General features: G+C 69.2%; 54 protein-coding genes (2 of these 54 only partly in view). 15 read left to right on the top strand and 39 right to left on the bottom strand.

What is annotated here, in order from left to right:
* The 3 genes from trxB to OCT48_RS02160 form a co-directional block, all read right to left on the bottom strand.
* Positions 1-620: the 5' portion of a thioredoxin-disulfide reductase gene (trxB, locus tag OCT48_RS02170; RefSeq protein ID WP_263591116.1), read on the bottom strand. The gene continues 331 nt to the left of window position 1, outside the view; 620 of the gene's 951 nt are visible here — the first part of the coding sequence; it begins with the start codon at positions 618-620; its stop codon lies off the left edge, out of view.
* A 144-nt stretch (positions 621-764) separates the two neighbouring features.
* A complete protein-coding gene (locus tag OCT48_RS02165; protein ID WP_263591115.1) occupies positions 765-1,367 on the bottom strand; it encodes a peroxiredoxin in 603 nt (200 codons plus the stop codon).
* Positions 1,368-1,517: 150 nt separating this feature from the next.
* A complete protein-coding gene (locus tag OCT48_RS02160) occupies positions 1,518-1,727 on the bottom strand; it encodes a CPXCG motif-containing cysteine-rich protein (protein WP_263591114.1) in 210 nt (69 codons plus the stop codon).
* A 174-nt stretch (positions 1,728-1,901) separates the two neighbouring features.
* On the opposite strand from OCT48_RS02160, the gene acnA reads away from it, so the two are divergent.
* Positions 1,902-4,649 (top strand): aconitate hydratase AcnA, encoded by a 2,748-nt coding sequence (gene acnA, locus OCT48_RS02155; protein WP_263591113.1) that lies wholly within the window; start codon positions 1,902-1,904, stop codon positions 4,647-4,649.
* A 133-nt stretch (positions 4,650-4,782) separates the two neighbouring features.
* On the opposite strand, the gene OCT48_RS02150 is transcribed toward acnA, so the two are convergent.
* The 10 genes from OCT48_RS02150 to radC form a co-directional block, all read right to left on the bottom strand.
* Positions 4,783-6,462 (bottom strand): NAD-dependent malic enzyme, encoded by a 1,680-nt coding sequence (locus OCT48_RS02150; RefSeq protein WP_263591112.1) that lies wholly within the window; start codon positions 6,460-6,462, stop codon positions 4,783-4,785.
* Between the two features lie 121 nt (positions 6,463-6,583).
* Positions 6,584-7,609, bottom strand: a complete 1,026-nt coding sequence (gene trpS / locus OCT48_RS02145; RefSeq protein WP_263591111.1) for a tryptophan--tRNA ligase — start codon at positions 7,607-7,609, stop codon at positions 6,584-6,586.
* 327 nt (positions 7,610-7,936) lie between these two features.
* Positions 7,937-9,052 carry an alanine dehydrogenase gene (gene ald / locus OCT48_RS02140; protein WP_263591110.1) on the bottom strand — a complete coding sequence of 372 codons (1,116 nt, stop codon included), beginning with the start codon at positions 9,050-9,052 and terminating at the stop codon, positions 7,937-7,939.
* 166 nt (positions 9,053-9,218) lie between these two features.
* Positions 9,219-9,665, bottom strand: coding sequence for an acyl-CoA thioesterase (locus OCT48_RS02135; RefSeq protein WP_263591109.1), 447 nt, complete (start codon positions 9,663-9,665; stop codon positions 9,219-9,221).
* Positions 9,666-9,713: 48 nt separating this feature from the next.
* Positions 9,714-10,034 carry a DUF2007 domain-containing protein gene (locus OCT48_RS02130; RefSeq protein WP_263591108.1) on the bottom strand — a complete coding sequence of 107 codons (321 nt, stop codon included), beginning with the start codon at positions 10,032-10,034 and terminating at the stop codon, positions 9,714-9,716.
* Positions 10,035-10,102: 68 nt separating this feature from the next.
* A complete protein-coding gene (locus tag OCT48_RS02125) occupies positions 10,103-11,299 on the bottom strand; it encodes a class I SAM-dependent rRNA methyltransferase (RefSeq protein WP_263591107.1) in 1,197 nt (398 codons plus the stop codon).
* 52 nt (positions 11,300-11,351) lie between these two features.
* Positions 11,352-12,182, bottom strand: coding sequence for a bifunctional DNA-formamidopyrimidine glycosylase/DNA-(apurinic or apyrimidinic site) lyase (gene mutM, locus OCT48_RS02120; protein WP_263591106.1), 831 nt, complete (start codon positions 12,180-12,182; stop codon positions 11,352-11,354).
* A gap of 114 nt (positions 12,183-12,296) precedes the next feature.
* The gene (gene rpmG / locus OCT48_RS02115; RefSeq protein ID WP_021819788.1) at positions 12,297-12,452 is read right to left on the bottom strand and encodes a 50S ribosomal protein L33; all 156 of its coding nucleotides are present in this window, start codon (positions 12,450-12,452) and stop codon (positions 12,297-12,299) included.
* Positions 12,453-12,475: 23 nt separating this feature from the next.
* Positions 12,476-12,712 carry a 50S ribosomal protein L28 gene (rpmB, locus tag OCT48_RS02110; RefSeq protein WP_263591105.1) on the bottom strand — a complete coding sequence of 79 codons (237 nt, stop codon included), beginning with the start codon at positions 12,710-12,712 and terminating at the stop codon, positions 12,476-12,478.
* Between the two features lie 152 nt (positions 12,713-12,864).
* Positions 12,865-13,539, bottom strand: coding sequence for a RadC family protein (gene radC / locus OCT48_RS02105; protein WP_263591104.1), 675 nt, complete (start codon positions 13,537-13,539; stop codon positions 12,865-12,867).
* A gap of 125 nt (positions 13,540-13,664) precedes the next feature.
* On the opposite strand from radC, the gene coaBC reads away from it, so the two are divergent.
* Genes coaBC through slmA form a run of 5 tightly spaced genes read left to right on the top strand, consistent with a single transcriptional unit; the run spans position 13,665 to position 18,450 of the window.
* Positions 13,665-14,915: a bifunctional phosphopantothenoylcysteine decarboxylase/phosphopantothenate--cysteine ligase CoaBC gene (gene coaBC, locus OCT48_RS02100; RefSeq protein ID WP_263591103.1), complete on the top strand. Its 1,251-nt coding sequence runs from the start codon at positions 13,665-13,667 to the stop codon at positions 14,913-14,915.
* Between the two features lie 30 nt (positions 14,916-14,945).
* The gene (gene dut / locus OCT48_RS02095) at positions 14,946-15,413 is read left to right on the top strand and encodes a dUTP diphosphatase (protein ID WP_263591102.1); all 468 of its coding nucleotides are present in this window, start codon (positions 14,946-14,948) and stop codon (positions 15,411-15,413) included.
* Between the two features lie 34 nt (positions 15,414-15,447).
* Positions 15,448-16,845 carry a phosphomannomutase/phosphoglucomutase gene (locus OCT48_RS02090; RefSeq protein ID WP_263591101.1) on the top strand — a complete coding sequence of 466 codons (1,398 nt, stop codon included), beginning with the start codon at positions 15,448-15,450 and terminating at the stop codon, positions 16,843-16,845.
* A gap of 36 nt (positions 16,846-16,881) precedes the next feature.
* Positions 16,882-17,802 (top strand): acetylglutamate kinase, encoded by a 921-nt coding sequence (argB, locus tag OCT48_RS02085; protein ID WP_263591100.1) that lies wholly within the window; start codon positions 16,882-16,884, stop codon positions 17,800-17,802.
* Positions 17,803-17,838: 36 nt separating this feature from the next.
* Positions 17,839-18,450, top strand: a complete 612-nt coding sequence (gene slmA / locus OCT48_RS02080) for a nucleoid occlusion factor SlmA (protein WP_263591099.1) — start codon at positions 17,839-17,841, stop codon at positions 18,448-18,450.
* Positions 18,451-18,604: 154 nt separating this feature from the next.
* Here the strand turns inward: slmA and rpoH are convergent, their stop codons facing one another.
* The 4 genes from rpoH to ftsY all read right to left on the bottom strand — a co-directional run bounded on the left by rpoH (position 18,605) and on the right by ftsY (position 22,517).
* Positions 18,605-19,471 carry an RNA polymerase sigma factor RpoH gene (rpoH, locus tag OCT48_RS02075; RefSeq protein WP_183385460.1) on the bottom strand — a complete coding sequence of 289 codons (867 nt, stop codon included), beginning with the start codon at positions 19,469-19,471 and terminating at the stop codon, positions 18,605-18,607.
* A 108-nt stretch (positions 19,472-19,579) separates the two neighbouring features.
* Positions 19,580-20,551, bottom strand: a complete 972-nt coding sequence (gene ftsX / locus OCT48_RS02070; protein WP_263591098.1) for a permease-like cell division protein FtsX — start codon at positions 20,549-20,551, stop codon at positions 19,580-19,582.
* Positions 20,548-21,216 carry a cell division ATP-binding protein FtsE gene (gene ftsE, locus OCT48_RS02065; protein WP_263591097.1) on the bottom strand — a complete coding sequence of 223 codons (669 nt, stop codon included), beginning with the start codon at positions 21,214-21,216 and terminating at the stop codon, positions 20,548-20,550. The genes ftsX and ftsE overlap by 4 nt, the downstream gene beginning before the upstream one ends.
* Entirely contained in the window at positions 21,213-22,517 is a 1,305-nt protein-coding gene (gene ftsY / locus OCT48_RS02060; protein ID WP_263591096.1) for a signal recognition particle-docking protein FtsY, read from the bottom strand. The genes ftsE and ftsY overlap by 4 nt, the downstream gene beginning before the upstream one ends.
* A gap of 91 nt (positions 22,518-22,608) precedes the next feature.
* On the opposite strand from ftsY, the gene rsmD reads away from it, so the two are divergent.
* Together rsmD and OCT48_RS02050 are read left to right on the top strand one after the other, a co-directional pair.
* Positions 22,609-23,250 carry a 16S rRNA (guanine(966)-N(2))-methyltransferase RsmD gene (gene rsmD, locus OCT48_RS02055; protein WP_263591095.1) on the top strand — a complete coding sequence of 214 codons (642 nt, stop codon included), beginning with the start codon at positions 22,609-22,611 and terminating at the stop codon, positions 23,248-23,250.
* A gap of 85 nt (positions 23,251-23,335) precedes the next feature.
* Entirely contained in the window at positions 23,336-23,533 is a 198-nt protein-coding gene (locus OCT48_RS02050) for a cell division protein ZapB (RefSeq protein WP_126483849.1), read from the top strand.
* A 7-nt stretch (positions 23,534-23,540) separates the two neighbouring features.
* Here the strand turns inward: OCT48_RS02050 and OCT48_RS02045 are convergent, their stop codons facing one another.
* The 8 genes from OCT48_RS02045 to OCT48_RS02010 form a co-directional block, all read right to left on the bottom strand.
* Entirely contained in the window at positions 23,541-24,005 is a 465-nt protein-coding gene (locus OCT48_RS02045; RefSeq protein ID WP_263591094.1) for a GNAT family N-acetyltransferase, read from the bottom strand.
* Entirely contained in the window at positions 23,998-24,822 is an 825-nt protein-coding gene (locus OCT48_RS02040) for a hypothetical protein (RefSeq protein WP_263591093.1), read from the bottom strand. The genes OCT48_RS02045 and OCT48_RS02040 overlap by 8 nt, the downstream gene beginning before the upstream one ends.
* Positions 24,819-25,130, bottom strand: a complete 312-nt coding sequence (locus OCT48_RS02035) for a BolA family protein (protein ID WP_263591092.1) — start codon at positions 25,128-25,130, stop codon at positions 24,819-24,821. The genes OCT48_RS02040 and OCT48_RS02035 overlap by 4 nt, the downstream gene beginning before the upstream one ends.
* A gap of 28 nt (positions 25,131-25,158) precedes the next feature.
* Positions 25,159-26,571, bottom strand: coding sequence for an MFS transporter (locus OCT48_RS02030; RefSeq protein ID WP_263591091.1), 1,413 nt, complete (start codon positions 26,569-26,571; stop codon positions 25,159-25,161).
* 70 nt (positions 26,572-26,641) lie between these two features.
* Positions 26,642-27,028, bottom strand: coding sequence for a hypothetical protein (locus tag OCT48_RS02025; protein WP_263591090.1), 387 nt, complete (start codon positions 27,026-27,028; stop codon positions 26,642-26,644).
* A 379-nt stretch (positions 27,029-27,407) separates the two neighbouring features.
* Positions 27,408-28,943 (bottom strand): lysine--tRNA ligase, encoded by a 1,536-nt coding sequence (lysS, locus tag OCT48_RS02020; protein WP_263591089.1) that lies wholly within the window; start codon positions 28,941-28,943, stop codon positions 27,408-27,410.
* Between the two features lie 96 nt (positions 28,944-29,039).
* A protein-coding gene (gene prfB, locus OCT48_RS02015) for a peptide chain release factor 2 (protein WP_412031024.1) occupies positions 29,040-30,138 on the bottom strand; the annotation gives its coding sequence in 2 pieces (ribosomal slippage) (positions 29,040-30,062 and positions 30,064-30,138; 1,098 coding nt in all).
* Between the two features lie 469 nt (positions 30,139-30,607).
* Complete coding sequence (locus OCT48_RS02010) at positions 30,608-31,945, bottom strand: OmpP1/FadL family transporter (protein WP_263591088.1); 1,338 nt, start codon at positions 31,943-31,945, stop codon at positions 30,608-30,610.
* A gap of 284 nt (positions 31,946-32,229) precedes the next feature.
* Here OCT48_RS02010 and OCT48_RS02005 point away from each other — a divergent pair, with 284 nt between their 5' ends.
* Positions 32,230-32,688 (top strand): MerR family transcriptional regulator, encoded by a 459-nt coding sequence (locus OCT48_RS02005; protein ID WP_263591087.1) that lies wholly within the window; start codon positions 32,230-32,232, stop codon positions 32,686-32,688.
* Positions 32,689-32,912: 224 nt separating this feature from the next.
* Complete coding sequence (locus tag OCT48_RS02000; RefSeq protein WP_263592560.1) at positions 32,913-35,447, top strand: heavy metal translocating P-type ATPase; 2,535 nt, start codon at positions 32,913-32,915, stop codon at positions 35,445-35,447.
* A 106-nt stretch (positions 35,448-35,553) separates the two neighbouring features.
* Here OCT48_RS02000 and OCT48_RS01995 read toward each other — a convergent pair whose 3' ends face one another.
* The gene (locus OCT48_RS01995) at positions 35,554-36,213 is read right to left on the bottom strand and encodes a peroxiredoxin (protein WP_263591086.1); all 660 of its coding nucleotides are present in this window, start codon (positions 36,211-36,213) and stop codon (positions 35,554-35,556) included.
* 227 nt (positions 36,214-36,440) lie between these two features.
* Here OCT48_RS01995 and OCT48_RS01990 point away from each other — a divergent pair, with 227 nt between their 5' ends.
* On the top strand, positions 36,441-36,860 hold the full coding sequence (locus OCT48_RS01990) for a VOC family protein (RefSeq protein ID WP_263591085.1): 420 nt from the start codon (positions 36,441-36,443) through the stop codon (positions 36,858-36,860).
* Positions 36,861-36,975: 115 nt separating this feature from the next.
* Here the strand turns inward: OCT48_RS01990 and OCT48_RS01985 are convergent, their stop codons facing one another.
* From OCT48_RS01985 to ffh, 10 genes are all read right to left on the bottom strand, one after another.
* Positions 36,976-38,775 (bottom strand): single-stranded-DNA-specific exonuclease RecJ, encoded by a 1,800-nt coding sequence (locus tag OCT48_RS01985; protein WP_263592559.1) that lies wholly within the window; start codon positions 38,773-38,775, stop codon positions 36,976-36,978.
* Positions 38,776-38,967: 192 nt separating this feature from the next.
* Positions 38,968-40,356: a threonine synthase gene (thrC, locus tag OCT48_RS01980; protein ID WP_263591084.1), complete on the bottom strand. Its 1,389-nt coding sequence runs from the start codon at positions 40,354-40,356 to the stop codon at positions 38,968-38,970.
* A gap of 241 nt (positions 40,357-40,597) precedes the next feature.
* Positions 40,598-41,914 (bottom strand): homoserine dehydrogenase, encoded by a 1,317-nt coding sequence (locus OCT48_RS01975; protein WP_263592558.1) that lies wholly within the window; start codon positions 41,912-41,914, stop codon positions 40,598-40,600.
* A gap of 83 nt (positions 41,915-41,997) precedes the next feature.
* Positions 41,998-42,723 carry a DsbC family protein gene (locus OCT48_RS01970; protein WP_263591083.1) on the bottom strand — a complete coding sequence of 242 codons (726 nt, stop codon included), beginning with the start codon at positions 42,721-42,723 and terminating at the stop codon, positions 41,998-42,000.
* 3 nt (positions 42,724-42,726) lie between these two features.
* On the bottom strand, positions 42,727-43,629 hold the full coding sequence (gene xerD, locus OCT48_RS01965; protein ID WP_263591082.1) for a site-specific tyrosine recombinase XerD: 903 nt from the start codon (positions 43,627-43,629) through the stop codon (positions 42,727-42,729).
* A 119-nt stretch (positions 43,630-43,748) separates the two neighbouring features.
* On the bottom strand, positions 43,749-44,105 hold the full coding sequence (gene rplS, locus OCT48_RS01960) for a 50S ribosomal protein L19 (RefSeq protein WP_023005502.1): 357 nt from the start codon (positions 44,103-44,105) through the stop codon (positions 43,749-43,751).
* Between the two features lie 157 nt (positions 44,106-44,262).
* Complete coding sequence (gene trmD, locus OCT48_RS01955) at positions 44,263-45,024, bottom strand: tRNA (guanosine(37)-N1)-methyltransferase TrmD (RefSeq protein WP_263592557.1); 762 nt, start codon at positions 45,022-45,024, stop codon at positions 44,263-44,265.
* Positions 45,025-45,041: 17 nt separating this feature from the next.
* Positions 45,042-45,593: a ribosome maturation factor RimM gene (gene rimM, locus OCT48_RS01950; RefSeq protein WP_263591081.1), complete on the bottom strand. Its 552-nt coding sequence runs from the start codon at positions 45,591-45,593 to the stop codon at positions 45,042-45,044.
* 38 nt (positions 45,594-45,631) lie between these two features.
* Positions 45,632-45,880, bottom strand: a complete 249-nt coding sequence (gene rpsP, locus OCT48_RS01945) for a 30S ribosomal protein S16 (protein ID WP_126483793.1) — start codon at positions 45,878-45,880, stop codon at positions 45,632-45,634.
* 216 nt (positions 45,881-46,096) lie between these two features.
* On the bottom strand, positions 46,097-47,506 hold the full coding sequence (ffh, locus tag OCT48_RS01940) for a signal recognition particle protein (RefSeq protein ID WP_263591080.1): 1,410 nt from the start codon (positions 47,504-47,506) through the stop codon (positions 46,097-46,099).
* Between the two features lie 219 nt (positions 47,507-47,725).
* On the opposite strand from ffh, the gene OCT48_RS01935 reads away from it, so the two are divergent.
* Positions 47,726-48,526: an inner membrane protein YpjD gene (locus tag OCT48_RS01935; RefSeq protein ID WP_263591079.1), complete on the top strand. Its 801-nt coding sequence runs from the start codon at positions 47,726-47,728 to the stop codon at positions 48,524-48,526.
* A gap of 74 nt (positions 48,527-48,600) precedes the next feature.
* On the top strand, positions 48,601-49,890 hold the full coding sequence (locus OCT48_RS01930) for an HlyC/CorC family transporter (RefSeq protein ID WP_263591078.1): 1,290 nt from the start codon (positions 48,601-48,603) through the stop codon (positions 49,888-49,890).
* Positions 49,891-49,892: 2 nt separating this feature from the next.
* Here OCT48_RS01930 and OCT48_RS01925 read toward each other — a convergent pair whose 3' ends face one another.
* Together OCT48_RS01925 and OCT48_RS01920 are read right to left on the bottom strand one after the other, a co-directional pair.
* Positions 49,893-50,582 (bottom strand): 1-acyl-sn-glycerol-3-phosphate acyltransferase, encoded by a 690-nt coding sequence (locus OCT48_RS01925; protein WP_412031035.1) that lies wholly within the window; start codon positions 50,580-50,582, stop codon positions 49,893-49,895.
* Positions 50,583-50,587: 5 nt separating this feature from the next.
* Positions 50,588-51,205 (bottom strand): TetR/AcrR family transcriptional regulator, encoded by a 618-nt coding sequence (locus OCT48_RS01920; protein WP_263591077.1) that lies wholly within the window; start codon positions 51,203-51,205, stop codon positions 50,588-50,590.
* Between the two features lie 185 nt (positions 51,206-51,390).
* On the opposite strand from OCT48_RS01920, the gene OCT48_RS01915 reads away from it, so the two are divergent.
* Complete coding sequence (locus OCT48_RS01915) at positions 51,391-52,080, top strand: SOS response-associated peptidase (RefSeq protein WP_263591076.1); 690 nt, start codon at positions 51,391-51,393, stop codon at positions 52,078-52,080.
* Positions 52,077-54,914 (top strand): insulinase family protein, encoded by a 2,838-nt coding sequence (locus tag OCT48_RS01910; protein WP_263591075.1) that lies wholly within the window; start codon positions 52,077-52,079, stop codon positions 54,912-54,914. Before OCT48_RS01915 ends, OCT48_RS01910 begins: the two co-directional genes overlap by 4 nt.
* A 70-nt stretch (positions 54,915-54,984) precedes the next feature.
* Here OCT48_RS01910 and sbcB read toward each other — a convergent pair whose 3' ends face one another.
* Positions 54,985-56,121, bottom strand: partial view of an exodeoxyribonuclease I gene (gene sbcB, locus OCT48_RS01905; RefSeq protein WP_263591074.1) — the 3' portion only. Its footprint extends 354 nt past the window's final position; the window shows 1,137 of its 1,491 coding nt (coding positions 355-1,491); its start codon lies off the right edge, out of view; its stop codon occupies positions 54,985-54,987.

The raw sequence follows: 56,121 nt of genomic DNA, 5'->3' as shown, positions 1-56,121 counted from the left end.
GTGTGGTTCCAGATCAGTTCGACGTTGCCGTTCTCCGCCTTCTCGAACAGCTTGTCCTGCAGGATCTTCTCGGCACGCAGGCTGTCACGGCGATGCACCAGGGTCACCTTGGAGGCGATGTTGGAGAGGTACAGCGCCTCTTCCACCGCGGTGTTACCGCCCCCCACCACCACGACCTCCTGGTTGCGGTAGAAGAAGCCGTCACAGGTGGCACAGGCCGAGACCCCCTGCCCCATGAACTTCTGCTCGGATTCCAGCCCCAGGTAGCGGGCGCTGGCACCGGTAGCGATGATCAGCGCATCACAGGTGTAGGTGCCATTGTCGCCTTTCAGGGTGAAGGGCTTGTCGCGCAGCTCGACCTCGTGGATGTGGTCGAACAGCACCTCGGTATCGAAGCGCTCGGCATGGCGCTTCATGCGCTCCATCAGCTCCGGGCCCTGCACGCCGATATCGTCACCGGGCCAGTTGTCCACGTCGGTGGTGGTGGTCAGCTGGCCACCGGCCTGCATGCCGGTGATCAGCAGCGGCTTGAGGTTGGCCCGGGCCGCATAGACGGCGGCCGTGTAGCCGGCCGGTCCGGAACCGAGGATGATCAGGCGTTCGTGGCGCGCTTCGCTCATGGGGACCTCACAACTCTGGAAGGGGAAAACGGGGCAACGGGCTCGGCGATGGCGACGGACGGGTCGGCATCGCCCAGGCCGCTGGGCGGTGAAGCGACGAAGAGGGCGGCCCGCAGGCCGCCCCCTTTAGCGCCAGCCGAACGCTTAGAGCGCCTCGGCGTGGCTGCCCAGGTACTTGGCGACACCCTCGGCGGTGTCCTTCATGCCTTCCTGGCCTTCGTCCCAGCCGGCCGGGCAGACTTCGCCGTGCTGCTGGTGGAACCGCAGGGCCTTGACCATGCGCAGCATCTCGTCGACGTTGCGGCCCAGCGGCAGGTTGTTGACCACCTGGTGCTGGACGACGCCGTTCTCGTCGATCAGGAAGGAGCCGCGCATGGCGACGCCGGCCTCCGGGTGCTCGATGCCGTAGGCCTGGGTGATCTCGTGCTTGACGTCGGCCACGATCGGGAAGCCGACCTCGCCGATGCCGCCCTTCTCCGGCGCGGTCTGGCGCCAGGCGTGGTGGGTGAACTGGGAATCGATGGACACACCGATCACCTCGACGCCGAGCTCCTTGAACTGCGCCAGACGGTTGTCGTGGGCGATGATCTCGGACGGGCAGACGAAGGTGAAGTCCAGCGGCCAGAAGAACAGCACGCGGAGCTTGCCGTTGCTGTCGGCGAGCTTGAAGTTGTCGACGATCTCGCCGTTGCCGAGGACGGCGGCGGCTTCGAATTCAGGGGCTTGACGTCCAACCAGTACGCTCATGCAGATCTCCTATGAGGGTTGATGATACCCGATGGTGAAGGGAAAAGAGCCACCTACGCTAGGACAGGTCGACTCGCCGCGCCACTAGGCCTGCTCAATGGCACGGATAGTGAAAATCTATCGTGATACATGATGCCCGGTGTGGGGCACTCACAGCACGTCGTCGTCGCGGCCCAGGGTCACCGACTCGAGCTCGCCGCTGACCGGCGAGACCTCGATACGCAGTTGGATCGGCGCACAGCAGCGCGGACAATCCTCCCAGGTCGCGTGACTGCCCTGGGAGGCATCGACCTGCAGGTCGAAGGCCGTATCGCAGTAGGGGCAGCGGACCGAATGGTTGTCGAGCTCTTCCTCGTGCACGGGACCTCCCGGGCCTGGTGTCACAGCCTGGGAATATGGGGCGTGACGGTCGGCATTTCAAGGGGACGGCAGCGCGCCCCGGTCACGCAGCCGTTGAAATCGGCTTCTATCATGACCATGTAATCTCATCAGGACCAGGATGGTTCGCTCACTCCCTCGCGAAAGGAGGACACCATGAGTACCGAGTCCACACCGGATACCCTGCAGACCCTCGAGGCCGCCGGCACGACCTACCACTACCACAGCCTGGCGAAGGCCGCCGAGACGCTCGGGGACATCGACCGCCTGCCGATGACGCTGAAGATCCTGCTGGAGAACCAGCTGCGCTTCGCCGACCAGGAGGGCGTCTCCCGCGACGACATGCAGGCCCTGGTCGACTGGCAGCAGGACGCCGCCTCCACCCGGGAGATCGGCTATCGGCCGGCCCGGGTACTGATGCAGGACTTCACCGGCGTGCCTGGCGTGGTGGATCTCGCCTCCATGCGGGCCGCCGTCCAGGCCCTCGGCGAGGAGCCCTCGCGGATCAACCCCCTCTCGCCGGTGGACCTGATCATCGACCACTCGGTGATGGTCGACGAGTTCGGTAACGCCAGCGCCTTCAAGGACAACGTCGCCATCGAGATGCAGCGCAACCGGGAGCGCTACGAGTTCCTGCGCTGGGGCCAGCAGGCCTTCGACAACTTCCGCGTGGTACCGCCGGGCACCGGCATCTGCCACCAGGTCAACCTGGAGTACCTGGGCAAGACGGTATGGACCAAGGAGGAGGACGGCAAGACCCTGGCCTACCCGGACACCCTGGTCGGCACCGATTCCCACACCACCATGATCAACGGCCTGGGCGTGCTGGGCTGGGGCGTGGGCGGCATCGAGGCCGAGGCGGCCATGCTCGGCCAGCCGGTGTCGATGCTGATTCCCGAGGTGGTGGGCTTCAAGCTCACCGGCAAGCTGCGCGAGGGCATCACCGCCACCGACCTGGTGCTGACGGTGACCCAGATGCTGCGCAGCCGAGGCGTGGTGGGCAAGTTCGTCGAGTTCTACGGCGACGGCCTCGCGGACCTGCCCCTGGCCGACCGTGCCACCATCGCCAACATGTCACCGGAGTTCGGCGCCACCTGCGCCTTCTTCCCGGTGGACGACGAGACGCTGCGCTACATGCGCCTGACCGGTCGCGACGACGATCAGGTCGCGCTGGTCGAGGCCTATAGCAAGGCCCAGGGCCTGTGGCGCGAGCCGGGCCACGAACCCATCTACAGCGATACCCTGGCGCTGGACATGAATGAGGTCGAGGCCAGCCTGGCCGGCCCCAAGCGGCCCCAGGACCGGGTCGCCCTGCGCGACATGCCCGCGGCCTTCGCCAAGGTGATGACCGACGACGGCAAGACCCTGCCCTCCTCCGAGGACAAGGGCCGGCTGTTCTCCGAGGGCGGCCAGACCGCCGTGGGGGTCACGGAGAGCTACGAGCACCACGACAGCCAGGAGGTCAGCCTGGACGGCGAGGCCTTCCGCCTCGACCCCGGCGCCGTGGTGATCGCCGCCATCACCTCCTGCACCAACACCTCCAACCCCAGCGTGATGATGGCCGCGGGCCTGCTGGCGCGCAAGGCCCTGGCGCAGGGGCTCACCACCAAGCCCTGGGTGAAGACCTCGCTGGCCCCGGGCTCCAAGGTGGTCACCGACTACCTGGCGGCCGGCGGCTTCCAGGAGGACCTGGACGCCCTGGGCTTCCACCTGGTGGGCTACGGTTGCACCACCTGCATCGGCAATTCCGGCCCGCTGGCCGAGCCCATCGAGCAGGCCATCAACGACGGCGACATGACGGTGGCCTCGGTGCTCTCCGGCAACCGCAACTTCGAGGGCCGCATCCACCCGCTGGTCAAGACCAACTGGCTGGCCTCGCCGCCCCTGGTGGTGGCCTATGCCCTGGCCGGCAACATCCAGAAGGATCTCGCCCGGGATCCGCTGGGGGTCGACCGCCACGGCAAGCCCGTCTACCTCAAGGACGTCTGGCCCTCCCAGGCCGAGATCGCCGAGGCGGTCGAGAAGGTCAAGACCGAGATGTTCCACAAGGAGTACGCCGAGGTCTTCGAGGGTGACGAGACCTGGAAGGCGCTCGAGGTGCCCCAGAGCCAGGTCTACCAGTGGTCCGCGGACTCCACCTATATCCAGCACCCGCCCTTCTTCGAGGGCATGGGCCGGACGCCCGAGGCGGTGGAGGACGTACGGGACGCCCATATCCTGGCCCTGCTCGGCGACTCGGTGACCACCGACCATATCTCGCCGGCCGGCGCCATCAAGCCCGACAGCCCCGCCGGGCGCTACCTGCAGGAGCGCGGCGTCCAGCCGGTGGACTTCAACTCCTACGGCTCGCGGCGCGGCAACCACGAGGTGATGATGCGCGGCACCTTCGCCAACGTGCGCATCAGAAACGAGATGCTCGACGGCGTGGTCGGCGGCGAGACCCGCCACGTGCCCTCCGGCGAACAGATGGCCATCTACGATGCCGCCATGCAGTACCAGGCGGAAGGCACGCCCCTGGTGGTGATCGCCGGCAAGGAGTACGGCACCGGCTCCTCCCGCGACTGGGCCGCCAAGGGCACCCGGCTGCTCGGCGTGCACGCCGTGCTCGCCGAGTCCTTCGAGCGCATCCATCGCTCCAACCTGATCGGCATGGGCGTGGTGCCACTGCAGTTCCCCGAGGGCGAGACCCGCAAGACCCTGGGCCTGACCGGCGACGAGCGGGTCTCGGTGGCGGGGCTCGGCGAGCTGACCCCGGGCGGCCAGGTCGAGGTGACCATCCAGAGCGCGAAAGGCGAGAAGACGTTCGAGGCGCTGTGCCGCATCGATACCGCCAACGAGCTGGAGTACTACCGCCACGGCGGCATCCTGCACTATGTGCTGCGCAAGATGATCGGCTCGGCCTGACCCACAGCCAGAGCCCCCGCAAGCACACGGCCCCGCCGGCTAGACCGGCGGGGCCGTTTTCGTTCCAAGGGTGAGGGGTGAACCGTATTCCCCCTCCCCTCGTTACACCTCTCCCGTGGCCCGTGGCCACATCCTAGAAGGCGCGGCGACGATAGCGCCGATACGCCGGCGCCCAGCTGTTGCGCTCGATTGCCCGGCGCAGGGAGGGGCCGTCGGACTTCAGCGCCACGCCTTCCTGCTGGGCCTGGGCCGCCACCTCGAAGGCGATGGCCTTGGACAGCTCGCGGATCTCCGACAGGGACGGCAGCACCGCGCCCTGGCCGGTCTTGGCCACCGGCGCCTCCCGGGCCAATGCCCGGGACGCCGACATCAGCATGGCGTCGGTGACCCGCTTGGCGCCGGCCGCCACCACGCCGAGGCCGATCCCGGGGAAGATATAGGCGTTGTTGCACTGGGCGATGGGATAGCGCTTGCCCTGGTATTCCACCGGCGCGAAGGGGCTACCGGAGGCCACCATGGCCTGGCCATCGGTCCAGCGGATCACATCCTCCGGCAGCGCCTCGGCCCGGGAGGTGGGGTTGGAGAGCGGCATCACCAGCGGCGAGGGGCAGCCCGCATGCATGGCACGGATCACCTCCTCGGTGAAGAGGCCCTGCTGGCCGCAGACGCCGAGCAGCACCGTCGGCTTGACCTGCCGGACCACCTCGAGCAGCGACTGGCCATCCCACTCGGCCACCAGGGGCGGGGGCTGGGCCAGCCGGCGCTGGAAGTCACGCAGCCAGTCCTGTTCGCTGGTCACCAGGCCTTCCCGGTCGACCATGAAGATGCGCTTGCGCGCTTCGGCCTCCGACAGCCCCTCGGCCTGCATGGCCACCACCACCTGCTCGGCGATGCCGCAGCCGGCGGAGCCCGCCCCCACGAACACCACCCGCTGGTCGGCCACGCCCTCGCCACGCGCCTGGCAGGCCGCCATCAGGGTCCCCACGCAGACCGAGGCGGTGCCCTGGATGTCGTCGTTGAAGCAGCACAGCTCGTCGCGGTAGCGCTCGAGCAGCGGCATGGCATTGGCCTGGGCGAAGTCCTCGAACTGCAGCAGCACCTTGGGCCAGCGACGCTTCACCGCGCTGATGAAGTCGGCCATGAAGGCATCGTACTCGTCCTGGGAGATGCGCGGGTGGCGCCAGCCCATGTACATGGGGTCGTCGAGCAGGGCCTGGTTGTTGGTCCCCACGTCGAGCATGATCGGCAGGGTATAGGCCGGGCTGATGCCGCCGCAGGCGGTGTACAGCGAGAGCTTGCCGATGGGGATGCCCATGCCGCCGATGCCCTGGTCGCCCAGGCCGAGGATGCGCTCGCCGTCGGTGACCACGATCACCTTGACGTTGTCCTTGGTGGCGCTGCGCAGGATGTCGTCCATGCGGTCCCGGTCGGGGTAGGCGATGAACAGGCCGCGATGGTTGCGATAGATGTTGGAGAACTCCTCGCAGGCCTGGCCGACCGTGGGCGTGTAGATGATCGGCAGCATCTCCTCGAGATGCTCGCTGACCAGCCGGAAGTAGAGGGTCTCGTTGTCGTCCTGGATGGCGCGCAGATAGATATGGCGATCCAGGTCGCTCTGGCACTGGCGATACTGCCGGTAGGCGCGCTCCGCCTGCTCCTCGATGGTCTCGACGTTCTGGGGCAGCAGGCCGATCAGGTTGAACTCCAGCCGCTCCTCCCGGGTGAAGGCACTCCCCTTGTTGAGCAGCGGCATCTCGAGCAGGGAGGGCCCGGCATAGGGCACATAGAGGGGGCGCTTGGCATCAATGGTCATAGTCGTCTCAGCTGTGTCGGGTATCCGGGCCGTGATGCTCTAAGGCACCTTCGTCGTTACTCTACCACGCCGATCCCCCGGCCATGCAGACGGGGCATCGCGGGACATGGCGTCTTCCAGACTAGACGAAACGCCCGAGACCCACGGCATGCCGCAGGCGATCCATGAAGGGGGCGGCCTCGGCCCGGGCCCGGTCGGCCCCCTGGCGCAACACGGCCTCGATATGGCCGGGATCTTCCAGCAGCGCCTGGTAGCGCTCGCGGGGCTCGCGCAGGTGGGCATTCAGGTACTCGAAGACGCGGTTCTTGGCCTCGCCCCAGCCGATGCCGTTCGCGTACTCGGTGCGCATGGCCGCGGTCTCCTCCGCCGTGGCGAAGGCCGAGTAGATCTGGAAGAGCGTGCAGCTGTCGGGATCCTTCGGCTCACCGGGCTCCAGCGAGTTGGTCTTGATCTTGCGCACCAGCTTGAGCAGCTTCTTCTCGGAGACGAACAGCGGGATGGTGTTCTCGTAGCTCTTGGACATCTTGCGCCCGTCCAGGCCGTTCAGCACCTGGACCCGCTCGTCGACCACCGCCTCGGGCTGGGTGAAATACTGGCCCTTGTAGAGATGGTTGAAGCGCCCCGCCATGTCACGGGCCATCTCGATGTGCTGGATCTGGTCGCGCCCCACCGGCACGCGCTGGGCGTTGAACATCAGGATGTCCGCCGCCATCAGCACCGGATAGCCGAACAGCCCCATGGTGATGCCCTTGTCGGGGTCCTGGTTGCCGGCCTCATCGTTCTCGGCCACCGCCGCCTTGTAGGCGTGGGCGCGGTTCATCAGCCCCTTGGCGCAGACGCAGGACAGCATCCAGGTCAGCTCGGGGATCTCGGGAATGTCCGACTGGCGATAGAAGATGGCGTTATCGGTGTCCAGGCCGAGTGCCAGCCAGGTGGCGGCGATCTCCAGGCGCGACGCCTCGACCCGCCGGGGATCCTGGCACTTGATCAGGGCGTGCAGGTCGGCGAGGAAATAGTAGGACTGGACGCTCGGGTCCTGGCTCGCGGCGATGGCGGGCTTGATGGCCCCGACATAGTTGCCGAGATGGGGAGTGCCGGTAGTGGTGATGCCCGTGAGGACACGGGTCTTGTCGGACGATGCGGTCATGAAAGCGGGACTCTGCTGACTCTCGAATGCCCGCTATGGTAACGCGGCGCCCCGATCAAGGCGACCTGCCAGGCCCTGCCATTCCTCCTGTATCAAGGCCCCTAATCCACGGCTTTTCCAGAGACGGGCCCCGGTGTGCCGGACCATCGCGGAGGCGCTGTGAACCCATCCTTGGGCGCTACCGATTCCGTCCCTGGAATAGGACCTCCTCTTCGACCTGTCCCCGGCGCCTCTCAATCGTATTCAATAGAAATTCCCCTGGCGGAAACGAAAAGGCCGGGATCCCTCTCGGAAGCCCCGGCCCTTTCGTCGCCTGCCGGTCCGGCCTTAGCCGATCAGCTTGGCGGTCTCCACGCAGCCGAGGCCGAAGGCGTCGGCCACCGCCCGGTAGGTGACCTGCCCCTCGTGGACGTTGAGGCCAGCGGCGAAGTGCGCGTCGTCGGCCAGCGCCTGCTTCCAGCCCTTGTCGGCGAGCGCCAGCACGAACGGCAGGGTCGCGTTGGTCAGGGCCTGGGTGGAGGTGCGCGCCACGGCGCCCGGCATATTGGCCACACAGTAGTGAACCACGCCGTCCACCACGTAGGTCGGCTCGGCATGGGTGGTGGGCTTGCTGGTCTCGAAGCAGCCGCCCTGGTCGATGGCCACGTCCACCAGCACGCTGCCGGGCTTCATCTCGGCGAGCATGGCTCGGGTGATCAGCTTGGGGGCGGCGGCGCCCGGCACCAGCACGGCGCCGATGATCAGGTCGGACTCGCGGACCGCCTCCTCGAGGCTGTCCGCGGTGGAGAAGACGGTCTTCATGCGGCCCTGGTAGCGGTCGTCCAGGGTCTCCAGGCGCGGGATGGACTTGTCCAGCACGGTGACCTCGGCGCCGAGCCCCAGGGCCATGCGGGCGGCGTTCTCGCCGACCACCCCGCCGCCGATCACGGCGACCCTGGCCGGGGCCACGCCCGGCACGCCCGGCAGCAGCACGCCGGCGCCGCCCTGGGCCTTCTCCAGGCTGTGGGCGCCGGCCTGGACGGCCATGCGGCCGGCCACGGTGCTCATCGGCGCCAGCAGCGGCAGGCCGCCCTGGGGCGCGGTGATGGTCTCGTAGGCGATGCAGGTGGCGCCGCTCTCCATCAGGCCACGGGTCAGGGTCTCCTCGGCGGCCAGATGCAGGTAGGTGAACAGGGTCTGGCCCTTGGACAGGCGCGCGACCTCCTCGGGCTGGGGCTCCTTGACCTTGAGGATCAGCTCGGCCTCGCGCCAGACCCTGGCCACGTCGGCCTCGAGGCGTGCCCCGGCGGCCTCGTAGTCGGCATCACCGAAGCCGGCGCCCTCGCCGGCACCAGCCTGGATGGTCACCGTATGACCACGCCCGACCAACTCGCGGGCACCGCTGGGGGTCAGGGCGACGCGGTATTCATGGTTCTTGATTTCCTTGGGGACGGCGATCTGCATGGGTAGTCCTCCGGTGCATGAACTGGGGATGACAACGGCTTGTCATCTCATTACAGCACAACAGAACAATCACGATGAGATCACGGGAGAAAAACAAAAGGATATTGGATATTGGCGCCGCCATCCCGAATAACGGCCTGAATCAACCCTTTTATACAGAAAGACCTCAGGTCAGTGGTGACTCATCGACCAGCGCCGGGCGATAGCCGGCCAGGAATTCCGCGGGCAGGCGCCGCGGCCGGCCGCTGGACAGCGCGATGCAGGCATAGCGCGTGCGGGCCCGCATCAGGGTGCGGCCGTCGGCGGGACGCCACAGCTGGAAGCGACGCGTCAGGGTCAGGCGGCCATCGCAGCCGACGATCCAGGTGGCCAGCTGCAGCCGGTCCCCCTCGAGGGCCGGCGACAGGTAGTCGAGTTCGTGACGATGCACCGCCATGGCCCGATCCAGCGCCCGGTAGCGGTCCAGGCCCAGCCCCAGCCGGCGGGAATGGGCCCAGCTGGCCTGTTCCACCCAGCGCAGGTACTCGGCGTTGTTGGCATGACCGAAGGCGTCGATGGCGGCCGCCTCGACGTCGCTCTCGATCAGGAAGGGGGCGGGCAGGTCCCAGGGCATGGCATCGGTCCCTCCTCGGACATGACGGTCAGCGGGCGTGGGCGTCGATCATGGTCGGCGGCTACCGCATTGCCAGCAGGTGTCGAAGACGGCCTCGAGGCGCTCGCCGCAGCCGGGACAGGTCCAGGCCGGCCGGTCGTCGCCTTCGGACAGAACCTCACGGATCAGCGTCTCGGCCCGCTGCCGATTATGCGGCGCCACCCAGACCTCGGGCTCGCACTCCGCCGGGGGCAGTTCCCCGGCGCCCCCGCCGAGGGTCAGGTTGCGCCGCTCGACCGGCACGCCGGCCGCCTCCAGCAGGTTGGCCACATGGCTGACCAGCAGCGGGTTCGAGTGGGCGAAGACGCGAACGAAGTCGAAGTCACTCATGGTATCGGGACATGGGCGAGCCCCGGTTCACGCCGCCTGGCCGGGTGCCACCATGCTGCCGTTGCCTCCTAGTCGCGGAAGACGCGGACCCCCAGCGCCTTGAGATAGGACGTCTCGGGAATCGCCGGGTGCACGGGGTGATCCGGCCCCTGATGCCCCTGGAAGAGGATCTGGCCATGGCGATCCTGGTGGCGCGCGGCGCCCCGCACGACGTCGACCAGGCGCTCCGCGGCCAGGTGCATCGAGCACGAGGCCGAGAGCAGCAGGCCGTCGCGGCCCAGCAGGCGCATCGCCTCGCGGTTGAGCTTGCCATAGGCCCGCTCGCCGGCGGGGATGTCCTTGCGCTTCTTGATGAAGGCGGGTGGGTCGAGGATCACCACGTCGAACTGCTCGCCGTCGGCCTTGAGCGCGGCCAGCGCCTCGAAGGCATCGCCCTCGCCCACCGCCACCTGCTCGTGCAGGCCGTTGCGGGCGGCATTCTCGGCGACCTGCTCGAGGGCCCGGGCGCTGGCGTCCACGCACAGCACCTCGCCGGCGCCGTGGGCGGCGGCCTGCACGCCCCAGCCGCCCACGTAGCTGAACAGGTCGAGCACCCGCTTGCCGGCCACCAGGTCGTTCAGCCAGGCGCGGTTGACCCGGTGATCGTAGAACCAGCCGGTCTTCTGGCCGTCGAGCACCGGCACGGCGAAGCGCACCCCGTTCTCCTCCAGCAGCACGGCCTCCGGCAGCTCGCCCTTCACCACCTCGACGTGGCTCTCCAGGCCCTCCTGGCGGCGCCCCCCGGTATCGTTACGCAGCACCACGACCCGCGGCGCCAGCACCTTGTCGAGGGCGTCCAGGAGCGGCTCGAGGACCGCCTGCATGCCGGCGGTATTGAGCTGCACCACCAGGACATCGTCGAAGCGGTCGATGATCAGCCCCGGCAGCAGGTCGCCCTCGCCGTGCATCAGGCGGTAGAAGGGCTTGCCGAAGAGCCGCTGACGCAGCGCCAGGGCCTGGTTCAGCCGGTGCACCAGCAGCGACCGGTCGAGCCCCGTCGCCGGGTCCCGGGACACCAGACGCGCGCAGATCAGTGAGTGGGCATTGACGTAGGCCACGCCCATGGGCTTGCCGTTGGCGGCCTCCACCACCGCCTGCTCGCCGGGCGCGAACGCCTTGAGCGGCGTGGCGTCGGTATCGACCTCGTTGGAGTAGAGCCACAGGTGGCCCGCCTTGAGGCGGCGGTCGGCATGCTTCTTCAGGCGCAGGGAGCGTAGGGCAGTCATCGGGAACTCTCGAGGAAATCGGATAGGGACCGGCGGGGCGAGGGCGACCGGCTCAGCGCTGGCACTCGGCGCAGAAGACACTGGCCCGCTGCCCCAGGGTCACCAGGTGCAGTTCGGCACCGCAGCGCCGACAGGGCTCGCCGTCGCGGCCATAGACATTGAGCCGCTGGGCGAAGTAGCCGGGCTCGCCGGTGCCGCCGACGAAGTCGCGCAGGGTGGTGCCGCCCTGGGTGATGGCGGCGGCCAGCACCTCGCGGACGGCCGCCGCGAGCCGCCGGTAGCGCGCCAGGGAGATGCGCCCGGCGGCGCGGCGCGGATCGATGCCGGCCAGAAACAGCGCCTCGGCGGCATAGATGTTACCGACCCCCACCACCACGGCATTGTCCATCAGGAACGGCTTCACCGCCAGGCGACGGCCGCGGGACAGGGCATGGAGCCGGTCGCCGTCGAAGGCCTCGGACAGGGGTTCGGGCCCCAGCCGCGCCAGGCGCGGGTCGCGGGCTGGATCCCCCTGGAGCCAGTCGACGAAGCCGAAGCGGCGCGGGTCGTGATAGCGCAGGATGGCGCCGTCGTCGAGCACCAGGTCGACATGGTCGTGCTTCTTGGGAAGCTCGCCGAGCCGCGCGATCCGCAGGCTGCCGGACATCCCCAGGTGCCAGAGCAGGCTGGCCGCCGCCGCGCCCCCCGCCTGCACCGGCACCAGCAGGTACTTGGCCCGCCGCGACAGGCCACCGATGCGCGCGCCCACCAGCCGCTCGGCCAGGTCGTCGGGCACCGGCAGGCGCAGGCGCGGCTGGCGCACGATGACCTCGACGATTTCGCGGCCCTCCACATGGGGGGCGATACCGCGTCGGGTGGTCTCGACTTCGGGCAGCTCGGGCATGGGCAGCATTCCGGCTCGGGGACAGCACGCAAGAACCCGACCATCGGGCCGGGTTCAGGCGGACAGGCGAAGGCCTGCGGCGGAAGCGATCACGGGAACCGCAAGGATCCCGACTTACTTGATCTTGGCTTCCTTGTACATCACGTGCTTGCGGACCACCGGGTCGAACTTCTTCATCTCGAGCTTGTCCGGGGTGTTCCGCTTGTTCTTGTCGGTGGTGTAGAAATGGCCGGTACCGGCGCTGGACACCATTCTGATCTTGTCACGCATGAGTCTTCTCCCTTCGGGGTCGCTTAGACGGCTTCGCCGCGCTTGCGAATGTCGCCGAGCACCGCTTCGATGCCCTTCTTGTCGATGATGCGCATGCCCTTGGAGGAGACGCGCAGGCGAACGAAGCGCTTCTCGGACTCCACCCAGAACCGGTGGTTGTGCAGGTTGGGCACGAAACGACGACGCGTCTTGCGCTGGGAGTGTGAAACGTTGTTACCAGTCACCGGGCGCTTGCCGGTAACCTGACATACTTTGGACATGAGAGCCTCCAACCGCTTGGCCAGGTATTGCTACCTGAGTGTTCAAAACCTGTCGGGCAAACCGGGACGACCCCGTTGTCATTTGACCCAAGGGAATTCAAAGGCTGCACTTTATACCAGAGTCGGCCGGGCCAGACAAGCGATGCGCGGTATTATAACAGCCCCCGCTCGGCAAAGGACACCACCTCACCGTCTCCCACCACGAAATGATCCAGCACCCGGATCTCGAACAGCCCCAGGGCCTCCCGGAGCCGCGCGGTGATGCGGCGGTCCGCATCGCTGGGCTCGGCCACCCCGGAGGGATGGTTGTGGGCGAAGATGATGGCGCCGGCGCCCAGCTCCAGGGCCCGGCGAGCGACCTCGCGCGGATACACCGAGGCACTGTCCAGGGTCCCGCGGAACAGCGACTCGTAGCGAATCACCCGGTGCTGGCTGTCGAGGAAGAGGGCGGCGAACTCCTCGTGGCCCAGGTGGCGCAGCCGCGAGGCCAGGTAGCTGCGCACCAGGCCCGGCGACGTCAGGGCCGCGTCGCGCTCGAGCCGGCTGGCCAGGTGGCGCCGGGAGAGCTCCATGACGGCCTGCAGCTGCACGAACTTGGCCTGGCCCAGGCCACGCTGGGCACAGAACCTCGTCCGGTCGGCCTCCAGCAGGGGACGCAGGCCGCCGAAGACCGACAGCAGGTCCCGGGCCAGATCCACCGCCGACCGCCCTGCCACCCCCACACGCAGGAAGATCGCCAGCAGCTCGGCGTCGGACAGGGCCTCGGCCCCCAGCACCAGCAACTTCTCCCGCGGCCGCTCACCCTCCGGCCAGTCGCGAATCGACATCAAAGCCTCCCTGCTCGCCCGGCGTGCTCGTCCCCAGTGTAGCCGCCCCACGCCGGGCGGTGGCTACGCAATCCCCCCGGTGAATGGTAAAGTAGTCGACCGGATTTCCGCTCGGACACCGCCCTATGTCGCTATCGCCCGGCCGCCGGAACGCCGGCCGCCCTGGCGAGGGCCGCCGCATACTGCTCGGTATCAGCGCCGGCATCGCCGCCTACAAGAGCGCCCACCTGGCCCGCCTGCTCAAGCAGGCGGGCCATGAGGTGCGCGTGGTCATGACCGAGGGCGCCCAGGCCTTCATCACGCCGCTGACGCTGCAGGCATTGACCGGCGAGCCGGTGCGCACCTCGCTGCTGGACCCCGAGGCCGAGGCCGGCATGGGCCATATCGAGCTGGCGCGCTGGGCCGACCTGGTACTGATCGCCCCGGCCACCGCCGACCTGATGGCGCGCCTGGCCCACGGCCATGCCGACGACCTGCTCACCACCCTGTGCCTGGCCAGCGATGCCGAGAAGGTCATGGCGCCGGCCATGAACCAGGCGATGTGGCGCCAGCCGGCCACGGTGCGCAACGCCCGCCGGCTGGCCGAGGACGGCTGGCGGCTGCTGGGCCCGGACAGCGGCGACCAGGCCTGCGGGGACGTGGGCCCCGGGCGCATGCTGGAGCCCGAGGCCATCCTGGCGGCGCTGGACGACGAGACGCCCGGGGATGCCGCCGGCCTGACCGTGGTGATCACGGCGGGACCGACCCGCGAGCCCCTGGACCCGGTGCGCTACCTCTCCAACCACAGCTCGGGCAAGATGGGCTTCGCCCTGGCCGCCGCCGCCGCCGCCCTGGGGGCCCGCGTGCGACTGATCAGCGGCCCCGTGGCACTGCCCACGCCGGCGGGGGTGGAGCGCCACGATGTGGAGAGTGCCCGGGAGATGCACGACGTGGCCCACCGGCTGGCGCGGGGCTGTGACCTCTTCATCGGCTGCGCCGCCGTTGCCGACTATCGGGCCGAGACCCCGGCCGAGCACAAGATGAAGAAGCGCGAGGGCGAGCACACCCTGACCCTGCGGCTGGTGAAGAACCCCGACATCATCGCCAGCATCGCCGCCCGCGACGACCGCCCCTACGTGGTCGGCTTCGCCGCCGAGACCCGCGACCTGGAGGCCTACGCCCGGGACAAGCTCGCCCGCAAGGGCCTCGACATGGTGGTGGCCAACGATGTTTCCCAGGCCAGCCTGGGCTTCGGCGCCGACGACAACGCCGCTCTGCTGGTGTGGCGGGATGCCGGTGGCACCGACCAGTGCTCACTGCCGCCCCAGCCGAAATCGCAGCTCGCCCTGGCCGTGGTCCGCCAGGCGCTCGCCCGGCTGCGCACCGCCCCTTCCTGACGACACGACCTCTTTTACCGGAAGCCCCCCATGCCGACGATCCCCGACCGCCCTCGCCTCGCCGTCAAGCTGCTCGACGAGCGCCTGCGCGACCACCTGCCCCACTACGCCACCGCCGGCTCCGCCGGCATGGACCTGCGCGCCCTGCTCGACGCCCCCCTGGTGCTCGAGCCCGGCGACTGCGAGCTGGTGCGTACCGGCCTGGCCATCCATATCGCCGACCCGGGGCTCGCCGGGATGATCCTGCCCCGCTCGGGCCTGGGCCACAAGCATGGCATCGTGCTCGGCAACCTGGTCGGCCTGATCGACTCCGACTACCAGGGCGAGCTGATGGTCTCGGTCTGGAACCGCGGTGCGGCGCCCTTCACGCTGGAGCCCTTCGAGCGGTTGGCACAGTATGTGCTTGTTCCCGTGGTGCAGGCCGAACTCCAGGTCGTCGACGACTTCCACGCCAGCGTGCGAGGCGACGGCGGCTTCGGCAGTTCGGGACGACACTGAGCCACCACAGCGCTCTCCAACAGGAATCGATGATATGACGCCAGACACCGCCACTACCGCTCCCGCCTCGATCTTTCGTGCCTACGACATTCGCGGGATCGTCGACGACACCCTCACCGAGCCCGGCGTCGAGAGCATCGGCCGCGCCATCGGTAGCGAGGCCCGGGCCCGGGGCGAATCCTCGGTGATCGTCGCCAGGGACGGACGCCTCTCCGGCCCCCGCATGCTCGCCGCCCTGACCCGCGGCCTGACCGCCACCGGCTGCGACGTGATCGACATCGGCATGGTCCCCACCCCGGTGCTCTACTACGCCACCCACGTGCTGGAGGGCACCACCTCCGGGGTGATGGTCACCGGCAGCCACAACCCGCCCGACTACAACGGCTTCAAGATCGTGCTCGGCGGCGAGACCCTCTCCGGCGAGGCGATCACCGACCTGTACCGCCGCCTCCAGCAGGACGACCTGGCCGAGGGCCGGGGCGAGGTCCGCGAGGAGGACGTGCGCGAGGCCTATCTGGCGCGCATCCTCGGCGACGTGAGCCTGGCCCGGCCGCTCAAGGCGGTGGTGGACTGCGGCAACGGCGTGGCCGGCGAACTGGGCCCGCAGCTGGTGGAGCGCCTGGGCGCCGAGACGGTGCCGCTGTTCGCCGAGATCGACGGCACCTTCCCCAACCACCATCCGGACCCCGGCAAGCCGGAGAACCTCGAGGACCTGATCCGCACCGTCCGGGAGACCGGCGCCGACATCGGGCTGGCCTTCGACGGCGACGGCGACCGCCTCGGGGTGATCACGCCCAAGGGCAAGCTGATCTATCCGGACCACCTGATGATGGCCTTCGCCGAGGACATGCTGTCGCGCAATCGCGACGCCCGCGTGATCTTCGACGTCAAGTGCACCGGCAACCTGGCCCGGGTGATCGATGAGGCCGGCGGCACGCCGGAGATGTGGCGCACCGGCCACTCGCTGATCAAGGCACGCATGAAGGAGACCGGGGCCCAGCTCGCCGGCGAGATGAGCGGCCATATCTTCTTCAAGGAGCGCTGGTACGGCTTCGATGACGGCCTGTATGGCGCCGCCCGGCTGCTGGAGATCCTGTCGCGGCAGGGCGACGACGCCGACACCTTCTTCGAGCGCTATCCCCAGGACATCGGCACCCCCGAGATCAACATCACGGTGACCGACGAGACCAAGTTCGACCTGGTGGACCGCCTGGCTCGGGAGGGCGACTTCGGCGAGGACGGCGTCAAGACCACCCTGGACGGCATCCGGGTCGACTATCCGGATGGCTGGGGCCTGTGCCGCGCCTCCAACACCACCCCGGTGCTGGTGCTGCGCTTCGAAGGCAAGGACGACGCGGCCCTCGCCCGCATCCGTGGCCGCTTCGCCGCGGCCCTCGAGCAGGTGGCGCCGGCGCTCGAGCTGCCGCTGTAAGGCGGCCCTCAAGAGACGAGACCAAGGGAACCCGAGATGACCGAACAGACCCGCGACCCGCGCCAGGTGGTGGAGGTGCTCTCCGAGGCACTGCCCTACATCCAGCGCTTCTCCGGCAAGACCGTGGTGGTGAAGTACGGCGGCAACGCCATGACCGAGGACACCCTGATCGACTCCTTCGCCCGCGACATGGTGCTGATGAAGGAGGTCGGCATCAATCCGGTGGTGGTGCATGGCGGCGGCCCGCAGATCGGCGACCTGCTGGAGAAGCTCAAGATCGAGTCGCGCTTCGTCAACGGCATGCGGGTCACCGACGCCGAGACCATGGACGTGGTGGAGATGGTGCTCGGCGGCCTGGTCAACAAGGGCATCGTCAACCTGATCAACCAGTGCGGCGGCAAGGCCATCGGCCTGACCGGCAAGGACGGTGCCCAGATCCGGGCCCGCCAGCTCAAGGTGGAGCACCAGAGCCCGGAGATGACCGCCCCGGAGATCATCGACATCGGCCACGTGGGCGAGGTGGAGCACATCTCCACCGACCTCATCGAGATGCTGGCGGCCCGGGACTTCATCCCGGTGATCGCCCCGATCGGGGTCGATGACGCCGGGCGCAGCTACAATATCAACGCCGACCTGGTGGCCGGCAAGGTGGCCGAGGCCCTGGACGCCGAGAAGCTCATGCTGCTGACCAACGTCGCCGGCCTGATGAACGCCGAGGGCGAGGTGCTCACCGGCCTGACCACCGGCCAGGTGGACGCGCTGATCGCCGACGGCACCATCCATGGCGGCATGCTGCCGAAGATCCGCTGCGCCCTGGACGCCGTGAAGGGCGGCGTCGCGAGCGCCCATATCGTCGATGGCCGGGTCCCCCACGCCACCCTGCTGGAGATCTTCACCAACGCCGGGGTCGGCACCCTGATCACCGACGCCCGACGCGACGACACGCCGGCCGACTGACGCCGGCCACCCGAAACGACCATAAGAAAAGCCAACATGACGCAGGAAACCACCCCACCCAGCCGCCGGGAGCAGATCCTCCAGGGGCTGGCCATGATGCTGGAGGAAGACAGCGGCAAGCGCATCACCATCGCCGCCCTGGCCCGCCAGGTCGGCGTCTCGGAGGCCGCCCTCTATCGCCACTTTCCCAGCAAGGCGCGGATGTTCGAGGGACTCATCGAGTTCATCGAGCAGACGCTGTTCGAACGCATCAACCGTATCCTCGAGGAGGTCCCCGAGGCGCTGCCCCGCTGCGGGCAGATCCTGACCCTGGTGCTGGCCTTCGCCGAGAAGAACCCGGGGCTGTCGCGCCTGCTGGGCGGCGATGCCCTGACCGGCGAGACGGCCCGCCTGCGGCTGCGCATCCACCAGCTCTTCGAGCGCCTGGAGACGCAGCTCAAGCAGGTGCTGCGGGAGGCCGAACTGCGCGAGGGCCTGAGGCCCACCCTGCCGATCCCGGCCGCCGCCAACCTGCTGATCGCCCAGGCCGAGGGGCGCATCTCCCAGTACGTGCGCAGCGACTTCCGCCGCCTGCCCACCGAGCACTGGGACGACCAGTGGCCGGTGCTCTCGGCACAGCTGATGCGCGGGGCGGCCCAGACGGCGTAAGAGCGCCGAGCGGGATCATGTCCGCCTGCCAGACTGATATCAACGAGAAACCCCACCGGACCGACTGCCCGATGGGGTTTCTCGTTTGCTGCCTCGACAGCTGCCACCCATCACTGAGCGGCTTGGCGCTTGTAGCAGCGCTCTGCCCGACGCCTCAGGCCGCCAGGGTATCGCCGATGTGCTGGCGAATCTTCTTCATGGCGTTCTTCTCGAGCTGGCGGATGCGCTCGGCGGACACGCCGTAGACATCGGCCAGGTCGTGCAGGGTCGACTTGTCGTCGCTCAGCCAGCGACGCTGGAGGATATCCCGGGAGCGCTCGTCCAGGCCCTCGAGGGCCACCTGCAGGCGATGGGTGGCATCGGCCTCCCAGTCGCTGTCCTCGAGCTGGGTGGCCGGGTCCTGACTGGCATCGTCGAGGTAGTGGACCGGTGCCTGGTAGGCGGACTCCTCGTCCTCGCCCGGCGCGGCATCGAAGCCGGCATCATGGGCCGACAGCCGGCCCTCCATCTCGCGCACCACCTCCGGCTTGACGTCGAGGTCCTTGGCGATGGCCTCGACCTCGTCGCTGTTCAACCAGGCCAGGCGCTTCTTGGCGCTGCGCAGGTTGAAGAACAGCTTGCGCTGGGCCTTGGTGGTGGCGATCTTGACGATGCGCCAGTTGCGCAGCACGAACTCATGGATCTCGGCCTTGATCCAGTGCACGGCGAAGGACACCAGGCGCACGCCCTGGTTGGGGTCGAAGCGCTTGACCGCCTTCATCAGGCCGACGTTGCCTTCCTGGATCAGGTCCGCCTGGGCCAGGCCATAGCCGGAGTAGCTCCGCGCGATATGCACGACGAAGCGCAGGTGCGACAGCACCAGGCGGCGGGCCGCCTCGAGGTCGCCCTCGTCGTGCAGGCGGTAGGCCAGCTCACGCTCCTCCTCGACGGTGAGCATGGGAATGCCGTTCACCGCCTGGATGTAGCCGTTGAGGTCGTGGCCCGGGGAGAGATGTCCCACCGGCAGAAGACTGGTGCTCATGTGCAGGTTGTCTCCATCGAAGCCCGTGTGTGGTATCCGCAGTCGCCGCCTTAGACGGCGAGATATCGATTTGGTTCCGACAATAGCCCCGATCCCGGGGCGCTGTCACTAGCGGGGGCGGATCTGCGCCAGATGGCGACTGACGGCGATCCAGGCACCCAGCCAGCCGAGTAGTGTACTACAGGCCAGCAGCGTTGCCGAGCCCGCCAGTCCCAGCCGCGGCAGCGAGAAGCTCGCGCCGTAGCTGGCCGCCAGCGCCGACACCGGGGCCGCCAGCCAGTCGCTGCCCAGGGTCAGCAGCCCCCAGGCCAGCAGGCCGCCCCCCAGGCCGAACCAGGCGCCGCTGTACAGGAAGGGGCGGCGCACGAAGGGATGGGTGGCGCCGATCAGGGTCACCACCTCGATCTCCTGGCGGCGGTTCTCCACCGCCAGGCGAATGGTGTTGCCCACCACCAGCAGCACCCCCAGGCCGAACAGCACGGCGAGCCCCAGGGTGACGCGGCGGCCCAGCTCCGCCAGGTGGCGCAGCCGCTCGAGCCAGGCCAGGTCGAGCCGCACCTCCTCGACCCCGGCGACCGTCTTGAGGCCTTCCGCCAGGTCGCGTACCACCGCCGGGGCGGTCTCGGCGGGGTGCACGACGATACTGGCCGGCAGCGGATTGCCGGGCAGCCGCGTCAGGGCATCCTCCAGCCCCAGGGCCTGCTGGAACTCGGCCATGCCCTCGGCGGCGGTGATCAGGCGGGTGTCGGCCACGCCCGGCCGGGCCGCCAGGGCCTGCTCGATGCGCGCGGCCTCGGCGGCCTCGACCCGCGGCGCCAGGTAGACCGTCAGGGTCGCACTCTCGTCGAGTTCGGCATCCAGCAGCCGGGCACCGTCCAGGGCCAGCCAGAGCCCCGCCGGGAGCACCAGGGCGATGGCGATCGCCAGCATGGTCAGCAGGCTGCCCAGGGGGTAGCGCAGCAGCCGGCGGGCGCTGTCCAGGCCCATGGCGCGGTGATGGCGCAACCAGGCGCGCCAGCGGCTGCCGGTGGTGGCACGGTGCGAGCGGGCCCCGCGGGCGGGAGCGGATTCGCGACTCATGCGGCCTCCTCGTCGGCCACCAGGCGGCCCTCGTGCAGGCGCAGGGTACGGTGGCGCAGCCGGGCGATCAGGGCCAGGTCGTGGCTGGCGATCATCACCGTGGTGCCGATGCGGTGGAAGTCCTCGAACAGCCGCATGATGTCCGCCGAGAGCTGGGGATCCAGGTTGCCGGTGGGCTCGTCGGCCAGCAGCAGCGCCGGCTTGTTGACCACCGCCCGGGCGATGCCCACCCGCTGCTGCTCGCCGCCGGAGAGCTCGATGGGCAACGCCTTCTCGCGATGCAGCAGCCCGACCTTGTCCAGCGCCGCACGCACTCGGCGGGCCGCCTCACGAGGCTCCACGCCCTGGATCTCCAGCGGCAGGGCCACGTTGTGGTAGATGGAGCGGTCGAAGAGCAGTTGGTGATCCTGGAAGACCACGCCGATCTGGCGCCGGTAGAAGGGCACCTGGCTGTGGTGCAGGCGGTCGATATCGTGCCCGGCCACCAGGATGCGCCCGCGACTGGGCCGCTCCAGGCGCATGATCAGGCGCAGCAGTGAGCTCTTGCCGGCCCCCGAGTGGCCGGTGAGGAAGACCATCTCGCCGCGGCGGACCCGGAAGTCGAGGTGGGCGAGCGCATCATAGCGCCCGCCATAGCGCTTGCCGACGTGCTCGAAGGCGATCATGCCGTCGCGTCGTCCCGGTCGAAGAGGGCGTCGACGAACTCCCGGGCGACGAAGGGCCGCAGGTCATCCAGCGACTCGCCCACGCCGATGAAGCGGATCGGCGTGCCCAACTGCTGGGCCAGGGCGAAGATGATGCCACCCTTGGCGGTGCCATCGAGCTTGGTCAGGGTGATGCCGGTGACGGGAACCGCCTCGTTGAAGGTGGCGGCCTGGGACAGGGCGTTCTGGCCGGTGCCGGCATCGAGCACCAGCATCACCTCATGGGGGGCCTGGTCGTCGAGCTTGCCCATCACCCGGCGCACCTTCTTGAGCTCCTCCATCAGGTGCGCCTTGTTGTGCAGGCGACCGGCGGTATCGGCGATCAGCACGTCGACGCCCCGGGCCCGGGCCGCGGCCAGGGCGTCAAAGACCACCGAGGCGCTGTCGGCGCCGGTGTGCTGGGCGATCACCGGCACGTCATTGCGCTCGCCCCACACCTTGAGCTGCTCCACGGCGGCGGCACGGAAGGTATCGCCGGCGGCCAGCATCACGCTGCGCCCCTCGCGCTGGAAGCGCTGGGTGAGCTTGCCGATGGTGGTGGTCTTGCCCACGCCGTTGACGCCCACGACCAGGATCACGAAGGGCCCCTCGCCCTTGGGCGGCAGCGCCAGGGGCTCGGTGACGCCCTCGAGCAGGCCGGCGAGCTCATCCTGGAGGGCCGTGTAGAGCGCCTGCGGGTCCTTGAGCTCCTTGCGGGAGACCCGCTCGGTGAGCCGGTCGATGATCCCGGTGGTGGCCTCGATGCCCACGTCCGCCATCAGCAGCTGGGTCTCGAGCTCCTCCATCAGGTCGTCGTCGATCTGCTTGCGCCCGAGGAAGAGCCCGGCGAGCCCCTCGGTGAGGTTGGAGCGGGTCTTGCCCAGCCCCTCGCGCATGCGGGCGAACCAGCCCTTCTTCTCGGCCCGGGGCTTGTCCCGCGGCTCGGCCCTGGCCGGCGGCGCCGGCTCGGCGGCGGGTTCAGGTTCCGGGGCAGACTCGAGCCCGGCGTTCGCCACAGGCGCAGGCTCGGGGGCTGGCTCGGGCTCCGCCTCATCGGCGAGCGGCGACTCGGGCTCGTCCGGCGACGCCCCAGGCTCCTGCGTATCGGGCTCGGCGGCGGTTCGGGCCTGGGATTCGACCTCGGTCGGCGCCTCGGCTTCCGATTCGGCCACGGCGGCATCGGAGGACTCCCCCGGCTCGACCTCGCCGGGAGATTCCGGCGTCGCCCTGGGGTCCTGCTGCTGCTCTTCCTGCTTCTTCTTGCGCTTGAGAAAACCGAACATGGGGGGATTCAGCCTCGCGGGTGAACGAATCGCCACATCCTACCATCGCGCACCATGACTGTGGACAAGCCGCCCGCTACAATCGGCGCCCATGACCCGACGCCGCCCTTCCCCCCGCTCCTCACGCCCGTCCCGCCGCCCCGGCCGGGGCGGTGGCAAGCTGCGCATCATCGGCGGCGACTTCCGCCGCCGCCTCTTGCCGGTGCTCGACAGCCCCGGCCTGCGCCCCACCCCCGACCGGGTACGCGAGACCCTGTTCAACTGGCTCACCGCCGCCACCCCCGGGGCGCGGGTGCTGGACCTCTTCGCCGGCACCGGCGCCCTGGGGCTAGAGGCGCTGTCCCGGGGGGCCGCCGAGGCCGTGCTGGTGGAGCGCGATCCGCGAGTGGCCGGCGCGCTGGCCGACAACCTGGCCACCCTCGGCCTGCGACAGGCCGAGGTGATCACCGCCGATGCCCGGCCGTTCCTCGCCTCCTCGCCCCCTCGCCCCTTCTCGCTGGTCTTCGTCGATCCGCCCTTCCGCCAGGGGCTCGCGGGCGACTGCTGCGCCGCCCTGGAAGCCGGCTGGCTGACCGAGGACGCCTGGATCTACCTGGAGACGGAAGCGACGCTCAGCCCCGAAGTGCCGACGACCTGGACGCTGCATCGCGAGGTGCGCGCCGGGGACAGCACGGGACGGCTGTACCGGCGCACCGGCGGCGCCGGAGAGTCGCCCGACGGCGACGCTTGCTGAGCCCCGCCCACGGCGTTACGCTGCCGCTGCAGGACGCCTTTCACGGGCCAGGCCCGACCCAGCAGGATATCGTCAGGAGATACGGATGAGCATCGAACTCTTCAACCAGCTCGAACAGAAGGTCTCCAGCGCCGTCGAGGCCCTGGAGTTGATGAAGATGGAAGCCGAGGAGCTGCGCGAGGAAAACGCCCGCCTCAAGCAGGAACGCGAGGACTGGGAACGCCGCCTGTCCGCCCTGCTGGGCAAGTTCGACGAGGTCGAGACCGAGCGCGAACCGGGTTGACCCCGCGTCACGCCTCGCCCAGCGGGCGTGACATCAGCAGGGCGTCCTCGCGAGCGGCGCCGGCCAGCGGTGGATAGTAGCCGCGCCGGCGCCCGTCCTCGACCAGTCCCGCTCGACGGTACAGCGCGATCGCCGGGGCGTTGCTCGCCCTGACCTCCAGCAACAGCCGCTCGCTTCCCCAGCCCCGCGCCTGCGCGATCACTCCACGCAACAACTCGGCCGCCAGGCCGCATCCCCGACGGGCCGGCGCCACCAGAATGGCCTCGAGCTCGGCATCGAAGGGCTGTCGCGCGACCACCGCATGACCGACCAGCAGCCCCGCCTCCTCGAGCCCGATCACCGCATGGTCCGCCGAGGCCAGCGCCGCCTCGAGCCGGGCGGCCGGCCAGGGTCGGACCTGGCCGGCCCGCTCCAGGGCGACCAGGCCCGCCAGGTCCGCGCCCGTCAGGCGGCGCAGTCGCCGCTCAGTCATCGCCGAGCCAGGCCCGGCGCCAATCGGCCAGGGTCGGCCAGAGGGCCCGCTTGGCCGCGGCGCTGCCGGCCAGCTCGGTCAAGGCCGGCCCCTGCCAGGCCGGCAGGTCCAGCAGCGGACAATGGCCGCCCTGCAGCGCCAGCAGCGTCGCCAGGGCGGGGGCCTCGCCGAACACCAGCAGCCGCTCCGGTGCCCAGCCACGACGACGGCGGCCGGCCAGGAAGGCCTGCAGCCCCTCCCCGGCCTCCTCGAGCGGTGCCTGGACCGGCAGCCCCTCGACCTGGGGCCAGTGGAAGGCCTCGAAGGCCGGCGGCTTTTCCGGCACCACCCCGGCGGCACGCAGCAGGTTCGCAAGCAGGCGAAGTTCCACGCCGCCGGGGGCCGCCTCCCGCGGCAGGATCACCAGCCAACGGCCATCCAGGCAGGCGACCTGCAGGGAGAAGCGCAGGGGCTCCTGCGGGGACTCCGCCCGGGGCGTGGCCGCCTCGGGCTGGGCAGGGATGGCGGGGCCGGCCGCGGCGGTGCCCTCCGCGCCGGGCACCACGTCTCCGAGCAGGGCCCGGGCCTTGCCTGGCCCGGTGGGCGGACGCTGGCGGGCCTCCGGTGCGCTCGCCGGCGAGGCCGGCGCCGCCTCGCCGGGCGACTCGAGCAGGGCATGGAGGCGTTCCGCGGGGGCTCGGGGGGCGTCCTCGTCCGGCGCCGGCAGCGACCAGTCGCAGGCCTCGGTGGGTCGCGCATTGGGCAGCCGATAGCGGGCCGTCCAGGCCGTCAGGCCCATGGCCTCCAGGTATTGCAGCCGCTGGGGCTCGGTGGTCACGAGCGTCCGCCGCCCCGGCAGTTCGGGGAATCGGGTCGGCCCTCGCCGCGGGCTTGCCACTCCGCAGGGGTGTAGGGGTGCAGCGCCAGGGCATGCACGGGACCGGCCAGCTCATCGGCCAGCAGGGCATAGATCTGCTGGTGGCGCTTGACCGGCATCATGCCCTCGAAGCGAGACGAGACCAGGGTCACCTTGAAGTGGGTCTCGGAGTTCGGCGGCACATTGTGCATATGGCTCTCGTTCTCCACCGCCAGGAAGGTGGGCTCGAGGGCCTGGAGCTTGCGTTCGATGATCGACTGGGTGCTCATGTCGGCTTCCCGATGGTGAATGATGGGGTCATTGTACGCGTTCGGCCGCGGCACGACGACGGGCACGCAGTGCCTCCCCGGCCAGCGAGACGCGCCCCAGGCTGGCCAGCAGCGCCAGCGCGCTGGCGACGACCCCGCCCCACAGCGTGGCCTGCACCGGCGCGCCGGCGGCCAGGCCGGCGCCGACCAGGGCGACGCCCAGCGACTGCCCCACGGTGCGGGTGGTGCTCATGACGCCCGAGGCGTTGGCGCTCCGCTCGGGGGGCACGCTGGCCATCAGCTCGCGGTTGTTGGGCGGCTGGAAGAGGCCGAAGCCCAGCCCGCACAGGGCCGTGCGCCACAGGCAGTCGACCACGCCGGCATCGGTGTCGAGCCAGGCCAGGATCGCCAGCGCCAGCATCAGCACCCCCAGCCCCGCGCAGGACAGCAGGCTGGGATTGACCCGGTCGGCCAGGCGCCCGGCCAGGGGGCCCACCACCATGATCATCAGCGGCCAGGGCGTGAACAGCCAGGCGGTCTCCAGGGGCGTGAACCCCATCTCCTGCTGATAGAGGAAGGACAGGGCCACGAAGGCCAGGCCCTGGCCGACGAAGGCCAGCCCCGAGGCCGAGACCGCCAGGCTGAAGCGGCGCTCGGCGAACAGCGACAGCGGCAGCAGCGGATGCGGCGCACGGCGCTGGCGGCCGACGAACAGCGCCCCGGCCACCAGGCCGACCGCCAGCCAGGCCAGGGTCTGGCCGAGCGGCGCCTGGTGGCCGGCACGGTCCATGGCGACGAACACGCTGGCCAGCATGGCCATCGACAGCAGGGCGCCACCGATGTCGAAGCCTCCAGGACGGCCGGCCTCCCGCGGCAGCGCCCGCCAGGCCAGCACCAGGGCGCCGAGCCCGAGCGGCACGGGCAGGGCGAACAGCCAGGGCCAGGCGGCCACCGAGAGCACCACCCCCCCGATGGCGGGCCCCGCGGCATACCCCGCGGCCACCACCAGGGCGCTCAGGCCCAGGGCGCTGCCCAGCAGGCGCGAGGGGAAGATGGCCCGGTACAGCGAGGGCCCGATGGACAGGGTCGCGGCGGCCGCCATGCCCTGCAGGGCGCGAAAGGCCAGCAGGGTCTCGAACTCGCGGGACAGGGCACTGCCCAGGGAGGCCACCACGAACAGCGCCAGCCCCGCCACGTAGAGCCGCCGACGACTGACCAGCTCGCTCAGGGCGGCAAACACCAGCAGGAAGGCGGCGCACACCACCTGGAAGAGGTTGGTCACCCAGACGGCCCGGGCGGGTGCCACGCCCAGGTCGGCCGCGATGGCCGGCAGGGCGAGGTTGACCATGGTGGTGTCCACCACCGCCATGGTGGTGCCGAGGATCAGCGCCAGCACGGCCTGCCGGCGCTCGGGCCCCGGCAGGCCATCGTCGCCGGGACGTGTCGTGAAGAGTCGGCTCATGGCGAATCGTCGGTCACAAGAAAACCGGCCGCAGCCGGTTTCTCGAGGTCACGGACCGCGGGCGGCGGGATCAGTCCTGGTCGGTTTCCAGCAGCAGATTGTCGTCCACCTCGGCGACCTCGAGGGCCGCCTCGTCGTCGAGGTCGATGGCCAGGTAGCTGTGCTCGAAGCACAGGAAGCGCTGGAACAGCGCCCAGTCGAGGGCCTCGGGCCACTGGCGCTCGTCCTCCTCCCAGGCCCGCAGCTCGGTCTCGAGGATCTCGAGGTAGCGCTCGCGGACGAAGCCCTCCAGGGCCTCGGGGGTATCCATCTCCGGGATCAGGTAGATGGTGCTTTCCCGTTCGACATCGGCGAGGGACAGGTCGTCGTCACCCACGGTGGGTTCCAGGGCATTGATCCAGTCGACGAAATGCTGGGTCGGCCTGACGCTCAGGGCGGAGCGGTTGAGCAGTTTCATCACGGTCTCCTCGACGTCGAAACGCTGCCATTATGGGTGCTCGGGGCGCCCCTTACCAACATTTCCGCCCCAGCCAACATGATTATCACCGGTCGCCGTGTTGCGCGCGGGGCTGATCCGGCGACAACCTTGCAGGTCGGATAAGCCGAAGGCGCATCCGACGTTTCGAGGCCGCCCCCGGCAGGGTCCGTCGGGTGCGCTCGCAGGCTCGCTTAACCCGACCTACACGGCTTACCCAGCGCAGGCCAGGATGAGCGCCGGGGACAAGGCGGAGCGAGGGTCTTTTGACCATGGATGGCAAAAGTAGCGCCCAGGGAAGGGTTTACAGCGCCCTCGCGTAGGCTTGTCGCCGGAAAAGCTCATCGCTTTTTCAGAACTCTCACTCCACTTCCGGGCGCATGGCGGGGAACAGCAGCACGTCCCGGATGGAGGCGCTGTCGGTCAGCAGCATCACCAGGCGATCGATGCCGATGCCCTCGCCCGCCGTGGGCGGCAGGCCGTACTCGAGGGCACGGATGTAGTCGGCGTCGTAGTACATGGCCTCCAGGTCGCCGGCATCCTTCTCCGCCACCTGGGCGGCGAAGCGCTCGGCCTGGTCCTCGGCGTCATTGAGCTCCGAGAAGCCGTTGGCGATCTCGCGGCCGCCGACGAAGAACTCGAAGCGCTCGGTGACGAAGGGGTCCGCGTCCTTGCGCCGGGCCAGCGGGCTGACCTCGGTGGGGTAGTCGGTGATGAAGGTCGGCTGCTGGAGGCGGTGCTCGACGGTCTTCTCGAAGATCTCGATCTGGATCTTGCCCAGCCCCCAGCCGTCCCTGACCTCGATGTCCAGGCGCTCGGCGATCTGCCGGGCGGCGGCCTCGTCGGCCAGCGCCTCGGCATGAATGGCCGGGTTGTACTCGAGGATGGCGTCGAACACGCTGATCCGGCGCAGCGGCTGGCCGAAATCGTACTCGAAGGTCTCGAGTACCTCGCCATCGGCGTTGCGCACGGTATTGACCACGGTGGTGGTGCCCAGCACCTCCTGCGTCACGCGGCGCAGCATCGCCTCGGTGAGGTCCATCAGATCCTGGTAGTCCGCATAGGCCTGGTAGAACTCGATCATGGTGAACTCGGGGTTATGCCGGGTCGACAGCCCCTCGTTGCGGAAATTGCGGTTGATCTCGAAGACCTTCTCGAAGCCGCCCACCACCAGGCGCTTGAGATAGAGCTCCGGGGCGATGCGCAGGTACATGTCGATGTCCAGCGCGTTGTGATGGGTGATGAAGGGCCGGGCCGTGGCACCGCCGGGGATCGGCTGCAGCATGGGGGTCTCGACCTCCATGAAGCCGCCGGCCTCGAAGAAGCGGCGCATGGCGCTGATCACCCCGGCGCGGGTCTCGAAGACGCGCCGCGAGTCGGTGTTCATGATCAGGTCCACGTAGCGCTGGCGGTAGCGGGCCTCCATGTCGGTCAGGCCATGGAACTTGTCGGGCAGCGGGCGCAGGCTCTTGGTCAGCAGCCGGGCCTCCTCCATCATCACGTAGAGATCGCCCTTGCCCGACTTGTGTACCGGCCCCCGCCCGGCGACGATATCGCCGATGTCCCAGCCCTTGATGTCCTCGAGCACCTCGGCCGGCAGGCCCTTCTTGTCGACATACAGCTGGACCTGGCCGGAGGCATCCTGGATGACGATGAAGGGGCCGCGCTTGCGCATGATGCGCCCGGCCACGGCGGCCGGGCGCCCCAGGGCCTCGAGCTCGGCCTTGTCCTTGTCGCCGAGCTCGTCGATCAGCTCGGCGGCCAGGCTGTCGCGGCGAAAGTCATTGGGAAAGGCACTGTCACCGCCGGCGGCGGCGCGGTCGCGGCGCTCGGCCAGCTTGCCGCGCCGCTCCGCGATCAGGCGGTTCTCGTCCTGGGAAATGTCCTGATTGGCCATGTCGTTACCTGTAAAGAATGGGCTACGGGCCACGAGCGACGGGCTACGAGCGCGAGCAGGCTCCCCCGCTCGCGGCCCATAGCGCGAAGCCCCTGGCTACAATCCTTGCTTGAGGCTGGCCTCGATGAACTGGTCCAGATCGCCATCCAGGACCTTGTCGCAGCTGCTCGACTGCACGCCGGTGCGCAGATCCTTGATGCGCTGGTCGTCCAGCACGTAGGAGCGGATCTGGCTGCCCCAGCCGATATCGGCCTTGGAGTCTTCCGCCGCCTGCTTGGCGGCGTTGCGCTTCTGCATCTCGTGTTCCCACAGCTTCGCCCGGAGCTGCTTCATGGCGAAGTCGCGGTTGGCATGCTGGCTGCGCTGGCTCTGGCAGGCCACCACGATCCCGGTCGGCTCGTGGGTGATCCGCACCGCCGAGTCGGTGGTGTTGACGTGCTGGCCGCCGGCGCCGCTGGAGCGATAGGTGTCGACGCGCAGGTCGGAGGGATTGATCTCGACCTCGAAGCTGTCGTCGACCTCCGGGGACAGGAACACCGAGGCGAAGGAGGTGTGGCGACGGCCGCCGGAGTCGAAGGGACTCTTGCGCACCAGGCGATGCACCCCGGTCTCGGTGCGCAGCCAGCCGAAGGCGTACTCGCCCTGGACGTGTACCGAGGCCGACTTGATGCCGGCCACCTCGCCGGCGGAGACCTCGATGATCTCGGCCTTGAAGCCGTGGTGCTCGGCCCAGCGCAGGTACATGCGCAGCAGCATGTTGGCCCAGTCCTGGGCCTCGGTACCGCCGGAGCCCGCCTGGATGTCCAGGTAGGCGTTGTTCTCGTCCATCTCGCCGGCGAACATGCGCCGGAACTCGAGCTTCTCGAGGCTCGCCTGCAGGCCCTCCAGCTCACGCTGGACCTCCTCGACGGTGCCCTCGTCCTCCTCCATCTCCGCCAGTTCGAGCAGGTCGGCGCTGTCGGCCAGCCCCTGGTCCAGCTCGTCGATGGTGGCCACGATCGCCTCCAGCGTCGCCCGCTCCTTGCCCAGCTTCTGGGCATGGTCCGGGTCGCTCCAGACGTCGGGGTCCTCGAGCTCGCGGGTGACTTCCTCTAGCCGATCCTTCTTCTCGGCATAGTCAAAGATACCCCCTCAGGACATCTGTCCGCTCAGACAGGTCCTTGATGAGGTGGTTGATCGGATTGGTTTCCAGCATGGCATTCGCCTGAATCTGAAAGAGATGAGGCGCGCGCCGGCGCCCTTGACGCCGACGGCGGAGAAAAGACGAGCATTGTAGCGAAATGCAGCGTCAGCGGCCATCCTCCCGCCGCCACCGGCAGGGCTTTTGCAGTTAGCCGTGGCGCTCGGAGCTGGTTCGTCGACAGGTCTGCGAGGGGGCGCCGTGAACCCCTCCCTGGGCGCTACCGACGCCATCCATGGCGTAGGACCCCCTCTTCGACCTGTCCCCGTCGCCCCTCGCCATCCAACTGCGATTGCCCTGCCGCCGCCGGGGCAAGCGCCAGGATCGTCGGCGACTCCGGTTCCGGCAAGCCACCCCTGGGCGATGGCCTGGACGAGGCGGGGCGCAAGCGGGGTATCACGCCGGGGGCTTTAGGGCACGGCCCGCCCACAACGCAACCAGCCCGGCCGAAGCCGGGCTGGTCATACCGGGCCTGGTGCCCTCGTCAGAAGCGATAGTCCACCGAGAGGGCGAAGACATCCGCCGCCACCTCGTAGGTGCCGGACAGGTTGCCCCGCGTGGCGTTTTCTTCCTTGCTGCCATCCTGGTCGATGTCGGCGTCATCGCCGAAGACGTGCAGGTAACCGGCGGTCACCCCCAGGTCGGGCGTGGCCATCCAGGTCGCGCCCAGGGACGCCCAGCGACGGTCGGCGTCCGGCACCCGGGGGGTGCGGAACTCGGCACTGGGCACCGGCGTCTCGTCGACGCCCAGGCCGGCCCGCAGCATCCACTGCCGGTTCAGAGAGTAGTTAGCGCCCACCGAGAAGGCCCAGGTGTCGTCCCAGTTCTCGGTGGTCCGGCTCTCGCTGCCATCGTCGAACTCGACGAGCAGCTCGTCGAAGCTGCTCCACTCGGTCCACTCGGCATTGGCCATGAGTGCGAGCCGGTCGGTCAGCTGATGGTGGACACCCAGGCTCAGGTTGGCCGGGGTGGTCAGGTCGGCGGAGCCGCCGGTATCGGAGACCAGGCCGGCATCGATGGCACCCTCGGAGAGGGGGTCGGTGCCATCGACGTCAAGATCGCCTTCGAGCGTCAGGTCGACCTCGGAGCGATAGCTGACACCGAAGCGGGTCCGCTCCGTGGCCTGGAACAGGGCCCCCAGGGTATAGCCGTATCCCCAGTCGTCCCCCGTCAGCTCACCGATGACATCGTTCTGCCCGGGCGTGGCCAGGGGATTGCCCATCATGGCGGCGGCCGAACCGAAGTCGATGGCATTCGACAGGGTCGCATCGGCGTATTGGGCCCGCAGGCCGACCGCCAGGTTCAGGCGCTCGGTGGCCCGGTAGTTCAGCGTCGGCTGGATATCGATCGTCTTCAGCTCGGTCTCGATGGCGTGGTAGCGACCGATCCAGTCCTCGTCGTACTTGGTGGAGAGGCCGTAGGGCGAGTAGATCGCCAGCCCCAGGTCCCACTGGTCGTTCAATTGGGTCTTGGCGGCGAAGCTCGGCACCCAGGCAGTCTCCCCGCCCTCCCGCGAACCGCCACGATCGTAATCGATGAAGCCGTTGGCACTGCTGGCCTGGGCATCGTGCAGCTCGAAGGTGGCATCGATGAAGGCGAGGCCGCCGGCCACCTGGTTGCCATCGATATTGCCGATGGCGGCCGGATTGTAGGCCATGAAGCTCACGTCCTCCGCGCCGGCGGTGGCGTTGGACAGGGCATTGGCGAGGGTCTTGGCGCTCTGCTCCCGGACCTGGAAGCCGGAGGCGGCCGCCTGGCTGGCGGCCAGGGACCCGGAGGCGAGGGCGATGGCAACGGTCAGCTTGTTGAACTTGTTAGGCATATGGCGAGGCATCCCTTTCCTGGTGGAGGATTGTTGTCGTTCTTGCCGCAGGGCGGTCAGGTGGGTTCAGTGTTTGCGAATCCTGCCGGCAGGATCAAGACCAAACGTTCGTTTTAATCTTAAAAATGCTAATACTTTAGTCGTACGATCGTTCGATATTCCACCTTTTCAAGCAGTTAGTCTGAAACACCCCCGCGATCAGCACACGCCTGCTTTCGCTTGACCCATGTGTTACCCAAAGGTTTTACACTGAGGCGCACTGCCAAGCCCCGAGAGGCCATGCAATGAAAGTCAGCGAACTCGCCCGCCAGACCGGCGTCACTGCCGAGACGGTACGTCACTACACCCGGGAGGGGCTGCTGCGCCCCGAGCGCAACCCCGACAATGGCTACCAGCTCTACGACGAGACCGACCTGGAGCGGCTGCGCTTCATCCAGCGGGCCCGCACCCTGGGGTTCGGGGTGGCCGAGATCCGCGAGATCCTCGAGCAAGCCGACCAGGGCGACTCGCCCTGCCCTCTGGTGCGTGACCTGCTGGCCAGCCGATTGCCGGAAATCCGCGCCCGCATCCGGGAACTCGAGGCCCTCGCCTCCCGCATGGAACAGGCCCTCGACGCCTGGGCCGAGATGCCCGACGGCACCCCGGATGGCCACAGCCTGTGCCGATTGATCGAGAGCTTTCCGGAACCGCTGCCTTCCCCCCGGGACGCTCGCGGCCGGGAACCGGAGGAGGAGGCGTCATGAACGCACACTTCCAGCACTCTCGCCGCATTCCCGCCATGAACTGCCAGGGCTGCGTGGCGAAGATGCGCCGGGCCATCCACACCGAAGATCCCCAGGCCGAGGTCACCGGCATGCCTGACGAGAAGCTCCTGGCGGTCACCACCACCCTGGATGACGAGAGTCTGGACCGGCTCCTCGACGAGGCTGGCTATCCGCCGCAGCGCCACGAGCGCACCATCCCCAGCATGAGCTGCCAGGGCTGCATCTCGCGCATGCGTCGTGCCATCCAGGCCCGGGACGAGACAGCCGAGGTCACCGGCACGCCTGACGAGAAGCACCTGGCGGTCATCACCACCCTGGATGGCAGCACCCTGGACCTGCTCCTCGACGAGGCGGGCTACCCGACGGACGATACCGGCCAGGAGGCGGCCAAGAACGACCTCGAGCCGCCGACGAATGCCAGCGAGACGGCACCGGCCGCCTCGCCCCGCCGGCGGGACGATGGCGACGGCCAGCCGGTCCCCCGACGCCTGTCGATCACCGGCATGACCTGTGCCAGCTGCGTCAAGACCGTGCAGCAGGCGCTGGCGCGGACGTCCGGCGTGATCAGCGCAGAGGTCAACTTCGGCACCCACACCGCCCAGGTGCGCGGCGATGCCGACCCCGACGCCCTGATTCGGGCGGTGGAGGACGTGGGCTACGGCGCCGAGCCCATCGTCGACATGCGCGAGGCGCAACAGGCCCGGGCGGAGAAGGACGAGAAGACCTATCGGCAGCGCCTCAGGGGCAGCCTCCTGTCGCTGGCGCTGGCCGTACCGCTGATGGCCAGCATGTTCATCCATCACCCCCAACCGGTAGGCAGCGGCCGCCTCTACTGGCTGGCGGTAGGCATGCTGACGCTGGCCGTCATGGCCTGGCCGGGCCGCCATTTCTTCGTCAATGCCTGGAAGAACCTCGGGCATCACCAGGCCAACATGGACACCCTGATCGCCATGGGCACCGGCACGGCCTGGCTCTACTCCATGGCGGTGGTGGCCTTCGGCGCCTGGCTGCCCGAGGTGGCCCGGGGCATCTACTTCGAGGCCTCGGCGATGGTCATCGGGCTGGTGCTGCTCGGCAATGCCCTAGAATTGCGGGCCCGGGGCCGCACCAGCGAGGCTCTCAAGCGGCTGCTCGACCTGCAGAGCCGCACCGCCCGGGTGATCCGCGACGGCGAGGAACGCGAGGTCGAGATCGATGAGGTGCGGGAAGACGATCATATCCGCGTGCGCCCCGGCGAGCGCCTGCCGGTGGACGGCGAGGTGAGTGAGGGGCAGAGCCATATCGACGAGTCGATGCTCACCGGTGAGCCCCTGCCGGTGGCCAAGGGCGAGGGCGACGAGGTGAGCGCCGGAACCGTCAACGGTAAGGGCGGCCTCGTCTATCGTGCCACCCGGGTCGGGGCGAACACGCGGCTCGGCCAGATCACCGAGCAGGTGGCCAGCGCCCAGAACTCCCGGCCGCCCATCGGTCAGCTGGCCGACAGGGTGTCGAGCATCTTCGTGCCCTCGGTGATGATCATCGCCGTGATCACCGCGCTTGTGTGGTTCAACGTCGGCGCCGAGCCACGGATCCTCCATATGCTGGTCACCGCCAGCACGGTGCTGATCATCGCCTGCCCCTGCGCCCTGGGCCTGGCCACGCCGATCTCCACCATGATCGGCGTCGGCAAGGCCGCCGAGCACGGCGTGCTGGTGCGCAGCGGCGACGCCCTGCAGACCGCCAGCCGCCTCACCACCCTGGTGGTGGACAAGACCGGCACCCTCACCGAGGGCAGACCGCGGGTCACCGAAGCCGAGGTCCTCGCCGGCGACGAGCGGGAGGCGCTCGCCCTGGTGGCGGCCCTGGAGCGGGGTTCCGAACACCCGCTCGCCGCGGCGCTGATGGCGCATGCCGAGGCGCATGAGGCCGCCCCCGCCGAGATCACGGGCTTCGACACCGTCACCGGCGGCGGGGTCACGGCGGCGACCGCCGATGGGCGGCCGCTGCTGCTGGGCAATGCCCGGCTGCTGGAGAACGCCGGCATCTCCCTGGCGGCGGGCCGTGAGCTCGCCAGCGAGCTGGAGGACAAGGCCCGCACCGTCGTCTACCTGGCCGTCGACGGGACCCTGACCGCCCTGTTCGGCATCAGTGATCCCCTGCGTCACGACACCGTCGAGGCCGTCCGGCGGCTGCAGGACGATGGCCTGCGGGTGGTGATGCTGACCGGCGACAATGCCCATACCGCCGCCGCCATCGCCGCCGAGGTCGGCATCGACGAATTCCGCGCCGACCTCCTGCCCGAGGACAAGCATGCCGAGATCGAGCGGCGCCAGGCCGCCGGCGAGGTGGTGGGCATGGTCGGCGACGGCATCAACGATGCGCCGGCCCTGGCTCGGGCCGATGTCGGCTTCGCCATCGGCCAGGGAACCGACGTGGCCATCGAGAGCGCCGGCATCACCCTGATGCGCGGCTCACTGCATGGCATTGCTGACGCCATCGAGATCAGCCGCGCGACGCTCACCAACATCAAGCAGAACCTGGTGGGTGCCTTCGGCTACAACGCCCTGGGCATCCCCATCGCCGCCGGGGCGCTCTATCCCCTGACCGGCACCCTGCTCTCGCCGATGATCGCCGGCGCCGCCATGTCGCTGTCATCGATCACCGTGGTCAGCAACGCCAATCGCCTGCGCCTGTTCTCTCCAAGCCGTGCGAGCGATTCCCCCTCCCCGGCCACTACCCCACAGGAGTCGCCCGCATGAGCTGGATCGTCAATCTCGCCGGCTTCGCCCTGATCGCCCTGATCGTCTGGTGGTTCTGGGTGGCCGGCTAGCTGGGGCCTGGCACCGAGGCCGAGCCGTCTCGGCCTCAGACCGGCGACTTGAGCGTCCGCAGGTAGGGCTTCAGGGTCGTGAACCCGTCCGGATACTTCTGCCGCGCCTCCTCATCGCTGACGGACGGCGGGATGATGACGTCCTCGCCCGGTCGCCAGTTCACGGGGGTCGCCAGGGTGTGCGTGGTGGTCAACTGAATGGAATCCAGCAGTCGCAGGACCTCATCGAAGTTGCGCCCCGAGGTCATGGGATAGGTCAGCATCGCCTTCACCTTCTTGTCCGGGCCGATGATGAAGACCGAACGCACGGTGGCATTGTCCGCCGGGGTGCGACCCTCTGCTTCCCCTTCGAGGTCCTCCGGCAACATATCGTAGAGCTTGGCGACTTCGAGTTTGTCGTCGCCGATCATCGGATAGTTGGGCGCCGCACCCTGGGTCTCCTCGATATCCCTGGACCAGGCCTGGTGGTTGTCGACCGGGTCCACCGACAGGCCGATGATCTTGGTATCACGCTTGTCGAACTCGGGCTTCAGCTTCGCCATGTAACCGAGCTCCGTGGTGCAGACCGGCGTGAAGTCCTTGGGGTGCGAGAACAGGATGCACCAGCTGTCACCGATCCACTCATGGAAGCGCAGGGTCCCCTGCGTCGTCTCCGCGGTGAAGTCCGGCGCGGTGCTGCCGATTCGTAGGCTCATGCTCATGTCCTCTGGAAAAGGTGTAATCGATACAGGGGAGGCGCGAACGCCTCCGCCGAGCGGCCCGCCCCTGCGCATTCGCCGTCCGGGGGCGCGGATCGCCGCATTGATCAGGGTATGCCACTTTGCCCCATCTGCAAGGCGAATCGGCTGCTAGATTGAACACAGGGAGCGCCCGGCGCCTGATGGCGGGCGGGTCCCCTGCTGGAGTGTTAGGGAGGCGCATCATGCCCAGTCTGAACGGGGTGCTGGAAACGGCCCTCTACGTGGAAGACATGGCCCGGGCTCGAGCCTTCTTCGAGGGGGTCATGGGACTCGAGGCCTTCACCGCCGATCATCGTTTCACCGCCTACGATGCCGGGGCCGGTTCGGTGCTACTGCTCTTCCTGCGCGGCGAGACCCTCGAGACCGTGGTCCTGCCCGGCGACATGGGCACCATCCCGCCCCATGACGGGGCCGGACGGGTGCACATGGCCTTCGCCATCGCCGAGCGCGATCTGGCGGCCTGGGAGGCTCAGCTCGGCGATCACGGCGTCGCCATCGAGGGCCGTACCCACTGGCCAAGGGGCGGCGAGAGCGTCTATTTCCGCGACCCCGACGGCCACCTCCTGGAGCTGGCCACGCCCGGCGTCTGGCCCAACTACTGAGCGGACTCTCGCGGGAAAGCCTGCTCCTTGTCTGGCCGCGCCCCCACGGCCAGCTTCTGGCGCGGGCTACCGGGGGCTGACCGACCTGTCGAGGGGCTCTCGGGAACGCCGTCCGTCATTCCCCCAGCGGCACGGCATGCTCGATCATCAGCTGTAACGACTCGCGTCCCCGCCAGCGATTGCGGTTGAGCTTGAAGGCACAGTGAAGCCGCTCGCCGACGCCGAAGGCCGGCACCTCCCCCGGCGTCAGTGCCCGGAACCAGATCGCCCGCACGGCGACGGCGCCGGCGGACAGCTCGAGCATCAGATGGCTGCCGTCGGCGCCCACCGGACGCAGCCGCTCGACCAGGAAGGCCCCCTCGAACAGCGGCGCGTCGAACTCCCGGCCGTAGGGCCCCAGGGCCTCGAGCTCGTCCAGGGTCGAAAGGGCCAGCTGGCCCGCGGCGAGCTCGCCGTCGGTGAACACCCGCGGGCCGAGCTCGGCATCGCCCAGCTGCTCTCCCACGGCCCGCAGCAAGGCCTCGCGGAAGACCCCGAGCGCCTCCCGCGGCACGCCCACCCCGGCGGCGCCACGGTGCCCGCCGAAGCGGGGCAGCGCCTGCGGCGCCAGCTCGAAGGTACGCTGCAGGGCATCGCGCAGGTGCAGCGCCTCGATGGAACGGCCGGAGCCGGTGAGCATGCCCGGCTGGGCCGCCGGGGTGAGCACCAGGGTCGGCCGGCCGTAGGCCTGCACCAGGCGCGAGGCCACGATGCCCTGGACGCCGGGATGCCCCTCCTCGAGGAACACCACCAGCGCCGGGGCGTCGGCGGCGAGCTGGGGCATCGCCAGCCCCTTCGCCTGCTCGGTCATCTCCGCCTCGATGGCCTTGCGGGACTGGTTGTCCTGATCCAGCACGTCGAGGTAGCGTTGCGCGACGTCATCCTGCTCCGCGAGCATGAAGTGCAGGGCGGCATAGGGATCGTCCAGCCGCGAGCGGGCATTGATGCGGGGCCCCATCTGGAAGGCCAGGGTCTCGGCATCGAAGGGCACGCTGTCGGCGCCCAGCCGCTCGGCCATGGCCCGCCAGCAGGCCGCGTCCATGCGGTTGATCAGGGTCAGTCCCTGGGCCACCACCGCGCGGTTGGCGGCACTGCCGCCGAGCGACACGCAGTCCGCCACCGTGCCCAGCGCGACGTAGGACAGCCAGGGCGAGAGCTTGGGCGTGGCGGCCGGCAGCACGCCCCACTCGATCAGCACGCCGCGGGCCAGCGACATCACCAGCCAGGCGACCATGCAGCCGGCGATGGTCGGGTCCGGGTAGTCGCAGTCCTCGCGGGTCGGGTTGATGGTGGCATAGGCCGAGGCCGGGGGCCCCTCCACCGGGAGCGCATGGTGGTCGCTGACCACCACGTCGATGCCGGCCGCCTTGAGCCTTGCGATGCGCGGTTCGTCGGAACTGCCGCAGTCGGCGGTGATCACCAGGCTCGGCCGCGGCGAGAGCTTCAGGGTGCGCTCCACCAGCGGCAGGCTGATGCCGTAGCCGTCATGGATGCGATGGCCGATCAGGCTGTGCAGTCGCGACTCGGGGACCCCGAACAACTCGTTCAGGGTGCGCCGGATCACCACATGGGAGGTGATGCCGTCCACGTCGTAGTCGGTGAGGATGCCGATGTGCTCGCCCTCGACCACCGCCTGGGCGATGCGCTCGGCGGCAAGGCGGGCGTCCCGCAGACGCTCGGGGTGCGCCAGGTGGCGCAGGCTCGGCGACACCAGCGGCGCGAGGTCGCCCTCATGGCCAGGCAGCCGGCCGGCCAGCACCCGCGCCTGCAGCGGCGTGAGCCCCTCCGCCAGGGCACGGGCCTCGACGGCCGCGTCACGGGGACGCGGCAGGATGCGCGGCTTCAGCCGCTCATGCAGGTCGATGGGATCGGTCACGGCGTCCAAGCCCGACTCCTTTGGATGAAGGTAGCGAATTGAGCTAGGCGAGTGGTTGATCGCTCGGAGCTGATCCGGGGACAGGCCTACGCGGAGGCGCTGTGAACCCATCCCTGGCGTAGGACCTCCTCTTCGCCCTGTCCCCGGCGCCCCTCGCTTCTACCAGCGACTCACGCCACCAGCGGTAAAGTCTTACCGCCGGTTATCGGCGACGAACTTCTGCACCTCGGCGAGTTCCGCCGGCAACACCGTGTAGCGCTCCTCGCGCTCCAGCAGGTCGTCCATGTGCGGCGGCAGCGGCACGCCGGGGAAGCCGGCCTTGACCACGGCCTCGGCGAACTTGGCCGGGTGGGCAGTGGCCAGGGTCACCATCGGCACCGTGGGCGCTCCACGCTCGCACTCGGCGGCGCGATAGCCGGTGGCGGTGTGCGGGTCGAGGATCTCCTGGGTACGGTGATGCGCCTCCCGGATCACCTCCAGGATGGTGGCGTCATCGACGCTGTGGCTGGCGAAACTCTCGCGCAGCCGTGCGAGCGGTGCCTCGGCCAGCGCCGCGGGCTCGCTCTGGAAGCGCTCCAGCAGCTCGGCCACGGCCGCGCCGTCCCGCTCGTAGGCCTCGAACAGCAGCCGCTCGAAGTTGGACGACACCACGATGTCCATCGACGGGGCCAGGGTGGCAACCAGCTCCTGCCTGGAGAAGTCGTTGTCGGCCAGCGTGCGGTGCAGGATGTCGTTGGCGTTGGTGGCGATCACGAAGCGCTCCACCGGCAGGCCCATGCGGTGGGCCATGTAGCCGGCGAAGACGTTGCCGAAGTTGGCCGAGGGGACGCAGAAGCTCACCTTGCGGTACGGCGCGCCCAGCGCCACGGCGGCGGCCACGTAGTAGACGATCTGGGCCATGATGCGCGCCCAGTTGATCGAGTTCACCGCCACCAGCCGGGTGCCGTTCAGGAAGCCCTGGTCGGCGAAGCTGGCCTTGACCATGGCCTGGGCGTCGTCGAAGTTGCCCTCGATGGCCACGTTGAAGACGTTGTCGGCCAGCACCGTGGTCATCTGGCGGCGCTGTACCTCCGAGACCCGGTTATGGGGATGCAGGATGAAGATGTCGAGGTTGTCGCAGTGGCGGCAGCCCTCGATGGCGGCGGAGCCGGTGTCCCCCGAGGTGGCGCCCATGATCACCGCACGCTCGCCGCGCTTCTTCAGGAAGTGGTCGAGGATCCGACCGAGCAGTTGCAGCGCCACGTCCTTGAAGGCCAGGGTCGGGCCGTGGAAGAGCTCGAGCAGGAAGTGGTTGGCGTCGAGCTGGTTGAGCGGCACCACGGCGTCGTGGCTGAAGGTGGCGTAGGCGTCACGGACGATGGCCCGGAAGGTGTCGTCGTCGATCTCGCCGTCCACGTAGGGCTTCATCACCTGGAAGGCGATCTCGGCATAGGAGCACCCGGCCATATCGGCCAGGTCTTCGTGGCTGAGCTGGGGGACGGTCTCGGGCACGTAGAGGCCGCCGTCGCTGGCCATGCCGGTGAGCACGACCTCCTCGAAGGACAGCGCGGGCGCCTGCCCGCGGGTACTGATATAGCGCATCGTTCGGTTCCTTTGCTCGCTCGGGGCTGATCCGGCGACAAGCCTGCGAGGAGGCGCTGTAAACCCATCCATGGGCGCTACCGATGCCATCCCTGGCATAGGACCTCCTCTGCGGCTGGCCCCCCGCGCCCCTCGCTACAGATAGCGGCAACGACCCTAGGCCGCTACAAGCTCTCCAGTCTCCGCTGGTGGTTTCTTTCTGCGTCAAGCTTGTAGCTTACGGCTCCGGGCGAAGCCCGGCTCATTCGTTCTCGTCCAGCGACTCGACCCGAATCCGCGTCACCGAGCCGGCGATGTCGGCCATGGACTCGATCTTGCGGATCGCCTCGTTCATGTGCTTCTCGCGGGTGCGATGGGTCAGCAGGATGATCGGCACCAGTTCACCTTCGGTGGCCTCCTTCTGGATCAGCGCCTCGATGGAGATGCCCTCCTCGGAGAGGATGGTCGCCACCCGGGCCAGCACGCCGGGGCGGTCCACCGCCAGCAGGCGCAGGTAGTAGGCGGTGCTGATCTCCTCCATGGCCAGGATCGGCGGCTGGTCGGCGTTCTCGCCGATGCCGCTGAAGGCCAGGTAGGGCACCCGATAGTGATGGTCGGTGGTGATGTCCCGGGCCACGTCGAGCACGTCGGCCACCACCGCCGAGGCGGTGGGCTCGGCGCCGGCGCCGGCACCGTAGTAGAGGGTCGGGCCCACGGCATCGCCCATGATGGCGATGGCATTCTTGACGCCGTGGACGTTGGCCAGCAGCCGCTCCTTGGGAATCAGGGTCGGATGCACGCGCAGCTCGAGGCCCGCCTCGGTGCGCTTGGAGATGCCCAGGTGCTTGATGATGTAGCCCAGGTTGTCGGCCTGTTCGACGTCCTCGGCGGTCACCCGGGAGATGCCCTCGGTGTAGGCCTTCTCGAACTGCAGCGGCACGCCGTAGGCGATGGAGGCCAGGATGGTCAGCTTGTGGGCGGCATCGATGCCTTCCACGTCGAAGGTCGGGTCGGCCTCGGCATAGCCCAGCGCCTGGGCCTCGGCGAGCACGTCCTCGAAGGCCCGGCCCTCGTCGCGCATGTGCGTGAGGATGAAGTTGCCGGTGCCGTTGATGATGCCGGCCAGCCACTCGATGCGGTTGGCGCCCAGGCCCTCGCGCAGCGACTTGATCACCGGGATGCCGCCGGCCACCGCGGCCTCGAAGGCCACGATCACGCCCTTCTCGTGGGCCGCCTGGAAGATCTCGTTGCCGTGCACCGCGATCAGTGCCTTGTTGGCGGTGACCACGTGCTTGCCGTTCTCGATGGCGGTGAGCACCAGCTCGCGGGCCACGTCATAGCCACCGATCAGTTCGACGAGGACGTCGATATCGGGGTTGGAGGCCACCTCGAAGACGTCCTGGGTGGTCTTGATGCCGGTGACGTCACACTCGGGGTTGGGCGTGCGGTAGGCCACCTGCTCGATCACGATGGGCCGCCCCGCACGACGGGCGATGTCGTCGGCGTTGCGTGTCAGCACGTTGAAGGTCCCGCCCCCGACGGTGCCCAGGCCACAGATTCCCACTCTCACCGGTTTCAATGTCATTCCCCCTTGTCTGGCGTGTGTCTCAGCGTAATGGAGGCCCCTTGGGGGCCCGCCGCCGGCGCTCGTCGGCGCGGCGGTCAGTCGTTCAGTCCGAGCATGGCGGCCAGGCGCTCCGCCGGCACGTAGCCGGGCACCAGGCGTCCATCGGGCAGGACGATGGCCGGTGTCCCCTGGACACCGAGTTCCATGCCCAGATGATACTGTTCCTCGACCGGATTGTCGCAGTCTGCGTCGCCTTCGAGGGCGGTATCGCGCTTGGCGCCCGACATCGCCTCGCTGGGATTGTCGGCGCACCAGACCTGCTGCATCTGCCGGGCGCCGGGCGAGTTCATCCCCGCCCGCGGGAAGGCCAGGTAGTCCACCTCGATGCCCATCTCGTTGAGCCGCGGCACTTCCTCGTGCAGCCGCCGGCAGTAGGGGCAGGTGGTATCGGTGAACACCACCAGCCGGGCGCGGGGCTCGACGGTGCTGCGGAAGATCACCCGCTGTGCCTCGGGGATCTCGGCGAGGCGCGCCGCGCGCTCGGCGTTGCGGGCCTGCTCGGTGAGGTTGACCAGTCCGCTCTCGGCGTTCTCGTAGAGGTCGCCGACCAGGAAGTAGTCGCCCGCAGCGTCGGTGTAGAAGGTCTCGCCGGTCTCCAGGCGCACCCGGAAGAAGCCGGCCAGCGGCGTCTCCTCCACCTGCTCCACCGGCATGCGTTGGCCGTTGACCTCGAGCCGCTCGGCCAGGCGTTCGGCGGCATCGGCCTGGGCCAGGGTGGGCAACGCCAGGGCGGCGACGAAGACTAGGGTCGATACTCTCATGATTCAGCCTCGGGGATGATGGTCGGCGTGCAGGGCCTCGAGTCGGACCTGCGCCACATGGGTGTAGATCTGCGTGGTCGACAGGTCACTGTGGCCCAGCAACAGCTGTACGACACGCAGATTGGCCCCATGATTCAACAGGTGGGTGGCGAAGGCGTGCCGCAGGGTATGCGGCGACAACGGACGGTCGATGCCGGCGACGCGGGCGTGAGCCTTGATGCGGTGCCAGAAGGCCTGGCGCGTCAGGCAGGCATCGCCGCGCCCGGGGAACAGTGCCGGGCGGGTGATATCGCGCATCAGCGCGCCGCGGCTGGTACGCAGGTAGCGCGACACCCAGTCCACGGCCTCCTCGCCCAGCGGCACCAGCCGGTCCTTGTCGCCCTTGCCGCGGACCCGGACCACCCCCTGGCGCAGGTTCAGGGCATCGGTGGTCAGGCCCACCAGCTCGGAGACCCGCAGGCCGGCGCCATAGAGCACCTCCAGCATGGCCCGATCGCGCATTCCCAGGTCGGTGTCGAGATCGGGGGCCTCGAGGAGACGCTCGACCTCGGCCTCCTCCAGGGTATCGGGCAGCGAGGGCCGGACTCGGGGCAGGCGCACCTCGGCCAGGGGGTCCCGGTCGATCCGCTGCTCGACCAGGGCCCAGCGATAGAACCGCCTCAGGCTGGAGAGCAGCCGGGCGTTGCTGCGCAACTGGTAGCCGGCCTCGCGGCGGCCCTCGAGCCAGGCGGTCAGGGTCTCGGGCCCGGGGGCCAGCAGCGCCTCGCCCTGCTCCGCCAGCCAGGCCGCCCAGGCGAGAAGGTCGCGGCGGTAGGCCGCCAGGGTGTTGTCACTGACGCCCTGCTCCAGCCAGAGGCCGTCGAGGAAGGCGTCGATCAGGGCCTGGTCGTCAGGCTTGGCCGTCATGGCACTTCTCCGTGCGGGGCCCCGGAACGACGAAACCCCGCCCCGCGGTCGCGGTGACGGGGTTTCGCTGTCGATGCGGGCTAGGACGCCACGTCACCGCACGCCGGCGGGCGCCTGCCTCAGGCCAGCTTTTCCTTGATGCGGGCGGACTTGCCGCTGCGCTCGCGGAGGTAGTACAGCTTGGCCTGGCGCACGTCACCGCGACGCTTGACGCTGATGGAGTCGACCAGCGGGCTGTAGGTCTGGAAGGTACGCTCGACGCCGACACCGTGGGAGATCTTGCGCACGGTGAAGGCGGAGTTCAGGCCGCGGTTGCGCTTGCCGATGACCACGCCCTCAAACGCCTGCAGGCGCTCGCGGTTGCCTTCCTTGACCTTGACCTGGACGACCACGGTGTCACCCGGGGCGAAGGCGGGGACTTCCTTGCTCATCTGCTCGGCTTCGAGCGCCTGGATCACCTTGTTCTTGCTGCTCATGACGATAACTCCTCGATAACATTCATTGACTCGCCGGTCCGGCAGTGGTTGGCCGACGAATCGTGATCCCGGCGCTCGAACGCGTCGACGCACGGGAGTCCTGTTGGTGACACAGGTCCGTCGCCCCTCGGGGCGCGTCCTGCACCTCCGCCCTGACCTACCTGGTGGCCAGCGCGTACTCCTCGATGAACTCCTTGAGCAGGGCCTGCTGCTCGGCGCTCAGCGTCCTGCCCTCGAGCAGGTCGGGCCGCCTGAGCCAGGTCCGCCCCAGGGACTGCTTCAGCCGCCAGCGCCGGATGGCGCCATGGTGACCGCTGAGCAGGACCTCCGGCACCCGCCGCCCGTCGATGACCTCGGGGCGAGTGTAGTGCGGACAGTCCAGCAGTCCGTCGTTGAAGGAGTCCTCGACCGCGGAGTCCTGATGCCCCAGCACCCCGGGGACCAGCCTTGCCGCAGCATCGATCAGTACCATGGCCGGCAGCTCGCCGCCGCTCAGCACATAGTCGCCGATCGACCACTCCTCATCGATGTCGGCTTCCACCACCCGCTCATCGATGCCTTCGTAGCGTCCGGCCACCACCACCAGCGGGGGGCCCGTTGCCAGTTCCTGCGCGCCGCGCTGATCCAGCCGCCGTCCCTGGGGGGACAGGTAGACCACCCTCGGGCGCTGCCCGGTGGCGTCCTCGGCCCGCGCGCGGGCATCGTGGATGGCCGAGCGCAGGGTATCGACCTTCATCAGCATCCCCGGGCCGCCGCCGTAGGGGCGATCATCCACGGTGCGATGCCGGTCGGTGGCGTAGTCCCGGGGGTTCCAGAACTCCAGGGCGATACGCCCCTTCTCCACCGCTCTGCCCGTCACGCCTTGAGCCGTCAGGGCCTCGAACATCTCGGGAAACAGCGACACCACGCCGATCCACATCGCCGCGCCGCTCCGGCTCAAAATTCCGGATCCCAGTCGACGGTCATCACGCCGGCCTCGAGGTCCACGTCGCGCACGACCTCGCCGGGCAGGAAGGGCAGCAGCCGCTCGCGACTGTCGACGGCGTCGCCGTCGCGCCCCTTGACGACCATGACGTCGTTGGCGCCGGTCTCGAACAGGTAGCTGATGCGCCCCAGCGGCACGCCGCCGTCGGTCACCACCTTCAGGCCCTCGAGCTGATACCAGTAGAACTCGTCGTCGCCGTCGAGTTCGGGTAGCTCGGCCTTGGGCAGGAGGATCTCGGCACCGGCCAGGGCCTCGGCCTGTTCACGCGCGTCGACCCCCTCGAGGCGGGCCACCAGGCCCTTGCCATGGGGGCGTCCCTGGGCGAGACGATAGCGGACCAGGCGTCCCTGATGGCGCAGCACCCAGGCGTCGTAGTCGAGGATGCCTTCCATGGGACTGGTGTACGAGTACACCTTGAGCCAGCCCTTGACGCCGTAGGGGCTGGTCAACTTGCCCAGCACCACGTGATCGTCGGTCGGACCTCGCTCGGCGCTTGCGCTCATCGGCGATCCTGCGTCAGACATGCGGGCGCGTCAGGCACTCAGGCCTGCTTGCGGGCTTCCTTGACCAGCTCGGCGACGCGGCCGGACAGCTGGGCGCCCTGCTCCTGCCAGTGGCTGATGCGGTCGAGGTCGATGCGCAGACGCTCTTCCTGGCCACGGGCCACCGGGTTGAAGAAGCCCAGACGCTCGATGAAACGACCGTCGCGCGACTTGCGGGAATCGGTCACGGTCAGGTGGTAGAAGGGACGCTTCTTGGCGCCACCACGTGCCAGACGAATGGTAACCATGCGTTGACTGTCCTTCGGTTGAGTTACGGAGGTTGTCGGTCGGGGCCTGCGCCCTCGACAATCGGTTCGACCGCGAGCCGGGGGCTCGCCGCCGGGTCGTTCGGTCACGACGATGACCGCGATACATCGCGGTCCTGCCAGTGAAGACGCCGCATTCTACGGAAATCTCCCCGGCTTGGAAACCTTTTTAGCCCCGAGGGGCCGTCGCCGGCCGCCTCAGCGCCATGGCATGCCACCCGGGCCACCCATGCCGCCCGGGCCACCCGGGCCACCCGGGCCGCCGCCGCCCATCATACCGGACATGCCACGCATCATCTTCTGCATGCCGCCCTTCTTGCCGGCCTTCTTCATCATCTTCTGCATCTGCTTGTGCTGCTTGAGCAGGCGATTGAGGTCGGGCACCTGCAGGCCGGCACCGGCGGCGATGCGGCGCTTGCGCGAGCCGTTGATGATCTCCGGCTTGCGGCGCTCCTGGGGCGTCATCGAGTTGATCAGCGCCTCGAGCTTGCCCATCTCCTTCTCGGGCCCCGGCCCCTGGGCCATCTCGGCCATCTGGCCCATGCCGGGCAGCTTGCCCAGCAGCCCGCCCATGCCGCCCATCTTCTTGAGCTGCTGGAGCTGGTCGCGGAAGTCCTCCAGGTCGAAGCCATCGCCCTTCTTGACCTTCTTGGCCAATTGCTCGGCCTTGCCCTTGTCGACGGTGCGCTCGGCCTCCTCGATCAGCGACAGCATGTCGCCCATGCCGAGGATGCGCGAGGCCACGCGGTCCGGGTGGAAGGGCTCCAGGGCATCGACCTTCTCGCCCACGCCCATGAACTTGATCGGCTTGCCGGTGATGTGGCGCACCGACAGGGCCGCGCCGCCACGGGCGTCGCCGTCGGCCTTGGTGAGGATCACCCCGGTCAGCGGCAACGCCTCGTGGAAGGCCTTGGCGGTATTGGCGGCGTCCTGGCCGGTCATGGCGTCGACCACGAACAGCGTCTCGTCGGGGGTCACGGCCCGATGCAGCGCCTGGATCTCGGCCATCATGGCCTCGTCGATGGCCAGCCGGCCGGCGGTATCGACCAGCACCACGTCGTGGAACTGGATCCTGGCGTGCTTGATCGCCGCCTCGGCGATGGCCACCGGCTGCTGGTCGCTGCGCGACGGGAAGAAGTCGACGCCCACCTCGCCGGCCAGCGTCTCCAGCTGGTCGATGGCCGCCGGCCGATAGACGTCCGCCGAGACCACCAGCACCTTCTTCTTCTCGCGCTCGCGCAGGTAGCGCGCCAGCTTGGCCACGGAGGTGGTCTTGCCCGCGCCCTGCAGGCCGGCCATCAGCACCACCGCGGGCGCGCTCTTCAGGGTCAGCCCCTCGTTGGCCTCGCCCATGATCGCCTCGAGCTCCTGCTGGACGATCTTGACGAACTGCTGGCCCGGGGAGAGGCTCTTCGACACCTCCTGGCCCACGGCGCGCTCGCGCACCCGGTCGATGAACGCCTTGACCACCGGCAGGGCGACATCCGCCTCCAGCAGGGCGCGGCGCACCTCGCGCAGGGTGTCCTTGACGTTGTCCTCGGTCAGGCGCGCCTGACCCTTGATCGATTTGAGCGTCTGGGACAGACGATCGCTGAGATTCTGGAACATGAGGCCTCTCCGCAAACGATGACCGGGAAAACCGCCGGAATGGTCCGTGCCGGCACGGGCGTGGGGTTTCCTGCAATGGGCGAAAATTATACGCCTTGTGGCCGCGAGTCTCCATGCCGCGAGCGCCGCGCCCGGCTGTGCGCCACGGGGAGGATTCGGTATAGTGATCGCTCCATTTCACCTCGCCAGACGCTGGCGAAGGCGCACGGACAGCAATCGATGCACGCGCTCCCCCTGGCCATCATGGCCTTCATCCTCTACATCGCGGCCGCCTCCTGGCAGTGCCTGAGCCTGGCCCGGCGAGTGCCGCCGCGGGCCGCCCTGGTGCGCAGCTTCGGCGCGCTGGGCCTGCTCTTCCACCTGCCGCTGGCCATCGGCCTGCTCGACCAGGGCCAGTCGCTGCTGCCGGGCCTGTCCACCAGTGCCGTGCTGGTCAGCGCCCTGGCGGTGCTGGTGCTGCTCGTCGTCAGCCTGTTCAAGCCGGTGCTCAATGTCGCCGCCGGCCTGTTCCCCGTGGCCGGCCTGACCCTGCTGCTGGCCACCGAGCTGCCGAGCCCGGAGCGCGCCGTGGGCATGACCCCGGGCATCGCCTTGCATGCCCTGAGCTCGGCCCTGGCCTTCGCGCTGCTGGCCATCGCCGCCGTCCAGGCGATCCTGCTCGGCGTGCAGAACCAGGCGCTGCGCCACCACCATATCCGTGGCGTGGTCCAGTCGCTGCCGCCACTGACCACCATGGAGCGCATCCTCTTCGAGCTGATCTGGGCCGGCATGGCCCTGCTGACCCTGTCGATCGCCAGCGGCTTCGTGTTCGTCGACAGCATGTTCGCCCAACACCTGGTTCACAAGACGGTCCTGTCGCTGATCGCCTGGGTGCTCTTCGCCACCCTGCTGGCCGGCCATCACTGGCTGGGCTGGCGCGGGTTGCGCGCGGTGCGCTGGACGCTGGGCGGCTACCTGGCGCTGCTGCTCGCCTACTTCGGCACCAAGTTCGTCCTCGAGGTGCTGCTCGGCCGTGGCTGAGGCCGGTGATCCTTGACACCGTGCGGCCCAATCCCTACAACTCGAGCCTGATACGCGATTGAGGACCCTTCGACTTGAGCGACGACTTCCCTCTGGGATTGCTGTTCGGCCTGCTGCTGCTGCTCATCTGCCTTTCCGCCTTCTTCTCGAGTTCCGAGACCGGCATGATGTCGATCAACCGCTATCGCCTGAGCCACCGGGCCAACAGCGGCGAGGGCCGGGCCCAGCGCGTGATGCGCCTGCTGAGCCGCCCGGACCGGTTGATCGGCGTGATCCTGATCGGCAACAACCTGGTCAACAACCTGGCGGCGGCGATCGCCACCGTGCTGGCCATCCACTATTTCGGCGAGGTGACCGGCCCCGCAGTGGCGCCACTGATCCTGACCATCGTGATCCTGATCTTCGCCGAGGTCACCCCCAAGACCTATGCCGCGGTGAAGCCCGAACGGATCGCCTACCCGGCCTCGCTGGTGCTGGAACCGCTGCTCAAGCTGCTCTACCCGCTGGTCTGGCTGGTCAATGCCATCTCCAACGGCCTGCTGCGCCTGCTCGGCGTGAAGACCCTGGAGGCCGGCGGCGACAACCTGACCCGGGACGAGCTGCGCACCGTGGTCCACGAGGCCGGGCCGCTGATCCCTCGCCGTCACCAGGCCATGCTGGTATCGATCCTCGATCTCGAGAACGTCACGGTGAACGACATCATGGTGCCGCGCCACGAGGTGGCGGGCATCGATCTGGACGATGACCTGGAGACCATCCTAACCCAGATCCGCACCAGCCAGCACACCCGGGTGCCGGTCTACAAGGGCGACATCAACAACATCATCGGCATGCTGCACCTGCGCAACGCGGCACGCTTCCTGTCGCGAGGCGAGGTCACCAAGGCAGCCATCGTCCAGGAGGCCCGCGAGCCCTACTTCATCCCCGAGTCCACGCCCCTGCACACCCAACTGCTCAACTTCCAGAAGCAGAAGCGCCGCATCGGCATCGTGGTGGACGAGTACGGGGACGTGGAGGGGCTGGTGACCCTGGAGGACATCCTCGAGGAGATCGTCGGCGAGTTCACCACCGACGTGGCCGGCCAGGACCAGGAGATCCACCCCCAGGAGGACGGCAGCCACGTCATCGACGGCACCGCCAACATTCGCGATATCAACAAGTCGCTGGGCTGGCATCTGCCCACCGACGGCCCCAAGACCCTCAATGGCCTGATCCTCGAGCACCTGGAATCCTTCCCGGACGGCCCGGCCTGCCTGCAGATCGGCGCGGTTCGCATGGAGATCCTCGAGGTACGCGATAACCTGATCACCTCGGCCCGCTGCTGGCAGGCGCTGCGTCGCCCCGTGGTGGCCGCCCAGGCCTGAACTCAGCGCCCGGCGACCCAGTCGTCGGCCTCGGTCTTGAGCGCCCGGACCCGTGCCTCGACCCGGTCACGCCCCGCCGCCTCGGGCGGCAGAGGCTCGCCGAAGTAGAGGGCCACCCGCGCCCGGAAGCGCCGCGGCCACTTGGACAGCGCCCGCCCGCCGTGATTGGAGGTCCATGACCCCCAGAGCCCGGCCAGCCCCGCCGGCACCACCGGCACCGCATCCCGGGCCAGGATCAGCTCCAGGCCGCGACGAAAGGGATGGACCTCGCCATCCGGCGTCAGGCGTCCCTCGGGGAACAGCATCACCACCTCGCCCTGGCGCAGGGCCTGGCTGACCTGCTCCAGGGCCCGGCGCAGCTCGCCCGGATCCCGCCGCTCGGAATCCACGGGGATCGCCCCGACCAGCTTGAACAGCCAATGCAGCCAGCGGGACTCGTAGATGGGCCGATCCATCAGGAAGCGTAGCGGGCGCGGGCTGGCCCCGCCCACCACCAGGGCGTCGACGAAGCTGACATGGTTGCAGACCACCAGGGCGGGACCGTAGGCGGGAATATGCCGGCGTCCCCGGTAGCGCAGCCGGTAGAGCAGGTGCACGACGAAGAACACCAGCCGGCGGATGGCCGGCCGGGGGGCACGCGCCAGCCGCCAGCAGCCGGCGGCCAGCAAGGCGGCCGGCGCGCCCCATAGCAGCAGCGTCACGAGCCGTCGGACCTCGCCTTCAGGCCGGCGAGCAGGGTCGAGAGCAACTGGTCGAGGAGCTCGGCCACTTCCAGGGGCTCGCTCTGCCAGTAGCCCAGGCGCTCGTTGAGCCCCAGTTGCACGAGCCCGTGGACGCTGCCCCAGAGCGTGCGCCCCAACCGCCGCGCCTCGAGGTCTCCCAGGGCCGGCTGGTACTCCTTGAGGGTATTTTCCACCCGCAGGAAGAGCCCCTCGATCATGTCGCTCTGGCGGCGGTCCAGCTCGCCCTCCTGGGCCAGGGGGTAGTCGAACAGCAGCTGCCAGCGGTAGGCGTCATCCCTGGCGAACTGCCAGTAGGCCATCGCCAGGGCCTTGAGCCGCGCCTCCGGGAGCTGCTCGTCGAGCAGCGGGTCGATGGCGGTGCGCAGGCGCGCCAGGGACTCGAGGTTCACATGCTGGAGGAGATTGCCGAAGCTGCCGTACAGCTTGAGCAGGGTACTGGGCGCACAGCCCACGTCCCGGGCCAGGGAGCGCAGGGACAACGTGTGTACCGGCTGGTCCTGCAGCCAGGCGTCACAGGCGGCCATCACCTGGGCATGCAGGGCCTCGGGGGCGTGCTGTCTGGGACGAGCCATCGAATTCCTCTCGGAACGGGGGAGGGAGGGCGGCGTTCGGCCACCCCGGAGTACCATATCACGTCAGTCGAACACTGTTTCCGCTAGCATATCGTGCCTGTGGACCAACGCAAGCCCAGCGGCGACGGCGCTTTCCTCGGCGAGATCTCTTGGTTACTCTGGCGCCCCATCTCTCCGGAGGTTCCATGGCCGGCCGACTCTATATCCCCCCGCTCGACCTCGACCGCCTGCTGCCGGGCCTGGCGGTGGACGAGACGCCGATCACCGGGGCGAACCTGGCGCCGCGTCGACCGCTGTCGCTGATCCGCCTCGAGGCCGGACGCCCGCGCCTGACCAGTGCCTTCTGGGGACTCACGCCGCCCTGGCTCAAGGTACTCGACCATGCCCCCCACTGCGCCCGGGCCGAGTCCCTGGAATCCCGCGCCATGTTCCGCGAGGCCTTCGCGGCCCGGCGCTGCCTGGTGCCCGCCGGCGGCGTCTATGTCTGGAAGGCGCAGCCCCGGGCCAAGCAGCCCTTCCTGGTCACCCGGGCCGACCGCGGCCCGCTGTTGCTGGCCGGGCTCTGGTGCCGCTTCCATACCAGCCTGACCGAGCACGCGGACTCTCTGGCCCTGATCACGGTGCCCACCAACGACCTGCTGGCGCCCCTCACCGACCGCCTGCCGGCAGTGATCGCGGCGGACGATGCCGGGCGCTGGCTCGCCCCGGACACCCCCGCCGAGAAGCGGCGCGCCCTGCTGACCCCGGCTCCCGGGGAACTGTTGGGCGCCTTTCCGGTATCAAGACGAGTGAATGATCCCGGCAACCGGGATCCCGCCTGCGCCCACCCCACCGGCCCCATGCTGCGCCGGACACCCGAACAGGAGAGACGATGACCCGACCACTGTGCACTCCCCTGGCCGCCTCGCTGGCCCTCGTCGCGGCGCTGCTGCCGGGGCTCGCCGCCGCCCAGCCGGAGCCGGGCACCGTCGAGGCCGTGACCACGCCCCGGGTCAGCCCGGCGGACGATCGCGACTACCGTGTGCTGACCCTGGACAACGGCCTCACCGCCCTGCTGGTCAGCGACCCCGAGGCCGACAAGGCCGCCGCCTCGCTGAACGTGGACGTCGGCAGCGCCCAGGACCCGGAGGACCTGCCCGGCCTGGCGCACTACCTCGAGCACATGCTGTTCCTGGGGACCGAGACCTACCCGGCGTCCGATGCCTACCAGGGGTTCCTGTCCCGCCATGGCGGCCAGCACAACGCCTTCACCGCGCCCCGGGACACCAACTACTTCTTCTCGGTGGAGCCCGACGCCCTGGCCGGGGCCCTGGACCGCTTCAGCCGCTTCTTCGTCGACCCGCTGTTCAACGCCGACCGGCTCGAGAGCGAACGCCAGGTGGTCCACTCGGAGTACATGGCCCGCAAGCGCGACGAGGCCCGGCGCCACAATGACGTCCTCGACCGACTGCTCAACCCGGCCCACCCCACCACCGGCTTCTCGGTGGGCAGCCGCGACACCCTGGCCGATCGTCCCGCGGGCGAACCCGACCTGCGCGAGCGGGTGATCGACTTCTATGAGTCCCACTATGGCGCCAATGTCATGCACCTGGCCGTGGTTGCCCCCCAGCCCCTGGACGAGCTGACCGCCCTGGTCAGCGAGCGCTTCGCCGACGTGCCCGACCGCGGGCTGTCCCGCCCGGAGATCGCCACGCCCCTGGTCACTCCCGAGCAGCTGCCCGCCGCCGCCGAGCTGCGCTCGCTGCGCGACAGCCGCCAGCTGACCTTCTACTTCCCGGTACCGGACCCCCAGACGGCCTATCGCCACAAGCCGGCCAGCTATCTCGCCAACCTGCTCGGTCACGAGGGCGACGGCAGCATGCTGGACGTGCTGCGCGAGGCCGGCTGGGCCGACGGCCTCTCCGCGGGGGTGACCCACGGTGACGGCCGCCAGGCGCTGTTCCGCGTCGACATCAGCCTGACGCCGGCCGGGGCCGAGCACATCGCCCGCATCCAGGGGACGCTGTTCGAGGCCATCGCGGCCATCCGCCGCGATGGGGTCGAGGCCTGGCGCTATGACGAACAGGCTCGGCTCGCCGAACAGGAGTTCCGCTTCCAGCAGCACGGCGCGCCGCTGCAGGATGCCATGCGCCTGTCGATGAACCTCGCCTACTACCCCCTCGAGGACGTCAACTACGCGCCCTACCGCATGGACGCCTTCGACGAGGAGCAGATCGAGGCCTGGCTCGCGGCCCTGCGGCCGGACAACATGCTGCGCCTGTATGCGGGCCCGGAGGTGGAGGGCGAGCGCACCTCGCCCTGGTTCGACACGCCCTGGACACCGCTCGCCCCCAGCCGCGACACGACGGCGGCGCCCCTGGCCGGGCTGCAGTTGCCCGCCCCCAACCCCTATATCGCCGAGGACCTGACGCTGCTGGCCGGCCAGGACGACACCCCGGTGCAACGGATCGACGCGCCCGAGTTCGCCTTCTGGCACATGCGCGATGCCAGCTTCGACACGCCCCGGGTGGAGTGGCGCTTCAGCCTGCAGCACCCCGCCTCGGGCCGCGATGCCCGCCAGGCCGCCATGGCGCGCCTGCTGGCCGGCTGGCTCCAGGACAGCCTCAACGGGGCGCTGTATCCGGCACGGCTGGCCGGTCACGGCTTCGAGGCCTACGCCCATGCCCGCGGCATCACGCTGTCGTTCTCGGGCTGGCGTGACCGCCAGGATCGCCTCATCGGGCGCGTGCTCGAGCAGCTCACCCGGGGCGAGATCGACGCCGACAGCGTGGCGCGGGTCGACCACCGGCTGCGGCGCGAGTGGCGCAACGCGCCCCAGGAATCGCTCTATCGCCAGGCCGACCGCACCCTGGCCGAGACGTTGATCCGCCCCCAGTGGCCTACCGAGGCCCTGCTGGCGGCCCTCGAGGACGTCGATGCCCAGGCGCTGCGCGACTACCGCGAGGCCTTCCTCGACGACCTCCACCTGGAGGCCATGGCGGTGGGCAACCTCGGCCACGAGGCGGCGACCCGACAGGCACGCCGGGTCGCCGAGACCCTGGCCCCGCAGCTGGCAAAGAGCGCCATTCCCGACCTGACCCCGCTGCAGGCCAGTCGCGACCTCCCCGCGCTGACGCCGGATACCGCCCGGGACGAGTCCCTGGTGATGCGCTACCTGCAGGGCCCGGACCGCTCGCTGGACAGCCAGGCCCGGCTGGCGGTGCTGGGCCGCCTGCTCGAGACGCCCTTCTACCAGCAACTGCGTACCGAGCAGCAGTTGGGCTATGTGGTCAACGCCGGCTATCGGCCGCTGCTCGACGCTCCCGGCATCGGCCTGCTGGTGCAGTCCCCGGACACCGACAGCACCACCATCCAGTCGCGCATCGACGCCTTCCTGGCGGCCTTCGGCGCACGCCTCGAAGGGCTGGATGAGGCGGCCCTGGCCCCCTACCGCCAGGCGGTACACGACGACCTGCTGCGCCGCGACACCGGCCTGCCCGAGCGCACCAACCGACTGTGGCGGGCGCTGGCCATGGCCGACACCGCCTTCGACGAGCGCCAGCGACTCGCCGAGCGGGTGCTGGCCGTGACCCCGGAGGCCCTGCGTGACGCCTGGCCGAGCCTGCTCAACGATGCCGTGGTCCATATCACCCATGACCCCGGCGATCCCCCCAGCGACATCATGGCGCTCAAGGACGACCTGCCGCCACTGCCCGACGGCGAGGGCTGAACCGCCCTCCACCGAAACGACGACGCCCGGCCGATCGGCCGGGCGTCGTCGTTGGAGATGAAGCAAAAGGTCAGCCGAAGGCCTGGGCCGGCATGATCGCCTCCACGTGCATCACGAGTTCCTCGAGGATCTGGCGGTCCCGGTCACCCAGCGACAGCTGGTTGAGCCGCTCGATCTCCCGGGCGAAATCCTTGAGCGCGAAGCCGGCGATGGCCGGGTCGTTCATGCGCTCCCAGCGGAAGGCCTCCCAGCGGGCCTGTTCCTCGCCGGTCAGGGTGTCGGGATAGCTGCGCGCCCGGAAGCGGAACACCATCTCCTCGAGGCGCGGATCCTGGAAGGCGAAGCGGGCGCCCACCAGGTCCCAGGGATCGCTGTCGCGGACCCGCTGCATCTGCTGGCGGTCGGACGGCGAGAAGAAGCCGCCGGAATAGAGCATCAGGTCGGGGTCGCGGGGCGGTTCGGGGGGCGGCGAGGCGAAGGCCTCGCTGACCCGGGCCACGACCTCGGGATGCTGTGCCAGCACCTTCCAGTGGCGCCGGCAGGCCGCCACGTCGAGGCGCAGCCGCTCGACGATCTCGCCATACTCGCCCTGATGCGGTCCCGCGGTGTCCTTGAGGGCGTTCGCCGGCAGGATCACCGGGCACTTGTTGATATGGATGACCTTCAGCGGGATGCGCGTCTCGCCCTCGGCGAGGTCGTCGTTGCTGACGAAGACCCGCTCGCGGATCTGCTCGGGCTCGAGGCGCAACAGGGGATCGGGGTCCACCGAGAGGTCGTAGACGATGACCCCATTGGGGTTGGTGGGGTGCTCGGCCAGCGGCATCACCAGGGCGCTGCAGCCGCGACTCGCCGGGTAGCGCCGGGAGATGTGCAGCACCGGCTTGCGCCCCGGCACATCGAGCTGCCTGGCCACCTGGCGCTTGCCGCGCATGCCCAGCAGGTAGTCGAACAGCTTGGCGTTGCTCTCGCGCAGGCGTTTCGCCAGGGCGATGGTGGCCCGCACGTCGGCCAGGGCGTCATGAGCCCCGGCATGCTCGATGCCGTTGGCGGCGGTCAGGTCCTCGAGTCGGAAGCTGGGCGAGCCATCCTCGCGCCTCGGCCACTCGATGCCCTCGGGGCGCAACGCATGGAAGGCCCGCACCACGTCGATCAGGTCCCAGCGGGAGTTGCCGTTCTGCCACTCCCGGGCGTAGGGATCGATGAGGTT

The organism is Halomonas sp. M4R1S46 (assembly GCF_025725685.1).
GTDB lineage: Bacteria > Pseudomonadota > Gammaproteobacteria > Pseudomonadales > Halomonadaceae > Halomonas.
Note: the sequence above shows the minus strand (reverse complement) of the source record. Positions and strands in the feature narration are given on the sequence as shown.

Excerpts from the sequence above, each read along its gene's own strand:
- ftsE (WP_263591097.1), bottom strand. The coding sequence starts at position 21,216 with ATGATCGCCTTCGAGCACGTCGGCAAGCGCTATGGCGGGCGCTATGAT.
- OCT48_RS01990 (WP_263591085.1), top strand. The coding sequence starts at position 36,441 with ATGCCCAGTCTGAACGGGGTGCTGGAAACGGCCCTCTACGTGGAAGAC.
- OCT48_RS02050 (WP_126483849.1), top strand. The coding sequence starts at position 23,336 with ATGAGCATCGAACTCTTCAACCAGCTCGAACAGAAGGTCTCCAGCGCC.
- thrC (WP_263591084.1), bottom strand. The coding sequence starts at position 40,356 with ATGCGCTATATCAGTACCCGCGGGCAGGCGCCCGCGCTGTCCTTCGAG.
- ftsY (WP_263591096.1), bottom strand. The coding sequence starts at position 22,517 with ATGTTCGGTTTTCTCAAGCGCAAGAAGAAGCAGGAAGAGCAGCAGCAG.
- OCT48_RS02000 (WP_263592560.1), top strand. The coding sequence starts at position 32,913 with ATGAGCTGCCAGGGCTGCATCTCGCGCATGCGTCGTGCCATCCAGGCC.
- acnA (WP_263591113.1), top strand. The coding sequence starts at position 1,902 with ATGAGTACCGAGTCCACACCGGATACCCTGCAGACCCTCGAGGCCGCC.
- OCT48_RS02090 (WP_263591101.1), top strand. The coding sequence starts at position 15,448 with ATGACGCCAGACACCGCCACTACCGCTCCCGCCTCGATCTTTCGTGCC.
- OCT48_RS02010 (WP_263591088.1), bottom strand. The coding sequence starts at position 31,945 with ATGCCTAACAAGTTCAACAAGCTGACCGTTGCCATCGCCCTCGCCTCC.
- OCT48_RS01920 (WP_263591077.1), bottom strand. The coding sequence starts at position 51,205 with ATGGCTCGTCCCAGACAGCACGCCCCCGAGGCCCTGCATGCCCAGGTG.
- slmA (WP_263591099.1), top strand. The coding sequence starts at position 17,839 with ATGACGCAGGAAACCACCCCACCCAGCCGCCGGGAGCAGATCCTCCAG.
- OCT48_RS01915 (WP_263591076.1), top strand. The coding sequence starts at position 51,391 with ATGGCCGGCCGACTCTATATCCCCCCGCTCGACCTCGACCGCCTGCTG.
- coaBC (WP_263591103.1), top strand. The coding sequence starts at position 13,665 with ATGTCGCTATCGCCCGGCCGCCGGAACGCCGGCCGCCCTGGCGAGGGC.
- xerD (WP_263591082.1), bottom strand. The coding sequence starts at position 43,629 with ATGACGGCCAAGCCTGACGACCAGGCCCTGATCGACGCCTTCCTCGAC.
- OCT48_RS02130 (WP_263591108.1), bottom strand. The coding sequence starts at position 10,034 with ATGAGTGACTTCGACTTCGTTCGCGTCTTCGCCCACTCGAACCCGCTG.
- OCT48_RS02035 (WP_263591092.1), bottom strand. The coding sequence starts at position 25,130 with ATGAGCACCCAGTCGATCATCGAACGCAAGCTCCAGGCCCTCGAGCCC.
- OCT48_RS02005 (WP_263591087.1), top strand. The coding sequence starts at position 32,230 with ATGAAAGTCAGCGAACTCGCCCGCCAGACCGGCGTCACTGCCGAGACG.
- argB (WP_263591100.1), top strand. The coding sequence starts at position 16,882 with ATGACCGAACAGACCCGCGACCCGCGCCAGGTGGTGGAGGTGCTCTCC.
- rpsP (WP_126483793.1), bottom strand. The coding sequence starts at position 45,880 with ATGGTTACCATTCGTCTGGCACGTGGTGGCGCCAAGAAGCGTCCCTTC.
- OCT48_RS02025 (WP_263591090.1), bottom strand. The coding sequence starts at position 27,028 with ATGAAACTGCTCAACCGCTCCGCCCTGAGCGTCAGGCCGACCCAGCAT.
- rsmD (WP_263591095.1), top strand. The coding sequence starts at position 22,609 with ATGACCCGACGCCGCCCTTCCCCCCGCTCCTCACGCCCGTCCCGCCGC.
- OCT48_RS02165 (WP_263591115.1), bottom strand. The coding sequence starts at position 1,367 with ATGAGCGTACTGGTTGGACGTCAAGCCCCTGAATTCGAAGCCGCCGCC.
- rplS (WP_023005502.1), bottom strand. The coding sequence starts at position 44,105 with ATGAGCAGCAAGAACAAGGTGATCCAGGCGCTCGAAGCCGAGCAGATG.
- ald (WP_263591110.1), bottom strand. The coding sequence starts at position 9,052 with ATGCAGATCGCCGTCCCCAAGGAAATCAAGAACCATGAATACCGCGTC.
- ffh (WP_263591080.1), bottom strand. The coding sequence starts at position 47,506 with ATGTTCCAGAATCTCAGCGATCGTCTGTCCCAGACGCTCAAATCGATC.
- rpoH (WP_183385460.1), bottom strand. The coding sequence starts at position 19,471 with ATGAGCACCAGTCTTCTGCCGGTGGGACATCTCTCCCCGGGCCACGAC.
- ftsX (WP_263591098.1), bottom strand. The coding sequence starts at position 20,551 with ATGAGTCGCGAATCCGCTCCCGCCCGCGGGGCCCGCTCGCACCGTGCC.
- rpmG (WP_021819788.1), bottom strand. The coding sequence starts at position 12,452 with ATGCGTGACAAGATCAGAATGGTGTCCAGCGCCGGTACCGGCCATTTC.
- OCT48_RS02135 (WP_263591109.1), bottom strand. The coding sequence starts at position 9,665 with ATGCCCTGGGACCTGCCCGCCCCCTTCCTGATCGAGAGCGACGTCGAG.
- trpS (WP_263591111.1), bottom strand. The coding sequence starts at position 7,609 with ATGACCGCATCGTCCGACAAGACCCGTGTCCTCACGGGCATCACCACT.
- OCT48_RS02030 (WP_263591091.1), bottom strand. The coding sequence starts at position 26,571 with ATGAGCCGACTCTTCACGACACGTCCCGGCGACGATGGCCTGCCGGGG.
- radC (WP_263591104.1), bottom strand. The coding sequence starts at position 13,539 with ATGTCGATTCGCGACTGGCCGGAGGGTGAGCGGCCGCGGGAGAAGTTG.
- OCT48_RS02045 (WP_263591094.1), bottom strand. The coding sequence starts at position 24,005 with ATGACTGAGCGGCGACTGCGCCGCCTGACGGGCGCGGACCTGGCGGGC.
- OCT48_RS01970 (WP_263591083.1), bottom strand. The coding sequence starts at position 42,723 with ATGAGAGTATCGACCCTAGTCTTCGTCGCCGCCCTGGCGTTGCCCACC.
- OCT48_RS02150 (WP_263591112.1), bottom strand. The coding sequence starts at position 6,462 with ATGACCATTGATGCCAAGCGCCCCCTCTATGTGCCCTATGCCGGGCCC.
- OCT48_RS01995 (WP_263591086.1), bottom strand. The coding sequence starts at position 36,213 with ATGAGCCTACGAATCGGCAGCACCGCGCCGGACTTCACCGCGGAGACG.
- mutM (WP_263591106.1), bottom strand. The coding sequence starts at position 12,182 with ATGCCCGAGCTGCCCGAAGTCGAGACCACCCGACGCGGTATCGCCCCC.
- dut (WP_263591102.1), top strand. The coding sequence starts at position 14,946 with ATGCCGACGATCCCCGACCGCCCTCGCCTCGCCGTCAAGCTGCTCGAC.
- rimM (WP_263591081.1), bottom strand. The coding sequence starts at position 45,593 with ATGAGCGCAAGCGCCGAGCGAGGTCCGACCGACGATCACGTGGTGCTG.
- lysS (WP_263591089.1), bottom strand. The coding sequence starts at position 28,943 with ATGGCCAATCAGGACATTTCCCAGGACGAGAACCGCCTGATCGCGGAG.
- OCT48_RS02125 (WP_263591107.1), bottom strand. The coding sequence starts at position 11,299 with ATGACTGCCCTACGCTCCCTGCGCCTGAAGAAGCATGCCGACCGCCGC.
- OCT48_RS01910 (WP_263591075.1), top strand. The coding sequence starts at position 52,077 with ATGACCCGACCACTGTGCACTCCCCTGGCCGCCTCGCTGGCCCTCGTC.
- rpmB (WP_263591105.1), bottom strand. The coding sequence starts at position 12,712 with ATGTCCAAAGTATGTCAGGTTACCGGCAAGCGCCCGGTGACTGGTAAC.
- trmD (WP_263592557.1), bottom strand. The coding sequence starts at position 45,024 with ATGTGGATCGGCGTGGTGTCGCTGTTTCCCGAGATGTTCGAGGCCCTG.
- OCT48_RS01935 (WP_263591079.1), top strand. The coding sequence starts at position 47,726 with ATGCACGCGCTCCCCCTGGCCATCATGGCCTTCATCCTCTACATCGCG.